Origin of the sequence: Paraburkholderia panacisoli (assembly GCF_008369935.1) — a bacterium.
Taxonomy (GTDB): domain Bacteria; phylum Pseudomonadota; class Gammaproteobacteria; order Burkholderiales; family Burkholderiaceae; genus Paraburkholderia; species Paraburkholderia panacisoli.
Window position 1 is genome coordinate 1 of the sequence record NZ_VTUZ01000007.1, and the last position, 56,886, is coordinate 56,886.

Annotated in this window: 50 protein-coding genes and 1 pseudogene (1 of these 51 only partly in view); 29 read left to right on the top strand and 22 right to left on the bottom strand. The window is 64.5% G+C overall.

The features are described from left to right. Window positions 1-422 precede the first annotated feature (422 nt). Window positions 423-1,025 (top strand): 2'-5' RNA ligase family protein, encoded by a 603-nt coding sequence (locus FVF58_RS12290; protein ID WP_149670176.1) that lies wholly within the window; start codon window positions 423-425, stop codon window positions 1,023-1,025. A gap of 182 nt (window positions 1,026-1,207) precedes the next feature. Here FVF58_RS12290 and FVF58_RS12295 read toward each other — a convergent pair whose 3' ends face one another. Then, the gene (locus FVF58_RS12295; protein ID WP_149670177.1) at window positions 1,208-1,588 is read right to left on the bottom strand and encodes a hypothetical protein; all 381 of its coding nucleotides are present in this window, start codon (window positions 1,586-1,588) and stop codon (window positions 1,208-1,210) included. Between the two features lie 128 nt (window positions 1,589-1,716). Here FVF58_RS12295 and FVF58_RS12300 point away from each other — a divergent pair, with 128 nt between their 5' ends. From FVF58_RS12300 to FVF58_RS12345, 10 genes are all read left to right on the top strand, one after another. Then, a complete protein-coding gene (locus FVF58_RS12300) occupies window positions 1,717-2,118 on the top strand; it encodes a DnaJ family domain-containing protein (protein WP_149670178.1) in 402 nt (133 codons plus the stop codon). 194 nt (window positions 2,119-2,312) lie between these two features. Beyond that, window positions 2,313-2,885, top strand: a complete 573-nt coding sequence (gene tadA, locus FVF58_RS12305; protein ID WP_149670439.1) for a tRNA adenosine(34) deaminase TadA — start codon at window positions 2,313-2,315, stop codon at window positions 2,883-2,885. Window positions 2,886-2,912: 27 nt separating this feature from the next. Then, window positions 2,913-3,839 carry a muramoyltetrapeptide carboxypeptidase gene (gene ldcA / locus FVF58_RS12310; RefSeq protein WP_149670179.1) on the top strand — a complete coding sequence of 309 codons (927 nt, stop codon included), beginning with the start codon at window positions 2,913-2,915 and terminating at the stop codon, window positions 3,837-3,839. A 332-nt stretch (window positions 3,840-4,171) separates the two neighbouring features. Next, entirely contained in the window at window positions 4,172-4,912 is a 741-nt protein-coding gene (locus FVF58_RS12315) for a GntR family transcriptional regulator (RefSeq protein WP_149670180.1), read from the top strand. A gap of 385 nt (window positions 4,913-5,297) precedes the next feature. Next, the gene (locus FVF58_RS12320; RefSeq protein ID WP_149670181.1) at window positions 5,298-6,779 is read left to right on the top strand and encodes an NCS1 family nucleobase:cation symporter-1; all 1,482 of its coding nucleotides are present in this window, start codon (window positions 5,298-5,300) and stop codon (window positions 6,777-6,779) included. Between the two features lie 27 nt (window positions 6,780-6,806). Continuing rightward, window positions 6,807-7,682 (top strand): aspartate/glutamate racemase family protein, encoded by an 876-nt coding sequence (locus FVF58_RS12325; RefSeq protein ID WP_149670182.1) that lies wholly within the window; start codon window positions 6,807-6,809, stop codon window positions 7,680-7,682. A gap of 255 nt (window positions 7,683-7,937) precedes the next feature. Further along, window positions 7,938-8,888, top strand: coding sequence for an allantoinase PuuE (gene puuE / locus FVF58_RS12330; protein ID WP_149670183.1), 951 nt, complete (start codon window positions 7,938-7,940; stop codon window positions 8,886-8,888). After that, on the top strand, window positions 8,885-9,406 hold the full coding sequence (gene uraD / locus FVF58_RS12335; protein WP_149670184.1) for a 2-oxo-4-hydroxy-4-carboxy-5-ureidoimidazoline decarboxylase: 522 nt from the start codon (window positions 8,885-8,887) through the stop codon (window positions 9,404-9,406). Before puuE ends, uraD begins: the two co-directional genes overlap by 4 nt. A gap of 94 nt (window positions 9,407-9,500) precedes the next feature. Beyond that, window positions 9,501-10,514, top strand: a complete 1,014-nt coding sequence (gene alc / locus FVF58_RS12340) for an allantoicase (protein ID WP_149670185.1) — start codon at window positions 9,501-9,503, stop codon at window positions 10,512-10,514. Continuing rightward, window positions 10,511-11,023: an ureidoglycolate lyase gene (locus FVF58_RS12345; RefSeq protein ID WP_149670186.1), complete on the top strand. Its 513-nt coding sequence runs from the start codon at window positions 10,511-10,513 to the stop codon at window positions 11,021-11,023. Before alc ends, FVF58_RS12345 begins: the two co-directional genes overlap by 4 nt. A 115-nt stretch (window positions 11,024-11,138) precedes the next feature. Here the strand turns inward: FVF58_RS12345 and FVF58_RS12350 are convergent, their stop codons facing one another. From FVF58_RS12350 to uraH, 4 genes are all read right to left on the bottom strand, one after another. Then, on the bottom strand, window positions 11,139-12,488 hold the full coding sequence (locus FVF58_RS12350) for a type II toxin-antitoxin system HipA family toxin (protein ID WP_149670187.1): 1,350 nt from the start codon (window positions 12,486-12,488) through the stop codon (window positions 11,139-11,141). Next, window positions 12,485-12,751, bottom strand: coding sequence for a helix-turn-helix domain-containing protein (locus tag FVF58_RS12355; RefSeq protein ID WP_149670188.1), 267 nt, complete (start codon window positions 12,749-12,751; stop codon window positions 12,485-12,487). The genes FVF58_RS12350 and FVF58_RS12355 overlap by 4 nt, the downstream gene beginning before the upstream one ends. A gap of 278 nt (window positions 12,752-13,029) precedes the next feature. Further along, a complete protein-coding gene (locus FVF58_RS12360) occupies window positions 13,030-14,223 on the bottom strand; it encodes a urate hydroxylase PuuD (RefSeq protein ID WP_149670189.1) in 1,194 nt (397 codons plus the stop codon). Window positions 14,224-14,511: 288 nt separating this feature from the next. Further along, complete coding sequence (gene uraH, locus FVF58_RS12365) at window positions 14,512-14,865, bottom strand: hydroxyisourate hydrolase (protein ID WP_149670190.1); 354 nt, start codon at window positions 14,863-14,865, stop codon at window positions 14,512-14,514. 556 nt (window positions 14,866-15,421) lie between these two features. Here uraH and FVF58_RS12370 point away from each other — a divergent pair. Beyond that, entirely contained in the window at window positions 15,422-16,816 is a 1,395-nt protein-coding gene (locus FVF58_RS12370; RefSeq protein WP_149670191.1) for an 8-oxoguanine deaminase, read from the top strand. Between the two features lie 105 nt (window positions 16,817-16,921). On the opposite strand, the gene FVF58_RS12375 is transcribed toward FVF58_RS12370, so the two are convergent. Beyond that, window positions 16,922-17,854: a LysR substrate-binding domain-containing protein gene (locus FVF58_RS12375; RefSeq protein ID WP_074764203.1), complete on the bottom strand. Its 933-nt coding sequence runs from the start codon at window positions 17,852-17,854 to the stop codon at window positions 16,922-16,924. Between the two features lie 250 nt (window positions 17,855-18,104). Between FVF58_RS12375 and FVF58_RS12380 the strand changes: the two genes are divergently transcribed. From FVF58_RS12380 to FVF58_RS12395, 4 genes are all read left to right on the top strand, one after another. Continuing rightward, entirely contained in the window at window positions 18,105-19,706 is a 1,602-nt protein-coding gene (locus FVF58_RS12380) for an ABC transporter ATP-binding protein (RefSeq protein ID WP_149670192.1), read from the top strand. 53 nt (window positions 19,707-19,759) lie between these two features. Continuing rightward, entirely contained in the window at window positions 19,760-20,866 is a 1,107-nt protein-coding gene (locus FVF58_RS12385; RefSeq protein WP_149670193.1) for an ABC transporter permease, read from the top strand. A 43-nt stretch (window positions 20,867-20,909) separates the two neighbouring features. Beyond that, on the top strand, window positions 20,910-21,839 hold the full coding sequence (locus FVF58_RS12390; protein WP_149670194.1) for an ABC transporter permease: 930 nt from the start codon (window positions 20,910-20,912) through the stop codon (window positions 21,837-21,839). A gap of 65 nt (window positions 21,840-21,904) precedes the next feature. Further along, the gene (locus FVF58_RS12395) at window positions 21,905-22,999 is read left to right on the top strand and encodes a BMP family ABC transporter substrate-binding protein (RefSeq protein WP_149670195.1); all 1,095 of its coding nucleotides are present in this window, start codon (window positions 21,905-21,907) and stop codon (window positions 22,997-22,999) included. Between the two features lie 135 nt (window positions 23,000-23,134). Here FVF58_RS12395 and FVF58_RS12400 read toward each other — a convergent pair whose 3' ends face one another. Further along, a complete protein-coding gene (locus FVF58_RS12400; protein WP_149670196.1) occupies window positions 23,135-23,341 on the bottom strand; it encodes a dodecin in 207 nt (68 codons plus the stop codon). 180 nt (window positions 23,342-23,521) lie between these two features. On the opposite strand from FVF58_RS12400, the gene FVF58_RS12405 reads away from it, so the two are divergent. The 4 genes from FVF58_RS12405 (at window position 23,522) to FVF58_RS12420 (ending at window position 28,344) form a co-directional block, all read left to right on the top strand. Then, window positions 23,522-24,493 carry an NAD(P)-dependent oxidoreductase gene (locus FVF58_RS12405; RefSeq protein ID WP_149670197.1) on the top strand — a complete coding sequence of 324 codons (972 nt, stop codon included), beginning with the start codon at window positions 23,522-23,524 and terminating at the stop codon, window positions 24,491-24,493. A gap of 83 nt (window positions 24,494-24,576) precedes the next feature. Continuing rightward, on the top strand, window positions 24,577-26,169 hold the full coding sequence (locus tag FVF58_RS12410; RefSeq protein WP_149670198.1) for an ABC-F family ATPase: 1,593 nt from the start codon (window positions 24,577-24,579) through the stop codon (window positions 26,167-26,169). Between the two features lie 250 nt (window positions 26,170-26,419). Beyond that, window positions 26,420-27,610: an NAD(P)H-dependent flavin oxidoreductase gene (locus FVF58_RS12415; protein ID WP_149670199.1), complete on the top strand. Its 1,191-nt coding sequence runs from the start codon at window positions 26,420-26,422 to the stop codon at window positions 27,608-27,610. Window positions 27,611-27,687: 77 nt separating this feature from the next. Next, window positions 27,688-28,344: an OmpW/AlkL family protein gene (locus tag FVF58_RS12420; protein ID WP_149670200.1), complete on the top strand. Its 657-nt coding sequence runs from the start codon at window positions 27,688-27,690 to the stop codon at window positions 28,342-28,344. A gap of 141 nt (window positions 28,345-28,485) precedes the next feature. On the opposite strand, the gene FVF58_RS12425 is transcribed toward FVF58_RS12420, so the two are convergent. Together FVF58_RS12425 and FVF58_RS12430 are read right to left on the bottom strand one after the other, a co-directional pair. Beyond that, window positions 28,486-28,689, bottom strand: coding sequence for a DUF1289 domain-containing protein (locus FVF58_RS12425; protein WP_149670201.1), 204 nt, complete (start codon window positions 28,687-28,689; stop codon window positions 28,486-28,488). Between the two features lie 178 nt (window positions 28,690-28,867). Beyond that, the gene (locus tag FVF58_RS12430; protein WP_149670202.1) at window positions 28,868-30,172 is read right to left on the bottom strand and encodes an Nramp family divalent metal transporter; all 1,305 of its coding nucleotides are present in this window, start codon (window positions 30,170-30,172) and stop codon (window positions 28,868-28,870) included. Window positions 30,173-30,701: 529 nt separating this feature from the next. On the opposite strand from FVF58_RS12430, the gene FVF58_RS12435 reads away from it, so the two are divergent. From FVF58_RS12435 to FVF58_RS12450, 4 genes are all read left to right on the top strand, one after another. Continuing rightward, on the top strand, window positions 30,702-31,802 hold the full coding sequence (locus FVF58_RS12435; RefSeq protein WP_149670203.1) for a polyamine ABC transporter substrate-binding protein: 1,101 nt from the start codon (window positions 30,702-30,704) through the stop codon (window positions 31,800-31,802). Window positions 31,803-31,892: 90 nt separating this feature from the next. Then, window positions 31,893-33,074 (top strand): ABC transporter ATP-binding protein, encoded by a 1,182-nt coding sequence (locus FVF58_RS12440; protein ID WP_188130801.1) that lies wholly within the window; start codon window positions 31,893-31,895, stop codon window positions 33,072-33,074. Next, the gene (locus FVF58_RS12445; RefSeq protein ID WP_149670204.1) at window positions 33,071-34,000 is read left to right on the top strand and encodes an ABC transporter permease subunit; all 930 of its coding nucleotides are present in this window, start codon (window positions 33,071-33,073) and stop codon (window positions 33,998-34,000) included. The genes FVF58_RS12440 and FVF58_RS12445 overlap by 4 nt, the downstream gene beginning before the upstream one ends. After that, entirely contained in the window at window positions 34,000-34,818 is an 819-nt protein-coding gene (locus FVF58_RS12450) for an ABC transporter permease subunit (protein WP_149670205.1), read from the top strand. The genes FVF58_RS12445 and FVF58_RS12450 overlap by 1 nt, the downstream gene beginning before the upstream one ends. Before the next feature lie 57 nt (window positions 34,819-34,875). Here FVF58_RS12450 and FVF58_RS12455 read toward each other — a convergent pair whose 3' ends face one another. Both FVF58_RS12455 and FVF58_RS12460 read right to left on the bottom strand, forming a co-directional pair. After that, window positions 34,876-36,279, bottom strand: a complete 1,404-nt coding sequence (locus FVF58_RS12455; RefSeq protein ID WP_149670206.1) for a methyl-accepting chemotaxis protein — start codon at window positions 36,277-36,279, stop codon at window positions 34,876-34,878. Window positions 36,280-36,815: 536 nt separating this feature from the next. Beyond that, window positions 36,816-38,321, bottom strand: a complete 1,506-nt coding sequence (locus FVF58_RS12460; RefSeq protein WP_188130802.1) for a flavin-containing monooxygenase — start codon at window positions 38,319-38,321, stop codon at window positions 36,816-36,818. A 150-nt stretch (window positions 38,322-38,471) separates the two neighbouring features. Between FVF58_RS12460 and FVF58_RS12465 the strand changes: the two are divergent. Beyond that, window positions 38,472-38,729 (top strand): annotated as a pseudogene (locus FVF58_RS12465) (TetR family transcriptional regulator); the annotation flags it as partial. A 282-nt stretch (window positions 38,730-39,011) separates the two neighbouring features. On the opposite strand, the gene FVF58_RS12470 reads toward FVF58_RS12465, so the two are convergent. From FVF58_RS12470 to FVF58_RS12480, 3 genes are all read right to left on the bottom strand, one after another. Next, on the bottom strand, window positions 39,012-40,190 hold the full coding sequence (locus tag FVF58_RS12470) for a tetratricopeptide repeat protein (protein WP_149670208.1): 1,179 nt from the start codon (window positions 40,188-40,190) through the stop codon (window positions 39,012-39,014). A 117-nt stretch (window positions 40,191-40,307) separates the two neighbouring features. Beyond that, window positions 40,308-40,988, bottom strand: a complete 681-nt coding sequence (locus tag FVF58_RS12475; RefSeq protein ID WP_149670209.1) for a PspA/IM30 family protein — start codon at window positions 40,986-40,988, stop codon at window positions 40,308-40,310. 496 nt (window positions 40,989-41,484) lie between these two features. Continuing rightward, window positions 41,485-42,117: a hypothetical protein gene (locus tag FVF58_RS12480; RefSeq protein ID WP_149670210.1), complete on the bottom strand. Its 633-nt coding sequence runs from the start codon at window positions 42,115-42,117 to the stop codon at window positions 41,485-41,487. Between the two features lie 508 nt (window positions 42,118-42,625). On the opposite strand from FVF58_RS12480, the gene FVF58_RS12485 reads away from it, so the two are divergent. After that, window positions 42,626-45,127 carry a penicillin-binding protein 1A gene (locus FVF58_RS12485; protein ID WP_149670211.1) on the top strand — a complete coding sequence of 834 codons (2,502 nt, stop codon included), beginning with the start codon at window positions 42,626-42,628 and terminating at the stop codon, window positions 45,125-45,127. Window positions 45,128-45,276: 149 nt separating this feature from the next. On the opposite strand, the gene FVF58_RS12490 is transcribed toward FVF58_RS12485, so the two are convergent. Continuing rightward, window positions 45,277-45,483, bottom strand: coding sequence for a hypothetical protein (locus FVF58_RS12490; protein ID WP_149670212.1), 207 nt, complete (start codon window positions 45,481-45,483; stop codon window positions 45,277-45,279). A 16-nt stretch (window positions 45,484-45,499) separates the two neighbouring features. Here FVF58_RS12490 and FVF58_RS12495 point away from each other — a divergent pair, with 16 nt between their 5' ends. Continuing rightward, the gene (locus tag FVF58_RS12495; protein ID WP_149670213.1) at window positions 45,500-46,378 is read left to right on the top strand and encodes a lipid A biosynthesis lauroyl acyltransferase; all 879 of its coding nucleotides are present in this window, start codon (window positions 45,500-45,502) and stop codon (window positions 46,376-46,378) included. 479 nt (window positions 46,379-46,857) lie between these two features. Here FVF58_RS12495 and FVF58_RS12500 read toward each other — a convergent pair whose 3' ends face one another. Genes FVF58_RS12500 through FVF58_RS12510 form a run of 3 tightly spaced genes read right to left on the bottom strand, consistent with a single transcriptional unit; the run spans window position 46,858 to window position 52,636 of the window. Further along, window positions 46,858-48,381: an efflux transporter outer membrane subunit gene (locus tag FVF58_RS12500; RefSeq protein ID WP_246217036.1), complete on the bottom strand. Its 1,524-nt coding sequence runs from the start codon at window positions 48,379-48,381 to the stop codon at window positions 46,858-46,860. A 2-nt stretch (window positions 48,382-48,383) separates the two neighbouring features. Beyond that, entirely contained in the window at window positions 48,384-51,506 is a 3,123-nt protein-coding gene (locus FVF58_RS12505; RefSeq protein ID WP_149670214.1) for an efflux RND transporter permease subunit, read from the bottom strand. Next, window positions 51,503-52,636 carry an efflux RND transporter periplasmic adaptor subunit gene (locus FVF58_RS12510; RefSeq protein WP_149670442.1) on the bottom strand — a complete coding sequence of 378 codons (1,134 nt, stop codon included), beginning with the start codon at window positions 52,634-52,636 and terminating at the stop codon, window positions 51,503-51,505. Before FVF58_RS12510 ends, FVF58_RS12505 begins: the two co-directional genes overlap by 4 nt. A 219-nt stretch (window positions 52,637-52,855) precedes the next feature. Between FVF58_RS12510 and FVF58_RS12515 the strand changes: the two genes are divergently transcribed. Further along, window positions 52,856-53,473 carry a TetR/AcrR family transcriptional regulator gene (locus tag FVF58_RS12515; RefSeq protein ID WP_149670215.1) on the top strand — a complete coding sequence of 206 codons (618 nt, stop codon included), beginning with the start codon at window positions 52,856-52,858 and terminating at the stop codon, window positions 53,471-53,473. A gap of 130 nt (window positions 53,474-53,603) precedes the next feature. Here the strand turns inward: FVF58_RS12515 and FVF58_RS12520 are convergent, their stop codons facing one another. Beyond that, complete coding sequence (locus tag FVF58_RS12520; RefSeq protein WP_149670216.1) at window positions 53,604-53,816, bottom strand: hypothetical protein; 213 nt, start codon at window positions 53,814-53,816, stop codon at window positions 53,604-53,606. A gap of 258 nt (window positions 53,817-54,074) precedes the next feature. On the opposite strand from FVF58_RS12520, the gene FVF58_RS12525 reads away from it, so the two are divergent. After that, complete coding sequence (locus FVF58_RS12525) at window positions 54,075-55,124, top strand: LysR family transcriptional regulator (protein ID WP_149670217.1); 1,050 nt, start codon at window positions 54,075-54,077, stop codon at window positions 55,122-55,124. A gap of 276 nt (window positions 55,125-55,400) precedes the next feature. Here FVF58_RS12525 and FVF58_RS12530 read toward each other — a convergent pair whose 3' ends face one another. The 3 genes from FVF58_RS12530 to FVF58_RS12540 all read right to left on the bottom strand — a co-directional run. Next, window positions 55,401-55,631, bottom strand: a complete 231-nt coding sequence (locus FVF58_RS12530) for a DUF2795 domain-containing protein (protein WP_149670218.1) — start codon at window positions 55,629-55,631, stop codon at window positions 55,401-55,403. Window positions 55,632-55,879: 248 nt separating this feature from the next. Further along, a complete protein-coding gene (locus FVF58_RS12535; RefSeq protein WP_149670219.1) occupies window positions 55,880-56,131 on the bottom strand; it encodes a hypothetical protein in 252 nt (83 codons plus the stop codon). Between the two features lie 371 nt (window positions 56,132-56,502). Then, on the bottom strand, window positions 56,503-56,886 hold the final stretch of the coding sequence (locus FVF58_RS12540; protein ID WP_149670220.1) for a C45 family autoproteolytic acyltransferase/hydrolase. 954 nt of this gene lie beyond the right edge of the window; 384 of the gene's 1,338 nt are visible here — the last part of the coding sequence; its start codon lies beyond the right edge, outside the window; it ends in the stop codon at window positions 56,503-56,505.

Genomic DNA, 56,886 nt, shown 5'->3' on the forward strand with positions numbered 1-56,886 from the left:
TTCTTCATCCATGGCCTGCGGTACGGTTTGCCGCCAACCACCCGAGGCAGGAGCCCGGTGCGTGAATCGCGCACGCCGGGATCTGCGCGGGGGGTGTCCCGTAAGGGGCATTCCTACCGTAACGCAGTGCAGTACGTGGGCCGGGCGCGAGTGCAAGGGTTTCTGGAGCGGCGGAAAACGAGGTAGGGCGGGGGGGCATGGCGAGTCTCGTAGGTCCGCTCTGAGGCGATGGCAGTGAAATCGGCGGTAAAAGAGGAAATGCGGCTGGATTCCCGCGAATCGTCGGTGATCGACTGGAGAAGCAGGGCGATGCGTCGGTGCCGGTTCGTCATCGAGCCACATGGCGCGATCGGCCAAGCGGGTGAGCCCGTAACATGAACGGAGATTCATCTATATGCCGGCTTTACCCGGCCAGGAACGACATGCCTGAACAACTCTGGTTGCCCGGGCTGGAGGCGCCGCCGACGCCGACAGACGGTCTGTTTTTCGCCGTATTTCCCGATGCCAATACGGCGGCCGCTATCTCAAAGCTCGCGCAACAACTGTGCGCCGAGACGCGCGTGCGCAGCAAACCGCTCGTGGCTGGGCGTCTGCACGTCACCTTGCTGCATCTCGGGAATTTTGCAGGCGGTCTGCCTCGGGATAAAGTCGACGCCGCGATGCGGGCGGGTGCGTCGATCAGCATGGCGCCCTTTACGGTCGAATTCGACGCAGTCTCCAGCTTTGCGTCGAAGCCGCGGCCAGGGCCGCTGGTGTTGACGGGGGGCGAGGGCGTTGCTGGGCTTCACGCGCTTCATGGCGCGCTGGGACATGCGTTGCAGCATGCTGGTTTTGCGGAGCGCGTGGTTTCGAACGCCGTGCCTTATACGCCGCATGTCACGTTGGCGTACGGCATGCCGTGGGTGGCTGCGCGTCCGATTGAGTCGGCTTGCTGGAACGTGCGCGAATTTGCGTTGATGCACAGTTTGCTCGGGCGTACGCGGCATGTCGCGCTGGCGCGGTGGCCGCTGGTGATGGGCGAATAATAATTCGCCGCGATCGGCGATCGGCGTTGGTGTCAGGTGCTCGACGTTCAGCGTGCAGGGTTCGGTGGCGGTGCTCGGGGGCTGCGTACTCAATGCCCCAAGTCCATCCCCCTGGCCGCGCCCAGGTCCCGTTCGCGCCGGTGGCCGCGGTCAAGTCAACTTCGCGTCCGGGGCACTGGAACTCAGAATCGTATTCCGGCTCCGCAACCGCCGGCAAATCCACCACCGCTTCCGCCTGCGCCGCCGCAGAACACGCCGCAGCCGGACAGCGCCACCGACACGGCCAGCGCTGCCAGTGGCGCGCGCAGGCATGCGCGAGATGCGCGAAATGCGTGCATCCGGAGTTGCGCAGAAGGCGGTACAAGCTGCGCGGTCGAGCGCAAACGAAGGCTGGCGGTGGACGTCGCAAGCGGTTGGCTAACGGGTTTTTCGATCGTGGTGGATTGCATAACGACAGTGACCTCGAAAAGCGAGAAGCAGGGAATCCAAGCGGCGTTATTTGCGGAAAAAGGTCTCTCATCCGCCCAATCCTCGCGAGACGCGCCGCCCAGCCGGTTTTTCAATGTAATCCACCGCTATACGCCCCTGATATACGCATTATCTGAAAATCGGTGCGTTTTGTCGGCTGGACAGCCTGAACGGTCGTGCGCTCCCTGATAGAATGCTTGGGCCGCAACGTAGTGGATAGCAGATGAAATTGCTTGATGCGCTTGTCGAACAGCGTATTGCCGCCGCAGCCGCGCGCGGCGAATTCGACGATTTGCCGGGCGCGGGCGCGCCGCTGACCCTGGACGACGATGCACTGGTCCCGGAAGAAGTGCGCGTCGCCAACCGGATTTTAAAAAATGCGGGTTTCGTGCCGCCCGCCGTCGAGCAGTTGCGCGCGTTGCGCGACCTGCAATCGGAGCTGAATGCCGTGAGCGACCAGGCCACCCGTTGCCGTCTGCAGGCGCGCATGCTGGCGCTCGACATGGCGCTTGAATCGCTGCGTGGCGGCCCGATGGTTTTGCCCCGCGAATATTGCCGGCGAATTGCCGAGCGGCTGTCGGAGCGCGCCGGCAATCTCGATACGGCAGAAGCGGGTTCGCAGTGAGTGAGCCGTTTGTGCCTGTCGTCCCTGTTTCGCCGGGTGTGCCGGATGTCGCGCCCGCGCGCTGTGCGGCGTCAGGCTCGCCGTCAAGTGGCTTTGGCGCAGCGCCGAACGTACCGGTCTCGCCCGGCGCACTCGAATCCCCCTGCGGTGAGGCTGGCGCATCTTCGGCCCACGCTTGCGGCGCGTCTGTCGCTATCGCGCTCAACGCTCCCACGCCAGTCGATCCGCCCGAGCCCCCCATTATTTCCGAACGCGATCGGCGCTTCATGGCGCTAGCCCAGGCCGCCGCCGAAGAAGCGCGCGCAGCCGGCGAAGTGCCGGTCGGCGCAGTCCTCGTGCGAGGCGATGAAGTCATCGCCAGAGGGTTCAATCATCCTATCGGCGCGCACGACCCGTCGGCGCATGCGGAAATGGTCGCGTTGCGCGCCGCCGCGCAAGTCGTCGAGAACTACCGCCTGCCGGGCTGCGAGCTCTACGTGACGCTCGAGCCGTGTCTGATGTGCGCCGGGGCGATCATGCACGCGCGCATTGCGCGCGTCGTGTTTGGCGCGCGCGATCCGAAAACCGGCGCGTGCGGCAGCGTCGTCGATGCATTCGCGAATCCGCAGTTGAACCATCACACCACGGTGAGCGGCGGCGTGCTCGAAGCCGAATGCGGCGCCGCGCTCAAATCGTTCTTTGCCGAGCGGCGGCGTGCCAGCCGTGAAGCACGCGCGGCGGCATGCGCCGCGGCAAACGGCGAATCGGCGCCCTCCGAGCCGCTCTAAAACAACCCCGTCCAACAGGTCTCGCCAATGACCGTTCATCGCACCTTCGAACTGATCGCGCCGTCCGGGTATCCGCATGACCCGGAGGTGCTGCATCGCGCATTGCATCGTCTGTACGCGCAAGGGCATCGCGTCGTTGGCGAGGCGGCGGCGAAGCGCCGCTATCAGCGCTTTGCCGGCACCGACGGCGAGCGCGCGGCCGATCTGAACCGGCTCGCGGACCCGTCGCGCGAGTTGCCCGACGTGGTGCTGACGGTGCGCGGCGGTTATGGCGCGGTGCGTATCCTGCACGGACTTGACTACGAGGGACTGCAACGTCGGCTGACCGATCAGCCGTTGGCGCTGGTCGGGCACAGCGATTTCACCGCGATCCAGCTTGCGTTGCTGGCGCGCGCCGGGTTGAAGACGTTCGGCGGCCCGATGCTGATGAGCGATTTCGGCGCGGAGGAACTCAGCGAATTCACCATGCAGCACTTCTGGTCGGCGCTCACGAAGCCGACCATGACGATCGCCAGCAAGACGCCGCAGGCGCAGCCGATCGACGTGTCGGGCACGTTGTGGGGCGGTAACCTGGCGGTGGTGGCGTCGCTGATCGGCACGCCGTATATGCCGCCGGTGCAGGGCGGCATCCTGTTTGTCGAGGATGTCAACGAGCAGCCGTTCCGGATCGAACGGATGATTTATCAGTTGCACCTGTCGGGTATCCTCGCGCAGCAGCAAGCGCTCGTGCTGGGCGACTTTTCAGGCGGCAAGACCTACGACTACGACAACGGCTACGATCTGCACGCGATGATCGAGCAGGTGAGGTCGCTGGTCGGCATCCCGATCGTCACGGGCCTGCAGTTCGGGCATATTCCCAACATGCTGACGTTGCCGGTGGGGGCGGACGCGCATCTCGTTGCCGACACGCATGGGTTCAAACTCAGTCTGTCGGGCTATCCGTGTCTGGGCTGAAGGGGCGGCTGCACGGCTGAACGGCTAGAGGAAGCGAAGCGGGCGATCGCCCGCTTTCTTCTCTCTATTAAACGCAACTAACGGTCGGTTTTCCGGGCAACTCACAAACAGAACGTGCGGTGAAGGTCCCTCGTTTTGTTGACAAAACCAGCCCCCAATAGACAGCTTGCGTACCACCTAATTAAACTGCTATTGAAGCGCCACAAGGCCAATGGCACACCCTGCCGCACCGCCAGCCCAGCCTCTCCGTGAAGATTGTCAAAATTCCAGATAAAAATTGTTGACAATCTTTATGTCCGTCCTATGATGACCAACATACCGAGACGCCCATCATGTCCGACACCGATTCAGCCACCGCGAACAGTTCGAAGCCCGAAGCGATTGCCGAGCGCATCCGCGCCGCGATCCTCGAACATCGGCTCGCACCCGGCGCGAAGCTGACCGAAGCGCAGTTATGCGAAGTATTCGGCGTGAAGCGCGGCCCGATCCGCCAGGCGCTCGCGCAACTGGCGACCGACCACCTCGTCGATCTCGAGCCGAATCGAGGTGCGTTCGTCGCGAGTCCGTCGCTGCAGGAAGTGCACGAGGTGTTCGAAATGCGCCGCATCATCGAACTCGCGGTGGTCGAAAAGATTTGCAGCGGCCACGGCATGCGGCGTTTGAAGAGCATCGGCAGCATGATCGGGCGTGAACGCAAGGCGTTCGAAACACGCGATTTTCCGGCGTGGATCCGTCTGTCCGGCGAGTTTCACACCGAGTTGGCCTCGCTCGCCGGCAACACTGTGCTGTGCGATTGCCTGAGCGGACTGGTCGCGCGCTCCACGCTGATCTCCGCGTTGTACGAGTCGCTCGGACGCAGCCCCTGCTCGTTCGAAGACCACGAAGCCATTCTCGCCGCGCTCGACGCCGGCGATGTGAAAGAGGCGGCGGCACTGATGTCGCGCCATCTGCAAAGCGTCGAGTTGAAGATGCTGGACCGCCCCGCCCGTGGCGCGGCGGATCTCCATGAAGTGTTCGGCACACTGAGCGGGGCGCCCAAAGATGCATCCAAGGCCAGGTCCTCAGCGGGCTGAGGCAGGCGGCAGCAAGCGCGAATACGCGCAAACGAGCGCTAACAGGCGCAAATCAGCGCGCGTCCACTGGCGGTGCGCGCTGCACTGAACTGAACTGAACTGAACCGAATCAGGCGTCGCAAGGCGGCTCGGCATGAGCGCTGCCGGCTTGCGCACGCACGTCCGTCGCCACGCGACTGACTTCGAGCAGCAACGCATCGCCGGAGATCCGCGGAGGCCGGCGATGCGATAACCACAAGTACTTCAGTACGGAGACACCCGCGGCACGGTCCACCCAGATGGCGCCGGCTTCCTCGATCCCGCACGGGCGAGGAGGGCGCGGCTGGCATGGCCGGTGCAACGTCCTTCGATGCGCTATCGACGGTCCCTATCTCAAGGAGGAATCATGGCTCAGTTCAGTGCAGCGCCCAGCAGTCCCTCGATATCCACTTACGCCGACGGCGACGCGCAAGCCGATCCGTCCATGCCCGCAGGCTACAGCGAACGGCTCTACAACGCGGACCTCGCGCCGCTGCGCCATCAAACCTGGGGCGCCTACAACATCTTCGCGTTCTGGATGTCGGACGTGCACAGTGTCGGCGGCTATGTGTTCGCGGGCAGTCTGTTCGCGCTCGGCCTGACGAGCTGGCAGGTGCTGCTCGCGCTGCTGGTCGGCATCACGATCGTCAACCTGCTGTGCAACCTGATCGCCAAGCCGAGCCAGGCGAACGGCGTGCCGTATCCGGTCGCATGCCGCGCCACCTTCGGCGTGCTTGGCGCGAATATTCCGGCGGTGATCCGCGGCCTGATCGCGGTCGCGTGGTACGGCATTCAGACGTATCTGGCGTCGAGCGCGCTGGTGATCGTGGTGCTCAAGTTCGTGCCGTCGCTGCTGCCGTATGCGGATCTTCATCACCACGGCTTCATGGGTCTGTCGACACTCGGCTGGGCCGGCTTCATGCTGCTGTGGGTGTTGCAGGCGCTGGTGTTCTGGCATGGCATGGAAACCATCAAGAAGTTCATCGATTTCGCCGGTCCGGCGGTCTACGTGGTGATGTTCATTCTGGCGGGCTACATGGTGTATCGCGCGGGGTGGCGCCACATCGGCATCAACCTGGGCGGCGTCAAATATCACGGCATGCAGGTGGTGCCGGTGATGATCACGGCGATCTCGCTGGTGGTGTCGTACTTCTCCGGACCGATGCTGAATTTCGGCGACTTTTCGCGCTACGGCAAAAGCTTTCGCAGCGTGAAGCGCGGCAACTTCTGGGGGCTGCCGGTCAACTTCCTCGCTTTCTCGCTGGTGACGGTGATCACGACCGCGGCCACGCTGCCGGTGTTCGGCGAGCTGATCACGGACCCCGTCGAAACGGTCGGCCACATCGACTATCCGACCGCCGTCATCCTCGGCGCGTTGACCTTCACGATTGCGACGATCGGCATCAACATCGTCGCCAACTTCGTGTCCCCGGCATTCGACTTTTCGAACGTCGCGCCGCGCCTGATCAGCTGGCGTGCGGGCGGGATGCTCGCGGCGGTGGCGTCGATTTTCATCACGCCGTGGAATCTGTTCAACAACCCGGCCGTGATCCACTACACGCTCGACGTGCTCGGCAGCTTCATCGGACCTTTGTACGGGGTCCTGATCGTCGACTACTATCTCGTGAAGCGCCAGAAGATCGTGCTCGACGATCTGTACACCGTCGCGCCGACCGGCTCGTACTGGTATCGCAACGGCGTCAACTACCGGGCCGTGGCCGCGCTGCTGCCGGCCGCGCTGATCGCGGTGATCTGCGTGATGACGCCGGGGCTCGACGGGATGGCGAATTTCTCATGGTTCATCGGTGCGGGTCTCGGTGCGCTGTTCTATCGCGCGCTCGCACGCTGAATCGCGCTGCCGCACAAAGGAGTTCTTATGCGTATCAAACTGATCAACCCGAATACGACCCAGCGCATGACCGAGGCGATGGGCCGCTGCGCCCGCGAAGTCGCGGCGCCCGGCACCGAAGTGATCGCGGTGAATCCGACCATGGGGCCGCCGTCGATCGAGGGCTACTACGACGAGGCGCTCGCCACGCCGGGCTTGCTGGCCGAAGTCGCCGCGGGCGAGCGCGAGGGCTGCGACGGCTACGTGATCGCCTGCTTCGGTGATCCTGGTTTGTACGCGGCGCGCGAAGTGGCGCGCGGCCCGGTGATCGGCATCGCGGAAGCGGCGATGCATGCGGCGAGCGTGCTGGCGCCGGGCTTCTCGGTGGTGACGACGCTCGCGCGCACGTGCGGGATGGCCTGGCATCTCGCCGAGCGCTACGGTATGAAGCGGTTTTGCCGCAACGTCCGTGCGACCGACGTCGCCGTGCTCGATCTCGACAAGCCAGGGTCGGCGGCGCGCCGCATCATTCTCGACGAATGCCGGCGCGCGCTTGCCGAGGACGGGTCGGATGCGATCGTGCTCGGTTGCGCGGGCATGGCCGAGTTGTGCGCGGAGATCGAGGACGCGCTCGGCGCGCCGGTGATCGAAGGCGTGACGGCCGCCGTGAAGTGGACCGAGGCGCTGGTCGCGCTGCGTCTGTCGACGGCCAAGCGTGGCGATTACGCGCGGCCGCTGGCCAAGCGCTACGACGGCGCGCTGGCGTCGTTCAGTCCGAGCGGGGCGGATCTGAATCCGCAGCCGCCGCGCGGTGGCCCGGACGCGTCTGCCACGATCGCGCAGGCCGGCGCCGGCAGCACGCAGGCCGCCGATCGGCTGCGGGTAAACACTGCCGAGCCGGGCCAGTACATACATTCGGTCTGACACGGACTATCTGGCCGGGTGTATGGGCGCACCCGGGTGTTTTCGCTACACTGGTCCAACTCGTCCAGGAGGCCCGCCGGGCCTCTTTGCCGAGGGGCCTGACGGGTTTGCAGCCCGCGCGGGCTCAGGCGCAAGCGGCAAGCGGGCTCAAGCAAGGCTCACGCGTTTGTCACGTGAGCGCCACCTAAGCAGCACACGAGTGGCAAATGAGCGCCACGCGATTTTTACGTACCGTCACCACGCATTCGTCAAACCATGTCACTCGATTCGAACTACCCACGCGATCTGATCGGCTACGGCCGCCACCCGGTGCACGCCAAGTGGCCGGGTCGAGCACGGGTCGCGGTGCAATTCGTCCTGAACTACGAAGAGGGCGGTGAAAATTGCGTGCTGCACGGCGATCCCGGCTCGGAGCAGTTTTTGTCGGAGATCGTCGGCGCGGCGTCCTTTCCGGCTCGCCACATGAGCATGGAGTCGATCTACGAATACGGCTCGCGCGCGGGCGTGTGGCGCATCCTGCGCGAATTCGAAAAGCGCAAGCTGCCGCTCACGGTGTTCGGCGTCGGCATGGCGATCGAACGGCATCCGGAAGTGGCACGCGCATTCGTCGAACTCGGTCATGAGATCGCGTGCCACGGCTATCGCTGGATTCACTATCAGGACGTGTCGCCGGAGCAGGAAGCGGAGCACATGCGGCTGGGCATGGAAGCGATCGAACGCGTGACCGGTGAGCGGCCGCTCGGCTGGTACACCGGCCGTGACAGTCCGAACACGCATCGTCTGGTCGCCGAATACGGCGGCTTCCTGTACGACTCGGATTACTACGGCGACGATCTGCCGTTCTGGATGGATGTCGAGGTCACGGGCGGCGCGAAGGTACCGCAACTGATCTTGCCGTACACGCTCGACACCAACGACATGCGCTTCGCGAGCCCGCAGGGCTTCAACACCGCGGACCACTTCTTTACCTATCTGCGCGACGCTTTCGACGTACTCTACGAAGAAGGCGACCAGGCGCCGAAGATGCTGTCGGTCGGCATGCATTGCCGCCTGCTCGGGCGTCCGGGACGTTTTCGCGCGCTGCAACGTTTTCTCGACCATATCGAACAGCACGATCGCGTGTGGGTCACGCGGCGCGTCGATATCGCGCGGCACTGGCGTGAACATCATCCTTACCAACAAGACAACCGCGAGGCGGCGGCATGAAGGCGATGCAATACACTCTGGATCAACTCAACAGCATTTCGTCCGACGCGTTTGTCGCGGCGCTGTCGGGTATTTTCGAGCACTCGCCATGGGTCGCCGAAATCGCCGCGCAGCAGCGGCCGTTTGCCAGCGTCGACGAACTGCATCGCAAGATGTCGGGCATCGTCGAAACAGCGGGCGACGACAAGCAACTGGCGTTGATCAACGCGCACCCGGAGCTTGCCGGCAAGGCCGCCGTGCGCGGCGAGCTGACCGCCGAATCGACACGCGAGCAAAGCGGCGCAGGTCTCGCGCAGTGCACGCAGGAAGAGTTCGACAAGCTGCTCGCGCTGAACAGCGCGTATCGCGCGAAGTTCGGCTTCCCGTTCATTCTCGCGGTGCGCGGCTACGACCGCCACGGCATCATCGCGAACTTCGAGGCGCGAGTGAACAACAGCCGCGCCGACGAACTGCGCGCGAGCCTCGATCAGATCTACCGCATCGCACGTTTCCGGCTCGACGACCTGATCGAGGCGTAGACCCCGGGCGCGCATCGACCTCGCGTCACGCACGCGTCCCGGAACTCGCACGGAAACGTTTTTCCAGCACCCACATATATCAAGGACGACTAAGATGGCACTTCCGATTCTCGATCCCAACGCACCGGAATTCACGCGCCGCTTTGTGAACCTGGCGGACCCGCGTCTGGGCGCGCAGGCGCTCGAGGCCAGCGACGATTTCTTCGCCCCGAAGGAACGCATGCTGAATCCGGAGCCGGCCGTCTTCATTCCCGGCAAGTACGACGACAACGGCAAGTGGATGGACGGCTGGGAAACCCGCCGCAAGCGCGCCACCGGCTACGACTGGTGCGTCGTGAAGCTGGCGCGTGCGGGCGTCATCAAGGGGCTCGACCTCGATACCAGCCACTTCACGGGCAACTTTCCGCCGGCGGCATCGGTGGAGGCGGCCCGCGTGGTGGACGGCACGCCGAACCAGTCGACGCAATGGACCGAGATCGTGCCGTCGACCACCTTGCAGGGCAATAGCCACCACTATCTGGAAGTCAACGACGCGAACGCGTACACGCATTTGCGCGTGAACATCTACCCGGACGGCGGGATCGCGCGTCTGCGGGTGTACGGTCAGCCGCAGGTCGACTGGGCCGGCGCGAGCCGCACCGAGCTGTTCGATCTGGCCGCGATGGAGAACGGCGCGTATCTGGTTGCGGCGAACAATCAGCACTTCGGCGCGGCGTCGACGATCCTGATGCCGGGCCGCGGCGTGAACATGGGCGACGGCTGGGAGACGCGCCGCCGTCGCGAGCCCGGCAACGACTGGGCAATCGTCGCGCTGGCGCAGCCGGGTGTGATCCGGAAGATCGAAGTCGATACGGCTCACTTCAAGGGCAACTATCCGGACCGCTGCTCGATCCAGGCCGCCTATGTGACGGGGGGCACCGACAGCTCGCTGGTCACCCAGGCGATGTTCTGGCCGGTGTTGCTCGGCGAGCAGAAGCTGCAGATGGACGAGCAGCATTACTTCGAAAGCGAGATCGCGGCGCTCGGTCCGGTCACGCATGTGCGCTTTAACATCATTCCCGACGGTGGCGTGTCGCGTCTGCGTCTGTGGGGTACGCTCGCATCATGAAAACGCTCGCTATCGAACCGCTGACGAAGGAAGCGTTCGCCGCGTTCGGCGACGTGATCGAACTCGAAGGCGCGAAGCAGATTCCGATCAATCTCGGCACGACGATCCGCTATCACGATCTCGCGAAAGTGGATGTGACCGACGAGAACGGCCGTACGCTGGTGAACCTGTTTCGCGGCCAGCCGCGCACGCTGCCGTTCGAAGTGAAGATGCTGGAACGTCATCCGCTCGGCAGCCAGGCGTTCGTGCCGCTGAACGACAAGCCGTATCTGGTGGTGGTGGCGCCGGCGGGCGAACTGGACGCGTCGCGGATTCGCGCGTTCGTCACGAACGGCTGGCAGGGCGTCAACTATGCGAAGGGCGTCTGGCATCATCCGCTGATCGCGTTGGGGGACGTGAGCGACTTTATCGTCGTGGATCGCGGCGGTGACGGGCTCAACCTGAATGAGCAGGATCTGGCCGAGTCGCTATGGCTCACCGAAGATGCGTTGAGTGCGGTCGCGGTCTGAGGCTGGCGACTTCGTCGTAGCAAGCTTGTGTTGATGAACAGAAAGCCCACGCGCATGTCGTGGGCTTTCGTATTTGCGGACCTTGAAAGAGCAACGCGAGGCCGTGCTTCAGTGATTAGCCGCGCTTGCCCAGCAGCGGTGAACGCCCAATCACTTCACGTGCCCGTTCAGGTGGCTCGGGATCGGAAAAGCCCGCGGCTTCGATTGCCGGTTTGAGTCCCTTGAATTGCAGGCTCTTCTTCGGCGAGCGCAACGACGCCATGCCGTCGTCCCACGCGTGCAGCATGTGTTTCGCAACCGTGCGCCACTGTGTTTCGTGGCGCGCCGCCTCGATCATTTCATGGCCGACCGCGACGGCCGAATCGCACAGCGCTTCGACCATCTGCGCATACTGCCGCGGCGCGATGCCCATGCGCGTGTTGAAAAAGCGCTCCAGCGTTTTGCCGGCCGCCCAGGTCTTGCGGCCGTCGATCGGCAGACCCGGCGGATTGGCCGCGAAACGCGGATAGGCCTGCGTCGTGACGATGTCGTAGACAGGCGTGAACGCCACGTCGTCGACCGACGTATAGAACAGGGCAACGTTCTTCGTGTGGCAGTCCGCATTGCGCACGACGTAGTTCGTCAGCAGATGCCAGCCGAGCCGCTGGAGTTGCTCGCGCATGCGGTCGCGATCGAGCAGGTACGCTCGTGCGGCGTTGAGCATCTTTTCGCTGGTCGAATTGTATTTTTCGTGCGGCGGCAAACCCAGCAGTCCGCACATGTCTTCAACGCCATACGCCGGCAGTCCTTCGGCATCCACGTCGAAGCGCTCGACGATCAGCGCCCGGCCATCGTCCGACATTTGCGTGCGCGCCACCGGCGCGACGCCGAGCCGTTCGAGTACGCGCATCGAATAGAACTCGTTGAAGCCCAGAAACGGCGTGTTGTCGTCCGAGCCTTTGACGATGTGGCGGCTCGTCCGGAGGGTCGGCTTGCCGAGCGGCGTCGGCACGGCGGCGCCGGATGCCGCTTGCTGGGGCGCGATGAATTTCGGCACGACGCCCGAGATGGCCGCGCGCGCATATTCGCGTACCAGCTGCGCGAAATGTTCAGCGGTGTTGTCGCCGTGCAGGATGTCCTTTACGTCGAGCGCCTGCAGTTCGGTGCCCGGCGCGACGCCTTCGGGCGTCACGGTGACGCGGCCGATCCCCATTGCCCCGACCACGGCGAGCAGCGACAGATCGGTGCCGTCGAGCAACGGGCCGAACTGCTCGCGGATCAGATTCAGCAGGTAGCCCTCGGGCAGGTTCTGCCGGAAGAACGGATGCAGGTCGCGCGGCCAGCGCCAGGCTTCTTCGCGCACCGGCATCGTGAGGCTGACGAAGTCGGCCGGGCGCGCGTCGGCGTTGTATTTGAGGACGTAATCGTCGCGCTCGCGAAACAGCGTGGCGACGTTCTGGCCCCGCACCTGGACGTCGAGCCTCATGGGTTCGCGTCCGGGCTGCGTTGTTCAGCGAGGATGTCTTCGAGCGTGCGCCCGTGTCCATGCTCGACGAACTTGAGGTCGTAGCCGGCCGCTTCGAGCAGACGCACCAGCACGGACACGCTCATGTCGTTTCTGGCGAGCGTTTCCATGCGCGCGACGGTGGTGCGCGCGACGCCGGCGCGGCGCGCCAGTTCTTCCTGCGACAGGTTGTTTTCGCGCCGCAGCGCTTTCAGCATGTCCGATACGTCGGCGAGATTGGTCATTTGTAGCCCCAAGGCATCAATTTTGCCGGATTGCAGTCATATTGTAGCCCATGAGACACAAAACGATTGGACGATATTGTGTCCCAACGGCTACATTTCACGCATCTTCCAATATTATTGTAGCCCTTGGGCGACAAACCGCCACTCGCGCATCCTCAGCGGCAACGTCCGCTGGACGGTCAAAAAAAACGGGCTTGCCGCTTGCGCGAAAAGCCCGCTTCATCCTGCTGCATCGCCGGCGAGCCGGACCTTAAGTCCGGCCGGCAGGCTGTTTCACCTTACTTCACCGCGCCGCCTTCGAACCATGCGGCGATCTTCATCCGTTCGTCGTCGGTCATGTGGGTGACGTTGCCGAGCGGCATCGCCTTCAACGTCACCGCCTGCTGATAGATCCGCTGCGCGTTCTGCGAGATCTCATCCGGCGTATCCAGCAGCACGCCGGCCGGCGCGCTGCCCATCATCGTCGGATGCGCGGAGTGGCAAGCCACGCAGCGCTGTTGCAGCACCGGCGCGATGTCGGCCACCTTGACCGACGGCGCGTTCGCGGCCTGCGCTTGCGGCACGATCGGCTTCGGCATGGTCCAGAAGAGCGCGCCGAACATCAGCACGATGCCGGCCAGCGGCAGATACCACAGCACCTGGCCACGGTGGCGCATCACGAAGAACTGGCGGATCAGCGCGCCGGCCAGCATGATGACCAGCAGCACGGCCCAGTTGTACGGATGCGTGTAGGTCATCGCGTAGTGGTTCGACAACATCGCGAACACCACCGGCAACGTGAAATACGTGTTGTGCACCGAGCGTTGCTTGCCGCGCTTGCCGTAGATCGGGTTCGGCGTGTTGCCCTTGAGCATCGCGTCGACCATCTTGCGCTGGCCCGGAATGATCACGAAGAACACGTTGGCCGACATGATCGTCGCCAGCATCGCGCCCATGATCAGGTAGGCCGCGCGGCCCGCGAAGATATGGCAGGCGAGCCACGCCGCGATCAGCACGTACACGCCGACGCAGATGCCGAGCACCTTGTCCTTGTTGCCGAGGATGCGGCACAGCGAGTCGTACACGATCCAGCCGGCCGCGAGAAAGCCGAGCGCCGACGCGACGGCGACCACCGGGCCCATGTCGAGCACGTTCTTGTCGATCAGATACGTGGACGGCGAGAACAGATAGAGCACGGTGAACAGACCAAAACCCGACAGCCACGTGGTGTACGACGGCCACTTCGACCAGTGCAGGTCATCCGGCATTTCGGGCGGCGCGACGGTGTACTTCTGCATGTTGTAGAAGCCGCCGCCGTGCACGTGCCACAGTTCGCCGAACACGCCGCGCCGGCGCTGGTTCGGGTCCGGCGGCGGTTTCAGGCTGTTGTCGAGCGCGACGAAGTAGAACGACTCGCCGATCCATGCAATCGCGGCGATGACATGGAACCAGCGGATCGCCAGGTTCAACCAGTCGGTAATAAAGCCTTCCATGAAACTCCTCCACTTCTGATTCGTTGTACACGCGGTGACGTTCGGCGCCTGGGCGGATCCGGTTGATGGATCCCAACGGGTACAGCGTCACCGCGCCGACTGCGGGGTCAAGGACGCGGCGCGCTCAGTTCGCACGGCGTCGTTCTTTTAATGGATCTCAGGTTCGGGTCGGTTCGGCTCGCGCGGTCGATTGCGTTTCGCGGGGTGCCCGGGGCTGTTGGCGGCTTGTTGCCATGAGCCAGCGGGCCTCTGCGCAATGCAATCGAGCGCGCCCTGCGCGGACGTCTCCTAGCTGCCTCGATACGTGCTGTACGACCACGGCGACACCAGCAGCGGCACGTGATAATGCGCAGCGGGATCGGCCACGCCGAAGCGCAGCACCACACGGTCGACGAAACGCGGTTGCGGCACCTTCGTGCCGATCGACGCGAAGTAATCGCCTGCGCCGAACACCAGTTCGTATTCGCCCGCGACGAGCGCGTCGCCTTCCAGCAGCGGCTCGTCGCAGCGGCCGTCGTCATTGGTACGGGTGGTTTTGAGCGCGCGGCGCGTATCGCCCGCGAGCACGAAGAGTTCGACCTTGATGCCCGCGCCGGGACGGCCGTTCGCGGTGTCGAGCACGTGGGTAGTGAGCTTTCCCATTCGCAATTTTCCTTATGTGAATGCGAGGTTTCGGCGGCGGCCCGATCCAGATACGTTTGCGGCGGATCGAGGCTCCACGTCAGTGGCTACATACCCGTCGGCGAATTGAAGCGAGCGCCGTGACATCCATTGTAAAAAGGTTGTTCCGTTCAGCGCGCGCGAGATAGGAAAGATAATACCTGGCACATGACGGACAGCCTGCTGAAAGCCGCAGCGCATCGACTCGTTCGATTTTTGACTACGCTTCGATCGTAGCGGCGCCAAAAAAGGCCCACTATATCGGCGGCGTGAAGTCGGGTATCGCATTGGCGCGAGTTGCCATGCTTATTTTGGCCGTCGAAGGTTACACCTGTGCGCCGCGCTGAAGACGGGCCGGAAGCGGTTCGACCGCGGCACAGCCCCGAAGGAAGTCCTCTCGGGGGGGAACACCCCGAAGACGGCGCAACGCGCTGGGTAACCGGGCCAACGGCGTTCGACGGGACGCGGCGGCACGGCTGGCGTGCCGTCACATCGCGTTCGGACGACTTTGCACGCAAGCATGACAGCGGAGAAACGAATGACGATGGAACAGGCGGCGCAACAGCCGGGTAAGAAAAAAACGATGCTGGTGAAGCATGCGGACGTGCTGGTCACGATGGACGGCGCCCGGCGCGAGTTGCGCGACGCTGGTCTGTATATCGAGGACAACCGCATCGTCGCGGTCGGACCCACGGCGCAATTGCCGCAGACGGCCGACGAAGTGCTGGACATGCGCGGACACCTGGTGATCCCAGGGCTGGTGAACACGCACCACCACATGTACCAGAGTCTCACGCGCGCGATTCCCGCCGCGCAGAACGCCGAGTTGTTCGGCTGGCTCACCAGCCTGTACAAGGTGTGGGCGAACCTCACGCCGGAGATGATCGAAGTCTCGACGCTGACGGCGATGGCCGAGCTGCTGCTGTCCGGTTGCACGACCTCGAGCGACCATCTGTATATCTATCCGAACGGCAGCCGGCTCGACGACAGCATCGCCGCGGCGCGCAGGATCGGCATGCGCTTTCACGCGGCGCGCGGCAGCATGAGCGTGGGGCAGAAGGACGGCGGCCTGCCGCCGGATTCGGTGGTCGAGCGTGAAGCGGACATCCTGAAGGACACGCAGCGGCTGATCGAGACGTATCACGACGAAGGGCGCTACGCGATGCTGCGCGTGGTGGTCGCGCCATGCTCGCCGTTCTCGGTGAGCCGCGACCTGATGCGCGAGTCGGCGGCGATGGCGCGCCAGTACGGCGTATCGCTGCATACGCACCTCGCCGAGAACGTCAACGACATCGCGTACAGCCGCGAGAAGTTCGGCATGACGCCGGCGGAGTATGCGGAAGACCTCGGCTGGGTCGGCCACGATGTGTGGCATGCGCACTGCGTGCAACTCGACGACGCCGGCATCGCATTGTTCGCGCGCACCGGCACCGGCGTCGCGCACTGTCCGTGTTCGAACATGCGGCTCGCGTCGGGCATCGCGCCGGTCAGGCGGATGCGGCTCGCGGGCGTGCCGGTGGGGCTGGGCGTCGACGGTTCGGCTTCGAACGACGGCGCGCAGATGGTGGCCGAAGTGCGCCAGGCGCTGCTATTGCAGCGCGTCGGTTTCGGGCCGGATGCGATGACCGCGCGCGAGGCGCTGGAAATCGCCACGCTAGGCGGCGCGAAGGTGCTCAACCGCGACGACATCGGCGCACTCGCGCCCGGTATGGCGGCGGACTTCGTGTCGTTCGATTTGCGTCAACCGCTGTTTGCGGGCGCGCTGCACGACCCAGTTGCGGCGCTGGTATTCTGCGCGCCGTCGCAAGTGAGCCATAGCGTGATCGGGGGCAAGGTGATCGTGAAGGACGGGCAGTTGACGACGCTCGACCTCGGACCGGTCATCGAGCAGCACAACCGGCTGGCGAAGATGCTTTACGAAGCGGCGGCGTAACAGGGAAAAAGCGGGAGAACAGAGCCGGGTTGGGGGCGGCCGCGCCATCGTCATGCACGGCATGGCCGCCCGCTACCGTCGGTGAAAAGCGGGCGGTGAAAAGCGTCAAGGCTTGTCGATCAAGGTTTTGGTCGCTTCGGCGACCAGGCTGCGCAGCCAGCGCACTTCATCGGAGTAATGCACGCGCTCGTGCCATAGCTGGTAGTACTGCATCGGCGGAAAATCGAGTGGGGCGGGCACCACGGTGAGCGGCAGGAATTTGGCGTAGTAATCGGCAAACAGGCGCGTGGTCGTGAAGATCAGATCGGACTTGATCAACACGTACGGCGCGAGATTGAAGTACGGCAACGTGACGACCACGTGACGCTTGAGCCGCTCGCGCGCAAGATGCACGTCGATCGCGCCGCGCTGGCCCACCGAGTAAGGAGTCGGCGCGAGATGCGGCGCATTCAGATACTGGTCGAGCGTGAGGCCGCCGCGTTTGGCGAACGGATGCGTGTTGCTCATCAGGCAGACGATCTGATCGACGAACAGGTTCGACAGGTGCAACTGCTCCGGCGGCTCCGGCCAGTTGCCGACCACGATGTCGAGCTTGCCGTCCTCGAGCGCGAGTTCGTAGTCGAAGGCGGGGCCCAGCGAGTGAAATTCGAGCGTCGCGTTCGGCGCGGCCTGGCGAAAGCGTTCGACCACCGTCGGCACGAACAGCACGTTCAGGTAGTCGGGGCAGCCGATCCGGTAGCAGCGGATCGACGTGGCCGGATCGAAGTTGTGCTGCTGGAACTTGATGCGTTCGATCTCGCGCAGCGCGTTCTGCACCGGTTCGAGCAGGCGCAGGCCGTACTCCGTGGGCACCATGCCGGATTTGCCGCGCACCAGCAGCGGGTCGCCGGTGATGTCGCGCAAACGGCGCAGCGCCGCGCTGATCGCGGGTTGCGATTGATTCAGTTTGACGGCCGCGCGCGTGACGCTGCGCTCCATCAACAAGGTGTGCAAGACGCGCAGTAGGTACGTATCGATCGCCTCGCGTTGCTGGCTCATGACTTCTCCGAAATATATGTTCTGGCTGATCGAACGGGCGTGGGGGTATATGGGTTTTAATATGAACGAAAAACCGCGTCAAGGGTGGCATACCCGCAGAGCACGCTGCGGCGGGGGTTTGCGGGAATTTTGATGGCTCGACTGAGCGGGTCGAATTGGGTATTGTCATCCGGTTGTGGTGACGGATCATCTGCCGTCACGGTGGATGGACGCGTCGTAACCGGCAGTCACTGACGTACTACGGAATCACATGAGCGACTCTTCTTATAGCGACGGCGCCGCCGCGCAGCCGGCACCCGGGCCGGAACAGGCGGCGCCCCGGCTGGTGCTCCAGGGCATCACCAAACAGTATCCGGCCGTGCGAGCCAACGACGACGTCACGTTGATCGTCGCGCCGGGTGAAATCCATGCGGTGCTCGGCGAAAACGGCGCCGGCAAAAGCACGTTGATGAAGATCATTTACGGCGCGGTGCGTCCCGACGCCGGCGAGATTCGCTGGGAAGGCGAGGCGGTGGAGATCGCGAGCCCGGCGGCCGCGCGCAAGCTCGGCATCGGCATGGTGTTCCAGCACTTTTCGCTGTTCGAGACGCTCACGGTCGGCGAAAACATCGCGCTCGCACTCGACGAGCCGTTCGATCTGAAGACACTCTCGAAACGGATTCGCGAAGTCTCGGGCGACTACGGTCTCGACATCGACCCGCAGCGCCACGTGCATAGCCTGACGGTGGGCGAGCGGCAACGCGTCGAGATCGTGCGCTGTCTGCTGCAGAACCCGCGCCTGCTGATCATGGACGAGCCGACTTCGGTGCTGACGCCGCAAGCGGTGAGGAAGCTGTTCGCGACCCTGCGCCGGTTGGCGGCCGAAGGCTGCAGCATTCTCTACATCAGCCACAAGCTCGACGAAATCCAGGAGCTGTGCGACACCGCGACGGTGATGCGCGGCGGCCGCGTGACCGGTCATGTGAAGCCGAAGGGCGAGACTCATGCATCGCTCGCGCAGTTGATGGTCGGTCATTCGCTGCCCGATTACACGCGGCGCGAGCACAACCCCGGTGCCGTGCTGCTCGATGTGAAGCAGTTGTCGGTGGAAAGCGACGACCCGTTCGGCACCTCGCTGCGCGACGTGTCGTTCGGCGTGCATGCCGGCGAGATTTTCGGCATCGCTGGCGTGTCGGGCAACGGCCAGGCGGAACTGCTGTCGGCGCTGTCAGGCGAAAAACGCGGCACGCGCGCCGACGCGGTGACGATTTGCGGCAAGCCCGCCGGGCGCCTGGGCGCAGGCGGCCGGCGCGCGCTCGGCTTCGGCTTCGTGCCGGAGGAGCGCCTCGGCCGCGGCGCGGTGCCGGCGATGTCGCTGTCGGAAAACGCGCTGCTCACCGGGCACCGTCAGCAGATGGTGAGCTCGGGCTGGATCAGGGCGGGCGCGATGCGCGCGTTCGCCAGGCGCTGCATCGAGGCCTTCGACGTGCGTTGCGGCGGCCCGGAAGCGCTCGCGCAGAGTCTGTCCGGCGGCAATCTGCAGAAATACATCATGGGCCGCGAGATTCTGCAGGCGCCCAAGGTGCTGGTGGTCGCGCAGCCCACGTGGGGCGTCGACGTCGGCGCGGCGGCGTTCATCCGCCAGCAGCTGCTCGATCTGGCGGCGCGCGGCGTCGCGATTCTGGTGATCTCGGAGGAACTGGAAGAGCTGTTCGACATCTGCGACCGCATCGCGGTGCTCGCCGGCGGCCGGCTCTCGCCGGTGCGCGCGACGGGCGCGACCAATGCCGAGGAAATCGGCCGCTGGATGGCGGGCCTGTTCGGCGGCCGCGAGGACGCGGCGCCGTCGTCGGAACAGCCGGCGCACGCGTGACTCGCGCGAAGCTCGATCATCGGAACCAGAACCCAATAAACCACACGCTATCCATGATTCTTCCCTATCGACTCGAAGCACGCACGACGCCGTCGCGCACGATGCAGTTCGCGGTGCCGCTGATCGCCGCGCTGCTCACGCTCACGATCGGCTTTCTGATCTTCAGCCTGGTGGGCCGCGATCCGCTGCAGGCCATGCACGCGTTTTTCATCGAGCCGCTGTCCAGCGTGAACGGCTGGTCGGAGCTGTTGCTGAAGGCGTCGCCCTTGTGCCTGATCGGCCTCGGCCTCGCGATCGGCTATCGCGCCAACGTCTGGAACATCGGCGCCGAAGGGCAGATGCTGCTCGGCGGCATCGCCGCGAGCGGCGTCGCGATCTACTTCGATCAGGCGACCGGCTGGTGGATCCTGCCGACCATGATGATCGCCGGCGTGCTCGGCGGCATGGCCTGGGCGGCGATTCCCGCGCTGCTGAAAAGCCGCTTCAACACCAACGAGATTCTCGTCAGCCTGATGCTCACGTATGTGGCCACGCAGTTGCTGATCTATCTGGTGAGCGGTCCGTGGCGCGATCCGCAGGGCATGAATTTCCCGCTCTCGGAGATGTTCAGCGGCGACGCGCTCTATCCGACGCTATACGGCGACTGGCACTGGAAATGGCTGCGCGGCACGCGGCTGAATGCGTCGGTGTTCATCACGCTGATCGCGATTCCGCTCGTGTGGCTGTTCATGCGCAAGAGCTTCGCGGGCTACCGGATGAACGTCGGCGGTCTCGCGCCGCTCGCCGCGCGCTATGCCGGCTTCTCCGACAAGAAAACCATCTGGACGTCGCTGCTGATCAGCGGCGGCCTCGCGGGCCTCGCCGGGATGGGCGAGATCGCCGGTCCGATCGGCCAGTTGCAGGCGACGTGGTCGCCGGGCTACGGCTTCACCGCGATCATCGTCGTGTTCGTCGGGCGGCTGCATCCGGTCGGCATCGTGCTCGCGAGTCTGCTGATGGCGTTGCTGTATCTCGGCGGCGAAGCGGTGCAGACCTCGATGCAATTGCCGCAGGCGCTCTCCGGCGTGTTCCAGGGGCTGCTGCTGTTCTGCCTGCTGGGCGCCGACCTGTTCGTGAACTACCGGGTGCGCCGCCGAACGCTGGCCGCCGCGGGTCACTGACCGTCTCACCGACATTCGATTACCGATTTCCCGCCGGATCTCCATGGACATTCAACAAGCCAGCGCGCTCACCTCGAGCGCCGTCACCGCCGCGATCCCGCTAATGTTCGCGGGCGCGGGCGAACTCGTCACCGAGAAATCGGGTGTCCTCAACCTTGGCGTCGAAGGGATGATGCTGATGGGCGCCGTGACCGGCTACGCGGTCACGTCGATCAGCGGCAGCCCGTGGCTCGGCGTGCTCGCCGCGATCGCCGCCGGTCTCGCGATGGCGCTGCTGTTCGCGTTCCTCACGCTGACCATGCTCGCCAATCAGGTTGCCACGGGCCTCTCGCTGACGATCTTCGGCATCGGCCTGTCCGCGTATGTCGGCAAGCCGTACACGTCGGCGGCGGTGCGCGCGACAATCGACACGTGGGCCATTCCCGGTCTCTCGAAAATTCCCGTTCTCGGGCCGGCACTCTTCAGCCTCACGCCGCTCGATTATCTGGCGTTCCTGATGTTCGCCGTGATCGGCTGGTTCCTGTACCGCACGCGCGCCGGACTGGTGCTGCGCTCAGTCGGCGAATCGCCGCAGGTCGCGCATTCGGTGGGCTTTCCGGTGGTCGGCGTGCGCTACGGCGCGGTGGCCTTCGGCGGCGGCATGGCCGGGCTTGCGGGCGGGTACTACTCGATCGTCAATCTGCACCTGTGGCAGGAGAATCTCACGTCCGGCCGCGGCTGGATCGCGCTCGCGCTGGTCGTGTTCGCGACGTGGCGGCCAGGGCGCCTGCTGATCGGCGCGCTGCTGTTCGGCGCGGTGACCGGCCTGCAGTTTTACGCGCAGGCGATCGGCGTGCCGGTGCCGACGCAATTCCTCGCGATGCTGCCGTACGTCGCGACGGTCGTCGTACTGGTGCTGATCTCGCGCAATCCGAACACCATCCGTCTGAATGCCCCTGCCTCGCTGGGCAAGCCGTTTTTCTCAGCGGGCTAGTCGATCAACGATTGATCACCCATCGACCACACGTTCCAACATTCGCCAACACAACAGGACCCAACATGAAGAGAAGAAATCTGCTGACCGCTTTCGCGTGGGGCGCGGCCTCGCTCGCGCTCGCCGCGCCGCTCGCGCAAACCGCGCAGGCCGCCGACGCGCCGGGTGTCGCGTTCGTCTACCTCGGCAATCCGGGAGACGCCGGCTGGACCTTCGCGCACGACCAGGGCTCGAAGGAAGCGGAAGCGAAGTTCGGCAACAAGATCAAGATCACGCGTGTCGAAAACGTGCCTGAATCGGCCGACTCGGAGCGCGTGTTCCGCGATCTGGCGAACAAGGGCAACAAGATCATCATCGGCACGAGCTTCGGCTTTCAGGACTTCCAGTTGAAGGTCGCGAAGGATTTCCCGGACGCCGTGTTCCTGCACGCGACCGGCTACAAGAAGGCGCCGAACTTCGGCACCTACGACGTGCGCATGTACCAGGGCGCGTACCTGGCGGGCGTCGCGGCGGGCTATGTGACCAAGACCAACACGCTCGGCTTCGTTGCGTCGGTGCCGATTCCCGAAGTGATCCGCAACATCAATGCGTACACGCTCGGCGCGCGCTCGGTGAATCCGAAGGTGCACACGAAGGTCATCTGGATCAACAGCTGGTTCGATCCGGGCAAGGAAAAGCAGGCGGCTGAAACGCTGATCGGCCAGGGCGCCGACGTGCTGCTGCAAAACACCGATTCGAGCGCGACGCTCGCCACCGCGTCGGAAAAACACGTGCATGCGTTCGGCTGGGATTCGGACATGAAGAAGTTCGGTCCCGATGCGCACCTGGGCTCGGTGGTCGCGCATTGGGGCGTCTACTACACGGCGGTGATCCAGCAGGTGCTCGACGGCAAGTGGAAGAACGACCCCGTGTGGTGGGGCATTCCGCAGAAAGCCGTGAACCTGGAAGATCTGAACACGTCGGTGATCTCGGCTGACGCGCAGAAGCAGGTCGCGGCGAAGCGCGACGAACTGGCGAGCGGCAAGTGGGACGTGTTCACCGGCCCGCTCAAGGATCAGTCCGGCGCGGTGAAGGTGCCGGCCGGCAAGACGCTGACCGACCCGGAACTGCAACGTCTGAACTGGTATGTGGAAGGCGTGGACGGTTCGCTGCCGAAGTAAGCGATGCCGCTCGGCCCAACGCTGAACGATTCATGATCGACCAGGCGGCGGCCTCAGCAACCGCTGCTTTGAGGAGCTGCGTCCAGTGCGGACGCAGCTTTTTTTTCGCCGCGAATGACGTGCTGACGCCCTGTGTCACTCGATCCGCAAGCCGACCTTGAGCGTCACCTGCCAGTAGGTAACCTTGTCGTCTTCGATCTGGCCCCGCGTTTCCGTGACTTCGAACCAGTGCAGGTTGCGCAGCGTCTTCGACGCTTTGGCGATCGCGGTTTTGACGGCGTCGTCGCTCGACACGGTCGACGAGCCGGTCAACTCGATCTGCTTATAGACGTGGTCTGACATGAACTTCCTCCTTTGGTCTTCGTTGATGTCCAGAAAGTATAGGCAACGAGCGGCGCGGCACCTGCCCATTGCACCCGCGACGGGTGCCGCACATCGTGTGCCCGGTAGGTCGTGACCATGACGGCGCGCGGCCGTTATCATGTTCGCGCAACTCAATCTGACAGCCGACGAGGTTCGAAAGTGGAAATTGGTTTTTGCGGTCCCGGCCTGATGGGCGCGCCGATGATCCGGCATCTGCTGCGCGCGGGGCATGCCGTGCATGTGTGGAACCGCACGCGGGCCAAGGCCGAGGCGCTGATGGCGGACGGCGCGAGCGTGGTCGATACGCCGCGCGAGCTGGCCGGGCGCTGCGACGCGGTGCTGCTGTGCGTCGCGGATGCGGCGGCGGTGGAAGAGACGGTGTTCGGCGCAGCGGGGCTTTTGAGCGCAGGCGCCGAGGCGCCGCTGCGGTTGCGCTGGATCGTCGATCACTCCAGCATTCCACCGGCCGCGACGCGCGGGTTCGCGCAGCGCGCGGCGGCGTTTGCGGCTTCATTCGGAGCTTCATTCGCGGCTCCGTCCGCGTCCGCAGTGGCTCGCGATGCTACGGCCCCCGGCGCGGCGCGCATCGGCTGGATCGACGCGCCGGTGTCGGGCGGCGTCGCGGGCGCGCACGCCGGCAAACTGGCGGTGATGGCCGGCGGCGCCGCGGCCGATGTCGACGCCGTCAAGCCGCTGCTCGACGCCTACGCGTCACGCGTCACGCATATGGGCGGGGTCGGCGCGGGGCAAACCGCGAAGCTGTGCAACCAGACCATCGTCACCGCGACGGTCGCGGCGATTGCCGAGGCGGTGAGCCTCGCGCAGCGCAGCGGCCTCGACGCCGCGAAACTCACCGAAGGTCTCGCCGGCGGCTGGGCCGACTCGGTGCTGCTGCAGACCTTCGTGCCGCGCATGACCCAGACCGGCCTCGCGCCGATCGGTGCATTCCGCACGTTCCAGAAGGACGTCGACACGGCCGCCGCCGCCGCGTATGAGACCGGCACGCCGATGCCGGTGTCGTCGACGGTCCAGCAATTGCTGCGTCTGGGCGCGGCGATGGGGCTCGCCGAGGCCGACCTGTCGGCCTTCATCGACGTTCTGCAGACGCCGCGCGGCGGCGCTGCGGGGTAGCGCAAGGTGCGCGCGGGTTGAAATCGCGATAACCTGCTAAAATATTGGGTTTTTCGCCGATATCACATTCAAAGGGACGCGCCGTGCTGTCTACTGCCAATATCACCATGCAATTCGGGCCGAAGCCCCTCTTCGAGAACATTTCGGTCAAATTCGGGGAAGGGAACCGCTATGGCCTCATCGGTGCGAACGGCTGCGGTAAATCCACCTTCATGAAGATTCTCGGTTCCGACCTGGAACCGAGTTCGGGCAACGTGATGCTCGAGCCGAACGTTCGCCTCGGCAAGCTGCGCCAGGATCAGTTCGCGTACGAAGACGTGCGCGTGCTCGACGTCGTGATGATGGGCCACACCGAAATGTGGGCCGCGATGACCGAGCGCGACGCGATCTACGCGAACCCCGACGCCACCGACGACGACTACATGCACGCCGCCGAACTCGAAGCGAAGTTCGCCGAATACGACGGCTACACCGCCGAAGCGCGCGCGGGCGAGCTGCTGCTCGGCATCGGCATCGCGATCGAGGACCACAGCGGCCCGATGAGCAACGTCGCACCCGGCTGGAAGCTGCGCGTGCTGCTCGCGCAGGCGCTGTTCTCGAAGCCGGACGTGCTGCTGCTGGATGAGCCGACCAACAACCTGGACATCAACTCGATCCGTTGGCTGGAAGACGTACTCAACCAGTACAACTCGACGATGATCATCATCTCGCACGACCGGCACTTCCTGAACCAGGTCTGCACGCACATGGCCGACATGGACTACGGCACGCTGAAGGTCTATCCGGGCAACTACGACGACTACATGCTCGCGAGCACGCAGGCGCGCGAGCGTCAGCAGAACGCCAACGCGAAGGCCAAGGAACGCGTGGCCGATTTGCAGGACTTCGTGCGCCGCTTCTCGGCGAACAAGTCGAAGGCGCGTCAGGCCACCAGCCGTCTGAAGATGATCGACAAGATCAAGATCGAGGAATTCAAGCCGTCGTCGCGGCAGAACCCGTTCATCCGCTTCGAGTACGAGAAGAAGCTGCACAACATCGCGGTGGTGGCCGAGAAGATCTCCAAGAAGTACGAGCGCAGCATCTTCAACGACTTCAGCATCAGCGTGCAACCGGGCGAGCGTATCGCGATCATCGGCGAGAACGGCGCGGGCAAGACCACGCTGCTGCGCTCGCTGCTGGGCAAGCTCACGCTCGATCACGGCGCGGTGAAGTGGGCGGAGAACGCGAACGTCGGCTACATGCCGCAAGATACGTACGAAGAGTTTCCGGACGACGTCACGCTGATGGACTGGATCGACGGCTACCGCAAGGAAGGCGACGACGAGCAGATGGTGCGTGGCACGCTCGGCCGCCTGCTGTTCAATGCCGACGACATCCGCAAGTCGGTCAAGGTGCTCTCGGGCGGCGAGAAGGGCCGCATGATCTGGGGCAAGCTGATGCTGGGCCGCCACAACGTGCTGATGATGGACGAGCCGACCAACCACATGGACATGGAATCGATCGAGTCGCTGCAGATCGCGCTCGACAAGTTCGAAGGCACACTGATTTTCGTGTCGCACGACCGTGAGTTCGTGAGCGGCCTCGCGAACCGGATCATCGAAGTGAAGACCAATGGCACGTTGAATGACTTCGGTGGCAACTATGAGGACTTCCTGACGAGCCAGGGCGTGCAGTAAGCGTCATCGACGCACATGCTGCTCAGGTTACGCAGCAGTCACGCTGCACCGCAAAGCCCGCTTCTTCGAAGCGGGCTTTTTTCATGTGCGCGCCCAAACGCGCATCGCATTCAAGATCTGCTTCACATGACCGGCATCAACCAAACGATGCGCGCGCCCCGTTCATTCGCAGCCGTCTTGACCTGACGCAAAGCAGCCCGCGTCCGACAGCCGATCATCAACGGTTTGATCATTCGTCATCGGGCCAGTCATGCTCAACACTCAGTCTTTCCCGCCGCTGGTGATCCGCGGCCGCTCGCTGCTGCCGATCGTGCAAGGCGGCATGGGCGTCGGCATCTCAGCCCACCGGCTGGCCGGCAGCGTCGCCCGTGAGGGTGCGCTCGGCACCATCGCCAGCATCGATCTGCGCCACCATCATCGCGACCTCGTCGAGCTGTGCCGCCAGTCGCCCGATACGACGACGCTCGAACAGGCCAACCTCACCGCGCTGGAGCGCGAAATCCGCGCGGCCAGAGTCATCAGCGACGGGCGCGGGATGATCGCCGTCAACGTGATGAAGGCGGTCAGCGCGCAAGCGGACTATGTGCGCGTGGCCTGCGAGAGCGGCGCCGATGCGATCGTGATGGGCGCGGGCCTGCCGCTCGATCTGCCGGACATGACCGAAGGCCGCGACGTCGCGCTGATCCCGATCCTGTCGGATAGCCGCGGCGTCTCGCTCGTGCTGAAGAAGTGGATGAAGAAGGGCCGCTTGCCCGACGCGGTCGTGGTCGAACATCCGGCGCACGCGGGCGGGCATCTCGGTGTCGGCAATCTCGCTGATATGCATGACCGACGCTTCGACTTCCTGCGCATTCTCGAAGAGCTCGAAACCGTGTTCGCATCGCTCGGCCTGAATCGCCGGGACGTGCCCGTCATCGTCGCGGGCGGCATCAACAGTCACGAGGCCGTGCGCGAGCTGCTGAACGCGGGCGCGAACGGCGTGCAGCTCGGCACGCCGTTCGCCGTCACCGAGGAAGGCGATGCGCATCCGAACTTCAAACGCGTGCTGGCCGAAGCGACGCCCGACGACATCGTCGAATTCATCAGCGTGACGGGGCTGCCCGCGCGCGCGGTGAAAACGCCGTGGCTGATGCGCTATCTGCGGCATGAAGCGAAGATCCGCGAGAAGGTCGGCGCGCTGAAGCACGCGTGTCCGACCGCGCTCGAATGCCTGAGCGTGTGCGGCTGGCGCGACGGGATCGAGAAGTTCGGCCACTTCTGCATCGACACTCGGCTCGCCGCGGCCTTGCGCGGCGACGTGGCCAACGGCCTGTTTTTTCGCGGCCGCGAAGCGTTGCCGTTCGGCACGGCGATTCGCAGCGTCCACGATCTGCTCGAACTGCTGCTGACCGGCGCGACGCGGCCGGCTGTCGCAGGGCGATGGTCGTTCTCGCTGGGTTGATACGGGTCAACGCGCTGCCTGACGGGAACTTCGACAATCTCCGCGCGATATCAATCATTCATCACGCGGGGAAGCACATGAAGGACTCGTTCAGAAAAAAAATCAAGGCCGCCGCTGTTGCAGCGAGCCTGCTATGCACGGCGGCGCTCGCGCCCCACGCGCACGCCGCGGACGACGACGCGCTGAGCGGCATCCACGCCGGCGACGTGCTCGTGCGTCTGCGCGCGATCAGCATCGTGCCGAACGTGGACACCAGCCAGACGCTGTCGGCGCTCAACGTGGGCGTCAATAACGCCATCGTGCCCGAGCTGGATCTGACCTACATGATTCGCGACGACCTCGGCGTCGAGCTGATTCTCGCCACGTCGCGCCATCAGGTGACGTCGAGCCTCGGCGGTCTTGGCGGCGTGAACGTGTTGCCGCCCACGCTGCTGCTGCAATATCACTTCAACCACGCGGGGCGCATTCGGCCTTATCTCGGCGCGGGTCTCAACTACACGCTGTTCTATAACAACGGGCTGAACGCAGGCGGCGCGCCGATCTCGATCAGCAATCACAGTTTCGGCCCCGCGTTGCAGGCCGGTGTGGACGTGCAGGTCACCAGGTCGCTGTTCGTCAATGCGGACATCAAGAAAATCTGGATGCACACGGATGCGTCGCTCGGCGGCGAGCCGCTCGGCCGGCTAAGCATTGATCCGGTGATCGTCGGTTTGGGCGTCGGGATGCGATTCTGACTGGCGCGCGGCACGAGCCGCGCTCGCCATGCAAAACGCCGGGGGTGCAGCTCAGTTCCAGCTGCACCCCCGGCGTCTTTTTGTCGCTGCCTTTTTGAGGCGCTGCGCCCATGTCGATCGGGGGGGGCGCAGCGCAAACGGCTACAGCCTGTCGTTCTGAAAGCGCATGGCCGTGCCTTCCTGCTCGATGCGCAGCCACACCATGCGCTTTTCCTCGTCGCTCAGGAACACCCAGTTGGACACTTCGGCGGCGGTGCGGCCGCAGCCTTTGCAAACCTCGTCGAACAGCGTGGAGCACACGCCGATGCACGGACTGTCGGGAAGATCGTGAAGATTCGATGCCATCGGAAACCTTGGAGCGGAGAAGCGAAGTCCCGCTATGTTAACCGATGCGCGGCGCGCTTCGCTGTGACGAGCAGCAGGGCCCGGATTCGAGTGTGGGCTGTTCGTGTGCGTTCAGCGGCGAGCGGCGGATTTTCCCTCGACGGCCACGCGCCAGCAACGCCGAGTCACGCGCCAAACACTACACGCCAAACGCCAGTTGCCACAGCAACGCCCCATTGAGCGCGACGATGAACCCTGCGCACAGCCACGCGACCACGAGCGGCACGCCGCGCACGCGCCAGCCGTGCATCAGGTCGGCGTTCGACGTGGAGCGGATCAACGGCACGACCGCGAGTGGCAATTGCAGGCTCAGCACCACCTGGCTCGCCACCAGCAACTGGTTGGAACCGTGCTGGCCGAAAAGCGCGACCGCGAACAGCGCAGGCCCGATCGCCAGCGCGCGGGTGAGCAGCGCGCGCTTCCAGCGCGGCAGCCGGATCTGCAGAAAGCCTTCCATCACCGCCTGACCGGCCAGCGTGCCGGTGACCGTCGCACTCAGCCCGCACGCCAGCAGCGCCGCCGCGAACAGGATGCTGGCCCAGTGCGTGCCGACGAGCGGTGCGATCAGGCGGTGGGCGTCGGCGAGATCGGTCACGTCGCGATGGCCGCTTGCGTAGAACACCGCGGCGGCCACGATCAGCAGCGCGGCGTTGATCACGAAGGCAAACGAAAGTGATGCGAAGGTATCGATGTTGACCACCTGCAACGCGGCCTTGATCTGCGCGTCGCTGCCTTCGGGCGCGTGATGCTTGACGAGCGCCGAGTGCAGATAGAGGTTGTGCGGCATCACCGTCGCGCCGACGATGCCCGCCGCCAGCCACAGCATGCCCGCGTTGCGCAGCAGCTCGACGCTCGGCGCGGTGCCGGCCAGCGCGGCGTGCCAGTCGGGCCGCGCGAGCGCCAGCTGAACCACGAAGCACAGGCCGACGAAGCCGATCAGCGCCGCGATCACCGCTTCGAGCTTGCGGCCGCCTTTCTGCTGAAGCGCGAGCAGCGCAAACGTGCAGACCGCCGACATCAGCACGCCGACGGTCAGCGACACGCGGAGCAGCAATTGCAGTGCGACGGCGCTGCCGACTACCTCGGCGACATCGCACGCGATGATCGCGACTTCGCTGGTCAGCCACAGGAACAGGGTGCCGCGCCGGCCGGTGCGCTCGCGGCAGATCTGCGCGAGATCGCGGCCGGTCACGACGCCCAGGCGCGACGACAGCCATTGCAGCAGCATCGCCATCAGGCTCGACAGCAGCACCATGCCGAGCAGGCGGTAGCCGTAGCCCGCGCCGGCGCCGAGCGCGGTCGCCCAGTTGCCGGGGTCGATATAGCCGACCGCGATCAACGCGCCCGCGCCGATGAACGAAAACCAGTGCGGAGGACGCGCCGGGCCGCCGTCAGGCAGACGCCGGCGGCGGTTGGGTCGCAGCGCGAATGGGTTGGTGTTCATCTGTGCCTGAGGTTCGGGATCGCATCCTCTCGCAAGCCATGTGCCCAATGGCCGCTGGGTGGGCGGCGCAGGCGCGGCGGAGCCGGGGTGGCGGCGCGCTGGGCGGCGTGCCGGCAGTCGGTCTCCTGACGGCTATTGTGCACCGTCGAACGGCTGATGGCTCATGCTCGTCCCCGGCGCGGGTGGGAGCAATGGCATCGGGTCTTGCATGGAGAGCCGGTCGCAATCCATAAGCAAGCACAAGCACGAGCACGCCGACCGACCACCCATCCGCCTCAACTTGACAACGAGATAACAACGCGAACGCCGTCTGCGTTTTTTTCGGGTAGACACGCGCCGATAACCCGCTAAAATTGCGCGCATTTTCCAATGGTGCGGCTTGGGCTGTACCGTTTGCGCGACAGTCGGGTATTTTTTTTGGAGCGCGCAATAATTGATGGTAGTTTTCGGGTTTTTCAGGGGAGCCGCGCGCGATGCCGCGGCCTGAGTGACGACGGTCGGCGCGAGCCGGTCACGATCGGAGAACGGGATGAAAAAACGGGTAGTGGGACAAGTGGCCGCGCTGATGCTGTGCGCGATGCCATGGTTGACGGCCGCAGCGAAAGATACGCAGCTGAACGTGTATAACTGGTCCGATTACATCGCCAAGGACACCATTCCGAACTTCACCAAGCAGACCGGCGTCCAGGTCAAATACGACAACTACGACAGCGACGACACGCTGCAAGCGAAGCTCCTCACCGGCAATTCCGGCTACGACATCGTCGTGCCGACCAGCAACTACGCCGGCAAGCAGATCGCCGCGGGCATCTTCGAGCCGCTCGACAAGTCGAAGCTGCCGAACCTGAAGTACCTCGACCCGTCGCTGATGGCGCTCGTGGCGGGCGCCGATCCGGGCAACAAATACGTGGTGCCCTGGGCGTACGGCACGACCGGTCTCGGGTACAACGTCACCAAAGTCCAGCAGATTCTCGGCAAGAACACGCCGCTCGACAGCTGGGACATCCTGTTCAAGCCGGAAAACATTTCGAAGCTGAAGGCCTGCGGCGTGTCCGTGCTCGACGCGCCGGACCAGATGTTCGCGGCCGCGCTGCATTACATCGGCAAGGATCCGATGAGCACGAACCCGGCCGACTACCGCGCCGCGCTCGAAATGATGAAGAAGATCCGCCCGTACATCACGCAGTTCAACTCGTCGGGCTACATCAACGACCTGGTCGGCGGCGACGTATGCTTCGCGTATGGCTGGTCGGGCGACGTCGTGATCGCCAAGCATCGCGCGGTCGAAGCGAAGAAGCCGTACAAGATCGAATACTTCATTCCGAAGGGCGGCGCGCCGGTCTGGTTCGACGTGATGGCGATTCCGAAGGACGCGAAGCACAAGGAAGCCGCGCTCGAATGGATCAACTACATCGAAACGCCGCAGGTGCACGCCGCGATCACCAACGCCGTCTACTATCCGAGCACGAACCTCGAAGCTCGCAAGTACGTGGACAAGGATGTGGCGAACGACCCGGCGGTGTATCCGTCGCCTGAAACCATCAAGACCCTGTTCCTGCTCAAGCCGCTGCCGCAGGAAATCCAGCGGCTGCAAACGCGGTTGTGGACTGAGTTCAAGTCCGGCCGCTGACCCGCGGCAGCAGAACGGGTAAGCATCATCATGAAGCCCTCGGTGTTCACCGGGGGCTTTGTTCGTCAAACGCCGGAGTGAAGCAGCATCATGATAAGTAGTGACCAGTCGGGCGCGCTGGCCGGGACGGGCGCGCCGCCCGCGGGCCTGCACGCCGTTACGGGCGTCGGCACGGGCGACGCAGCGGACCAGTTCATCCAGATCGTCGACGTCGTGAAGAAGTTCGGCGAGACCGTGGCGGTCAAAGGGGTCAACCTGTCGGTGAAGAAGGGCGAGCTGTTCGCGCTGCTCGGCAGTTCGGGCTGCGGCAAGTCGACCTTGCTGCGCATGATGGCGGGGCTCGAGACCGTGACCTCGGGCAAGATCCTGATCGACGGCGAAGACCTTGCGCAATTGCCGCCGTATCGCCGGCCGGTCAACATGATGTTCCAGTCGTACGCATTGTTTCCGCACATGACGGTGGAGGCGAACGTCGCCTTCGGTCTGAAGCAGGAAGGCGTGCCGAAGGCCGAACTGAAGGAGCGCGTGCAGACGGCGCTCGAACTCGTGCAGATGGGCCGCTTCGCGAAGCGCAAGCCGCATCAGCTGTCGGGCGGCCAGCAGCAGCGCGTGGCGCTGGCGCGTTCGCTCGTCAAACGGCCCAAGCTGCTGCTGCTCGACGAGCCGATGTCCGCGCTCGACAAGCAGATCCGCCAGCGCACGCAGATCGAGCTGGTCAATATTCTCGACAAGGTCGGCGTGACCTGCATGATGGTCACCCACGACCAGGAAGAGGCGATGACGATGGCGGACCGCCTCGCCGTGATGAGCGAAGGCGAGATCGTGCAGCTCGGCACGCCGCATGAAGTGTACGAGTATCCGAACAGCCGCTTTTCGGCGGAGTTCATCGGCTCGACCAATCTGTTCGAAGGCCATACGGTCGAGGACGAACCCGACTACGTGTTCATCGAAACGCCCGACCTGCCGTGCCGCCTGTACGTGAGCCACGGCATCACCGGGCCGCTCGGCATGCCGGTGACCATTTCGGTGCGCCCCGAGCGCATCGCGCTCACGCGCAAGCCGCCCGAAGGCGCGTACAACTGGGGCAAGGGCGTCGTCACGAATATCGCTTATATGGGCGGCTATTCGCTGTACCACGTGAAGCTCGACGGCGGCAAGACGGTGATCGCGAACGTGACGAGCCTCGCGCTCACCGAGATCGATCCGCCCACGTGGGGCGATGAAGTGTACGTGCGCTGGAGCGCGTCGGCCGGCGTGGTGCTGACGTCATGAAGCGCGTGCTCGATGCCTTCGTCAGCTGGCCGGTGCGGCGCTTCAATCTGACCGGCCGCAGCGCGGTGGTGGCGGGGCCGTTCGTCTGGCTGCTACTGTTTTTCCTCGTGCCGTTCCTGCTGGTCGTGAAGATCAGCTTCGCCGATTCGCAGCTCGGGATTCCGCCGTACACGCAACTGGTCAACTTCGCGGAAGGCGCGATTCACATCACGCTCGACCTGTCGCATTACGCTTTTCTGCTGACCGACAGCCTCTATTTCGCGACCTATGTGAATTCGGTGGTGGTCGCCGCGATCTCGACCGTGCTGTGTCTGTTGATCGGTTATCCGATGGCGTACTACATCGCCCGTTCGAATCCGGCGAGCCGCAACGTGTTGATGATGGCGGTGATGCTGCCGTTCTGGACGTCGTTCCTGATTCGCGTGTACGCATGGATCGGGATCCTGAAGAACAACGGCTTGCTGAACAACTTCCTGATGTCGACCGGGCTGATCCATTCGCCAATCGAGCTGTATCACACGAACACCGCGGTCTATATCGGCATGGTGTATTCGTATCTGCCGTTCCTCGTGATGCCGCTCTACGCGCATCTGGTGAAGATGGACCTGACCCTGCTCGAAGCCGCGTACGACCTCGGCGCGAAGCCTTGGAAGGCGTTCTGGCAGATCACGTTGCCGTTGTCGAAGAACGGCATCATCGCCGGTTGCCTGCTGGTGTTCATCCCGGCGGTGGGCGAGTACGTGATTCCTGAATTGCTGGGCGGCGCGAACACGCTGATGATCGGTCGCGTGATGTGGAATGAGTTCTTCGACAACGCCGACTGGCCGATGGCCTCCGCGGTGACGTGCGCGATGGTGTTGCTTCTGCTGGTGCCGATGGCCTTGTTCCAGCACGCGCAGGCGAAGGCGATGGAGGAAAGGCGCTGATGAAGCCGAACCGGATTTTGCAGTTGATGGCCCTCGGGATCGGGTTTCTGTTTCTGTACATCCCGATCGTAAGCCTGGTGGTGTATTCGTTCAACGAATCGCAGCTGGTCACCGTGTGGACGCGCTTTTCGACGCGCTGGTACGCGGCGCTGCTGAGCGATGACGAGCTGATCACGGCGGCCTGGCTGTCGTTGCGGATTGGGTTGCTGACGGCGTTCGCGTCGGTGATCATCGGCACGTGGGCCGGTTTTGTGCTCGCCCGCATGGGACGGTTTCGCGGTTTCACGCTGTATACCGGCATGATCAACGCACCGCTGGTCATTCCCGAGGTGATTCAGGGCATCTCGTTGCTGCTGCTGTTCATTGAAATGGCGAAATGGTTGGGGTGGCCGGCGGGGCGCGGCATTTTCACGATCTGGATCGGCCATGTGATGCTGTGCATTTCGTATGTCGCGATCATCGTGCAATCGCGCGTGAGGGAGTTGCACCCTTCGCTCGAAGAAGCCGCGCTGGACCTCGGCGCCACGCCGCTGCGCGTGTTCTTCTTCATCACGCTGCCGTTGATTTCGCAGGCGCTGGTGTCCGGCTGGCTGCTGTCGTTCACGTTGTCGATCGACGATCTGGTGCTGTCGGCATTCCTGTCCGGCCCCGGTTCGACGACGCTGCCGCTGGTGGTGTTCTCGCGCGTCCGGCTCGGGCTGAACCCGGAAATGAATGCGCTCGCGACGCTGTTCATCGCGGTCGTGACGGTTGGCGTGGTGGCGGCCAACTACTTCATGCAGCGCGCGGAGCGCAGGCGCGCAGTGATGGCGGTTTAAACCGGCCTGCGTCGCGCGGACCGCACGTTCAGTGCGCCGCGCGACGCACGCCCGCGTTCAAACCTTGTACCCGATCCGCACGCCGCCCCAATGCCGTCCGCCGACGAACACCGGCGCCGACGCATCCTTCATCAGCACGAACTGGCCGCCGCCCATATCGCGGCGGTACGTCTGCAGTAAAAACTTCTTCGTATGCGACGCGGCCGCAATGCCGGTGCGATCGTCGAACATGCGCCGGTTGCGGCAGTTCGCCATGTTCCACACGACGTCGTCGCGCGGCGGCAGCGAGAACTTCAGATTGTGAGTCGGCAGATAACCCCGCGCATCGACCGCGGCGCAGAACGCGACACGCGGATCGAGGTCGAGCAGAGGCTCCTGGATTGCAGGCAGCACGCGGTCGGTGAACGCGGTGAAGCGTGTCAGGAACTGCGGCGGGTTGGTCCCCGTCACCGGCACGTAGTGCTGATCGAACAGGTCTTCGAGCGATACCTCGCCGCGCGTCACCGCCGCGTCGAATAGCTTGCTCACCGCCGCGGCGGCCTGCTGCACTGCTTCGATGAAGCGTGTGTCGTCGGTTTCGACGCCGGTCGCCGCGGTCAGCTCGATCAGCGTCTCAGAGACGCCGACCAGATTGCCCAGACGGTCTTTCGCCTGCACGAAGTTTTTACTCGAGTCCTCGACGCCGCTCGCCATTTCCAGCACCTGCGCTTCGAGCCCGTCGCACTGCGTTTCGATTTCGCCGGTCAGCGCCGCGATCTGGCCGGCCTCGTTGTTCAGGTGCGCGATTGCGTCGCCCGTTGCATGCACGACGTCGCCGATCTTGCGCGTGCCTTCGCGTACGCGATGCGCCCGAGCGGTGTTCACCGAGCCTTCGTTGATCAGCTGTTCGGTCTGCTGCGTGAGCTGTGCGAGGGTCGTCTCGATCTGCCCGGTGGCCTGCGCGGTTTTCGCCGACAGGTTCTTCACTTCGGCGGCCACCACCGCGAAGCTCCTGCCGGAGTCCCCGGCGCGGGCGGCTTCGATCGCGGCGTTCAGCGCGAGCAGATGAGTCTGGCGGGCGATCAGCGAGATCTCCTCGGACACCCGGCTCACATGCGCCAACGCGCTGCGCAGCGCGCCGATCTGGCTTTCGATCACCGTCACGCCTTCGACCAGTCCGTGAATGTCGGCGAGCGATGCTTCGAGCGTTTGCTGCGACTGTTGCACGCCGGTCGCGGCTTCGGCCGATACGTTGCTCATTTCGCGCGCGGCCGCGGCAATGCGGTGATTGCCCGCGAGCGTTTGCGCGGCGGACTCGCGCAGCGCCCGGCAGACTTGCGCCTGACGCTGCACGCGGGCGGCGACTTCCTCGACGTGGCCCGATACGTCGCAGATCTCGATACCCAGTTTGCCGGCTTGCGCGGCGATATCGCCGACGACCGTGTGCGAACGGGCCGCTCGGCGAAAACTGAAACGCGTCATGGTCGTCTCCTTGATGGCGCGGGTGGTGCAGGGGGGCGTGCGTGCGGGTGACCCGCTACCGGCGCCGTCACCCGGCGTGGCTGCGGCGAGTTATCCGTGCATTTACGGCACGCATTCAACCGACTTGATACGGGGTATCCCGCAGTCGTTATCATGTGCGCTCATACCGAACCGCGGTTCGCAGCCCTTTCGTTTTCTTACCGGCAATCCATGATCGACTCTTTCGCACGCGTTTCGGGCTGGGATCAGCTCTATTACCTGTGGGAGCTGATCGTGCTGCTCTGCAAGTTTCTGTGGGGGCTGCTGCGCTTGTTGGGCGGCGGGTGAGTGTGATCGGGCGGGTGAGCACGGGTGAGGCGAGGGCCGACGTGAAGGCGGGCGAGATTCGCGCGCTGACGCTGCGCGCTACGTTGTTGATGACAGCCTCGCGGTGACGCGCGGCGATGGATGCGGGCGTGGCCTAATCGATGCCTGTCATGCTGGTTATTTCCCTTTTGTGCGAGGGCGAGTGAGCGCGCCGGCCACGCGCCACGCTGTCAACGCGCGAAGCGATAGTCGCCCGGCCGCACACGCCGGGTGCGTTTGCGAAAGCTGAACGTGAACCCTGGCCACAGCGCGGTGACCTTGCCGCCCGTCGTCTGATACCAGCTATGGCAGCCGCTGACCCACACGGAGTGCCGCATTTCCTTTTGCAGGCGCGCGTTGAAATCACGTTGCACGTCGGGCCGAAGATTCATCGTGCGGGCGTTGCGCTCGCGCAGAACGCGCAGGCAGTCGGCGATGTATTGCACTTGCGACTCGATCATGTAGATCATCGAGTTATGGCCGAGCAAGGTGTTCGGGCCGACGAGCATGAAAAAGTTCGGGAAGTTCGCGATGCTGACGCCGAGGTAGGCCTCGGGACCGTCGCGCAGCCACATCGCGCCGAGGTCCGCGCCGTCGATGCCAATCACTTCGAACGGCGCGCCGACGTCGTTGACCTGGAAGCCCGTGCCGCAAATGATCGCGTCCGCGCGGCGATGTACGCCGTCGTCGGTGACGACGCCGTCCGCGACGATTTCGCGGATGCCGGCCGTCACCACGTCGACATTCGGCTGGCTGACGGCGCGATAGTAGTCGCTCGACAGCAGTACGCGCTTGCAGCCGAGCCGGTAGTTCGGCGTGAGTTTCGCGCGCAACGCCGGGTCCTTCACGCTGTGTTCGAGGTAGTGTCGGCTCAGTTTCATCGGCAGCGCCATCAGCTTCGGGTTGACCACGAATCCGAGCGCGCGCGATTCGAGCTGCCAGTAGATCGCACTGCGCACGAAGCGCTGCGTGAGAGGCAGATGGCGGAATAGCCAGCGGGCGCGCGGAGCAACCGGCTTGTCGGCCTTCGGCATGATCCACGGCGCGCTGCGCTGGAACAGATCGAGGTGCGCGACGCGCGGCTGGATTTGCGGCACGAACTGGATCGCGCTCGCGCCGGTGCCGATCACCGCGACGCGTTTGCCTTCCAGCGCATACGTATGGTCCCAGCGCGCCGAATGAAACAGCTTGCCTGCGAAGCGTTCGAGCCCGGCGATCCGTGGCAGCGCCGGACGGGACAGCGCGCCGTTCGCGGCGATCAGCACATCGGCTTCGCTATATTCGCGCGTGCCGTTCGCGATGATCTCGATGCGCCAGAGCTGGCGCGCATCGTCGAAACGCGCAGCGGCCACTTTCGCGTTACAGCGCACGTAACGCGCCACGTCATACTTGCGCGCGCAATGCTTCAGATACGCGAGGATTTCCGCCTGGCCGCCGAACGCGCGCGACCACGCCGGATTCGGCTCGAACGAAAACGAATAGAGATGGGAAGGCACATCGCAGGCCGCACCGGGATAGGTGTTGTCGCGCCACGTGCCGCCGATGTCGCCGGCCGCCTCGTAAATCGTGAACGACGTGAGGCCCATCTGCTGCAGACGGATCGCCATGCCGAGCCCGGCAAAGCCGCTGCCGACAATCGCAATGCGTGGCGCGGTGGACGGGGCAGAGAGAGCTGACGTCACGGCAGTCTCCGGCATGGGGCGATGGGAGAAAACATGGGTTTGAACGAGAGCGGCTATGTGTCTACCCAGTGTCATAACGTGCAGGGTAGACAACTGTATACACGGCGTCGAGATCGCTTAGAGGGCTGCTATCAAACGCGCACACCGCGCAGCGATTTAAAGCTTATGAAATCCGCACCCAAAGTGGCAGCCGATGTCGGCACCGGCACGTCCGCTGCCGCACAGGAGTTGCCGGCCGGCAAGCGCAAACGGATCGAAGCCGCGCTGCGGCTGACCGCCGGCGGCCGCAGTTTCGCGAGCCTGGGTTTGCGCCAACTGGCGCGCGAGGCAGGGCTCAATCCCAACACGTTCTACCGTCATTTCGACACGCTCGACGATTCGGCGCGCGAGGCCGTTGAATCGGTGAGCCGGCGCTTGCGGCCGAATACATCGACGCGCAATTCGCGCGCTGTGCCGCGCTGGTCAATTACGTGAAACGCTTCATCGTCAGGTTGTTTGGGGGGGGGCGGTGCTGCTTGCGCAGCATGAGGCGCAGAGGATGGCGGTGTCGGCGCGGGCTGATTGAAGTCTCGCGAACTGCCATCTCGCGAAGCGAGTCGGAGTCAGCAAAAAAACAGGCTCCGTGAGGAGCCCGTTCTTCAATTGCCGCGTGGCCGATGGGTCGTTGACTGCCGCATGCTTCATGCGGCGTGACATCGCGGATGCTCAGGTATCGGTCCAGCCGCCGGAATCGTCGTTGCTGCCCATGTCGACCCCACCGCCGTTATCGCTCCAGTCGTTCGAGCCCTGGCCGAAGTCGAGGCCACCGCCATTGCCGCCATCGTTGCCGCGGCGGCGCGCTTCGTCATCGACGATCACGTCACGCTCCACTACGCGCTCACGTCCGGAGTTCAGCGCTTCGCCAAGCAGCACGCCCGTGAGCAGGCCGCCCATACCGCCGCCGAAACCGCCGCCGCCTTGCTGCACGATCACCGGTGGCTGCTGCTGATACGGACCTTGCGGCGGATAGGGCGCTTGCGGCGGATTGCCGAAACGCTCGGCTTCCTGCGCATAGGTCGACTGCTGACTGCCGGCAGCCGGATCGGGCCGCCCATCGGCGCGCGCGCGCAGGCTGCCGATGCGCTGCTCGAGTTCGTCGAGCTGATAGGGCGGCAGCGGATTCTTGCCGTTCGACAAGGTCTCGACGACGCCGCGCAACTGGTCTTCGGTAGCTTCGACTTCCTTCTCCAGCGCCTCATGACCCGGAGCGGTGGAGAGCTTTACGTCGAGCTTCAGCGAACGCACGGCATTGAGCATGTCGGTCGCGCGCTTCAGTTGCACGCGACGATCGTCGTCGGCGCGCGTGTCGTCCTGCGTACGGGCACGGCGCAGCGTCCAGCGCAGCACCAATGCGATCACGCCAATCAGAACAATGATACCGATCCACATACCCACCCCCGGACCATGCCGTTGTTGCGCTTGCGAGATCATCGCCGACTGTTGCTGTACAGCAGGCGCAGTCTGCTGTACGAACGGATTCGCGGCGCGGCCCCTGCTGTTGCCGCCCGCGTCGCCCGCGCGCTCCGCATCCCTTCGGATGCGTGCTTCAGTTTGCGCGAAACGGCTCGGATCGGTAAAACGGATTTGCGGGTCGAGCGTCTTGGCCTGCTGCAACTGGGCGAGCGCGTCGCCATAGCGGCCTTCGCGATCGAGCACCTGGCTGTACAGATAGTGCGCGTGGGCATTGTTCGGGTGCGCTTGCAGCACCTCGCTCAGACCGGTGTCGGCCTGCTGCCAGTTGCCCTGCGACATGGCGGATTCGATCTGCTGAGCCGTCGGCACGGCGAACGCCGCGGCCGACACCAGCAGCAACGAACCGAACGCAGTTGCGAGAAATTTTTTCATTGACGGACCGGGCGCGTGACGCCCGTCTCCTTGAGTCGTTTGCAGTGGCCGCGCACTTGCGCGGCCGGCATGCCGGATTTCCGTTCGCGGCCGCCCCGGCATGCGCTGCCGCCGCAATTACTGGGCCGGCGTGTTGATTTGCTTCTTCAACGCTTCCAGGCGTTCTTCGACGGACGGGCCGCGATTCAGATCCGCGAGCTTGTCGTCGAGCGCCTTGCCGCTGCTCACGTCGGCCGAATTCAGACGCGCATCCGAACGCGCATTCGACAACGCCACCTTGTCTTCGAGCTTCTGGAAATCTTCGGAAAGATTCTTGCCGCCGATGCCGCCCAACGCGGTGGCCGCGACGTCTTTGGCCTGAGCGATCTGCTGCTTGGCTTGCAGAATGTTCGAGCGGGCGTTGAGGTCGTTGCGGCGGCTGCGCATGTCTTCGATCTGGCTCTTGAGCTGCGCGACCGATGGTTCGAGCGTGGTTAGCTCCTTCGTGAGCGCATCGCGTTCGGCTTCGGCAGTGGCTTGCGCGCTGAGCGCTTCGCGAGCGAGCGCTTCGTCGCCGGATTGCAGCGCGCGCTTGGCGCCGTCTTCGTACTTCTTCGCCTTGTCCGCGGCAACATCGCGCTTGCTTTGCTGCGTGGCCACTTGCGCCTGAATCTCGATCAGCGAGTTCTCGGCTTTACCGATGCTTTCGTCGAGTTCGCGCACGATCTGGCGCGAGTCGCGCGACGGATCTTGCACGGAGTCGGCCGCGTCGTTCAGGAGACCTTTGAGCGTGCGCGAAATGCTGTCAAAAAGCGACATGAAAACCTCCAGAGAATGATGTTGGCGCTGAATAATCCCGCGCGCTTGACTGCTTTCAACCGTTTACTTTACGCCGCTGTGCGCGAAGCTGCGCAACGTTCGAACCGGAGTTCGGGGCACGCTTTCCAATTGCAATAGCGAGCACGCAAATTGTTGTTTCGAAGCGAGTGGCGTTGGTTTCAAACAATTACGCGACGAGTCATAGAGTAGCTGGCGGATATTACACCACGTCCCCTCTTAAAAACGGCTTAAAGGGTGCGATTGCGCCGTGGCCCGCGTGGTGTGGCACAGAGCGGCGAAATGAAGAAAACGGATGAAGTGCTTCTGTTTGCGCAACGCGAATAACGCGTGTGCCAACGGCTTTTGGCCGTTGAACAGGGCGCTGTTCAAATGCTTAAGCTTGCAATGTCGAAAGCTAATTCATTTGAATTGATTTTGATGTAACGACATGCAACCGATTGAATCGCATTGTGCGCAAAGCGCCTGTCATTTTGTGTCACGCGAAGCGGCCGCCTTCGGTACTCGGGTCGCTGCGGGGGTTGTCGTCCTCGCGAGGCGTGTCGATGCGCGGGCGCTTCAGCACGCTGCGTAGTTGCGCCTCGGTATCGGGCTGCTGCGGTGTCGAATCTTCACCGCCTGCCGCGGCGACGCGCGCGACCGCTTCGGCGGTCGCGGCCGCTTCCAGATCGACTTCAGCGGCGAGGGCGGCCGCCAAACCGGCGGGCAGCAGAGGACCAGACGCTGCCGCGGGCGCGAGCGGCAGCGCATTGGCAACAGATGCCGCTGCGGAACCGTCGCGGGCTGCCGGGCCTGCTGCGGACGCGTCGGCAGCAGGCTCGCCGGCGATGTCTGCGCGCGCCTGCAACGCCGCCGGCAGGGTGGCACGAGCGTGCCGCGTGCCGCGCGCCACGCGCTGCAACGCGGCGTTGAGCGCGTCCGGTGCGCGCGGCGCGCGCAGCCGGTCAACGATGCTCGCCGCTTTCACCTGCTCACTGGTCGCGCCGAAGCTCAGCACGGCGCGCCGCATCAGCTCGCTGACGCTAATGCCGAGATTCTCGGCGGTGGCGGTGATCGCGCGTTTCTGTGCGGTCGTCACGAATACGACGATGCGCTCGCTGGGCTTGTTCATGATCGGCTCGCAGTCTTGTTGGCATTGGCGGGTCAAGGGGTGTAGCTGCATACGCGGCGCGCGCGCATCGGTGTCCGCATCAGTGTCGTCATGCGCGCCGAGACCATCATATGACGAGTTGCATCGATGCGGAACGGTCGCGGCGTGAAAATCCCGTGACATCAACGAGTTGTGGTGTTTGCAGGCCGCTTGTCCACAGGCCTTTGCACATTTTCTGTTGATAACCGGCTGCCACCCCGGGGAGCACGCCGGGGATTACACGGAACTACCGGGCGTACGCGGCGCGAAGGGAATTCTTACAAAAAAACTGCCTTGGGGCGGGCTTGATTTCTTTTAAAATACGCTGTTACGTTGCGCCGGACTTGGTCCGAGGCGTGCCGTGCGGCCGGCCGGGGGCAAGCGGCAGCGCGGTGTTTGACACCTCAGGCTGCGATGCTCGATCACGACCCATGCGCGCGCTGCGAGCGCGGGCAGAAAGGCGTTCAGTCATGCGCCCACTATTCCAGTCATGCCAATCATCAAACGACCGCATTCCTCCCATTCTCCGGCCGGTGAAGACCGGAACTCCAACCAACGCACTCCAGGACGCAATGCCGCTTCGCGCGATGCCGAGGCGGGCCGCCGCTCGTTCGGCGCGACGCTCGTCATGTGGTTCGCCGGGCTGCTCGCGACCATCGCGGTGGTGGGCGCGCTGATCGTCGGCTATGCGCTCGTGGTGATGGGGCCACAACTGCCGTCGCTCGACGCGCTGACCGACTATCGTCCGAAAGTGCCGCTGCGGGTCTACACCGCGGATCACGTGCTGATCGGCGAATTCGGCGAGGAGCGGCGCAGCCTCGTGCGCTTTCAGGACATTCCCGACCAGATGAAGAAAGCGGTGCTCGCGATCGAGGACTACCGCTTCTACGAACACGGCGGCGTCGACTTCGTGGGCATTCTGCGCGCCGGCTTTGCCGACCTCGCGCACGGCGGCGCGTCGCAGGGCGCCAGCACGATCACGATGCAGGTGGCGCGCAACTTCTTCCTGTCGAGCGAAAAGACCTATACGCGCAAGATCTACGAGATGCTGCTCGCGTACAAGATCGAGCGCGCGCTGACCAAGGACCAGATTCTCGAGCTGTACATGAACCAGATCTATCTGGGCGAGCGCTCCTACGGCTTCGCCGCGGCCGCGCGCGTGTACTTCGGCAAGGATCTGAAAGACATCACGCTGGCGGAAGCGGCCATGCTGGCCGGCCTGCCGAAAGCGCCATCGGCGTATAACCCGGTGGTCAACCCGAAACGCGCGAAGATCCGCCAGGAGTACATTTTGAAGCGCATGCTCGAGCTGAAGTACATCAGCCAGGAGCAGTACGACCAGGCGGTCAAGGAAGAGATTCACACCAAGAACCCCGGCAACGAATACAGCGTGCACGCGGAGTACATCGCCGAAATGGTCCGGCAGATGATGTACGCGCAGTACAAGGACGAAACCTATACGCGCGGTCTGAGCGTCACCACCACGATCGACTCGGCCGACCAGGACGCCGCGTATCGCGCGGTGCGCAAGGGCGTGATGGATTACGAGCGGCGCCACGGCTATCGCGGGCCGGAAGGCTTCGTGCAACTGCCCGAGCCGGGCGACGACCGCGATCAGACCATCGACGACGCGCTCACGGACCACCCGGACAACGGCGAGATCATCGCCGCCGTGGTGACGGACGCGAGTCCGAAGCAGGTGAAGGCGCAATTGGTGGACGGCACGCAGGTGACGATCGGCGGCGACGGCCTGCGTTTCGTTGCGGGCGCGCTGAGCGCGCGCGCCACGGCCGCCACGAAGATCAAGCCGGGCTCGATCGTGCGCCTCGTCGCCGACGACAAGGGCAACTGGCAGATCACGCAATTGCCGCAAGTGGAAGGCGCGCTCGTGTCGCTCACGCCGCAGGACGGCGCGATCCGCGCGCTGGTCGGCGGCTTCGACTTCAACAAGAACAAGTTCAACCACGTCACGCAGGCATGGCGCCAACCGGGTTCGAGCTTCAAGCCGTTCATCTATTCGGCGGCGCTCGACAAGGGCCTTGCACCGGCGACGATCATCAACGACGCGCCGCTGTACTTCCCGTCGAGCACGCCGGGCGGCGACGCGTGGGAGCCGAAGGACGACGATCAGCCGGACGGTCCGATGCCGATGCGCCTCGCGTTGCAGAAGTCGAAGAACCTCGTGTCGATCCGCATTCTGTCGTTCATCGGCACCAAGTACGCGCAAGACTTCGTCACGCAGCGCTTCGGTTTCGACGCCGACAAGACCCCGCCGTATCTGCCGATGGCGCTCGGCGCGGGGCTCGTCACGCCGTTGCAGTCCGCGGGCGCGTATTCCGTGTTCGCGAACGGCGGCTACCGGATCAACCCGTATCTGATCAACGAAGTGACGGACGCACACGGCCAGCCGCTTTCCAAAGCGCAGCCGCTCACGGCCGGGCGCGACGCGCCGCGCACGCTGGAGCCGCGTAACGCGTACATCATGAACAGCCTGCTGCATTCGGTCGCGACGGCCGGCACGGGTGCGGGCACCAACGTGCTGCATCGCTCGGACCTGCAAGGCAAGACGGGTACCACCAACGATGCAAAGGACGGCTGGTTCGCCGGTTATCAGCAGTCGCTGGTGGCGGTCGCGTGGATGGGTTACGACCAGCCGAAGAGCCTTGGCAGCCGCGAATTCGGCGCGCAGCTCGCGTTGCCGATCTGGGTCGAGTATATGCAGCGCGCGCTGCGCGGCGTGCCGCAGGCCGAACCGCAGCAGCCGGACGGCGTGACCACGGTGGACGGCGAACTGTTCTTTACCGACATGACGCCGGGCAACGGCTTCGTCGCCAGCATCGGTCTGGATTCGACGAATCCTTTGGCCGGCACGAGCGACGCAGTTGGCGGCGTGGGGCCGGCGGGCATGACGCCGCCGGCGGTGCCGCCGCCGAGCGTGTCGTCGAACGAACGCAAGCAGATCATGGATCTGTTCGAGTCGAACAAGCCTTGATGAGTGTGCGGCGTGTGCGCGCCATGCAGCCGCACACGCCGCGTGAGATTTTGAAAGGCTACGGAAAACGAGGCCTGGCAACGCTTAGCGGCGCATTACGGGCGTTCCGGCCTGCAGCTTCTGCGTCCGCGATCGGCGGTGTGTTTTAATCACGCCTGCGGTGTTTTTCCCCCTTGGGTCCAATCCGGACGCCCGATCCTCAAACGGTTTCGGCCGCCAGCACCACAGCGTTTCGCCGCGAGCGAAACGTCGCACTTCAGAACGCGCAGCGCGAGACCCGGTTTGACGCGCGCGCATGTCACTTCGATCGTTGGCAACCCGAGGTTGCGGCGGCCGGTGTGTTCGTCATCCAGCATCCACCGGGTCCCCCTTGTGAAAAGTCGTATTCTCCTCTGTCTGACGACGGCTCTGCTGCGCGCGTTCGCCTTGTTGCCCTACGGAGTGGTCGCGCGGATCGGCACCGGCATCGGCGCGTTGCTGTACCGCATTCCGAGCACGCGCCGGCGCGTCGTGCATACCAATCTGAAGCTGTGCTTTCCCGACATGAGCGACGACGCGCGCGAACGTCTGGCGCGCGCGCACTTTTGCCATGTGATCCGCAGCTATGTCGAGCGCGGGCCGCAATGGTTCGGCAATGCGCAGGCGCTCGCGCGCCTCGTCGAAGTGGAGAGTGCGATCGATCTCGCCGATGTCCAGTCGCAGCCGACTATTTTCGTCGGCTTCCATTTCGTCGGCATCGAGGCGGGCTGCATGATGTATTCGACACGCCATCCGGTCGCTTCGCTCTATACGCCGATGTCGAACCTGCTCCTCGACGCGATGGCCAAGCGCCAGCGCGGCCGCTTCGGCACCGAGATGATTCCGCGCAGCGACAGCGTGCGGCGCGCGTTGCGCGTGCTGCGCGAGGGCAAGCCGGTGATGCTTGCCGCCGACATGGATTTCGGTTTGCGCGATTCGGTATTCGTGCCGTTCTTCGGCGTGCCGGCGTGCACGCTGACGTCGGTATCGCGGATGGCGCGCGCGGGCAATGCGCGAGTAGTGCCGTTCGTGACCGAGGTGCTGCCGGGCTATCGCGGCTACAAGCTGACCATTTTCGACGCGCTAAGCGATTTCCCGTCCGACGATGTATCGGTCGACGCGCGTCGGATCACCGAGTTTCTCGAGACGCAGGTACGACGGATTCCTGATCAATATTATTGGGTGCATAAGCGGTTCAAGAATCGGCCTGCGGGAGAGGCGGGGGTTTATTGAGGGTGCGCGCGGCTGTGGTTTTAGGGCTGGCAGCATTGCGCGTCGGCAAACGCATCTGCACCGGAATTCATAGCGTGCTCAGACACTTGGTTGGGATCTCCAAGCGTTATCAACAGGTCTATGAACAGAATCTGTGGATAAGCGGCAGAGCGGTCATTGCGTCGCGCTGTGACCTCAGCGCTCACGTGCCGCTGCATCCACCGGCGCCGCGCTCGACAAAACGATTCACTTCAAGCACTTAAGCGCGCAACCCCTGGGTTATCAACAGATCTCTCCACACAAACTGGGGATAACGTTGAGTGATCCCAACGGCTTGGTCGACGCAAACGACAGCCGCCCGATGCCCGCTGATTCATTTCGTGCCGCTCCGATAAAACACAGCGCGTTCAACAGGTTAGCCAGCTTGTCAGATAGTTTTCAACAGGCTGGTCAACATAAACTGGGGATAAGTCGATGAGCGTCCGTACGGATTCCCAGGTTTAGTTCGAAGTACCCGCATTTGCCGACGACGTTGACAACGCCGCAGCGGTGCTCGCCGCCGCATCGACCGGCGGATTGCCCATCGCCTGAAACAGCGCCGCCGTGTCTGTCAGACGCGCGCTGGTGTAGCGGATCTCATCGAGTTGCGCATTGCGAAACTGCTGCTCGCTCGAACGCGTCGACGCAACGGGCAGCGCGCCCAGCCGGTAGCGTCCAGAAGTCTCTTCGAAAATGCCCTGTGCCGAGCGCGCGGCGAGGTTCGCCGCATCCAGCGCCTGCGCATCGTGTTCGAGCGCGGCGAGCGTGTCGGCGACGTTCTGGAACGCGGCCAGCACGGTCTGCTTGTACTGCGAGATTGTCGCGTCGTAGGTGTCCTGTGCGGCGCGGCGTTGCGCGAGCAGTGCGCCGCCATGAAACAGCGGCTGCGACAACGAGGCGCCGATGCTCCAGATCGCCCCGGCACCGGACAGCGCCGCTGGCCAGCTAAAGCCGCCTTGTCCCATCGATGCGCTCAGCGACAGGCTCGGGAACATCTGCGCGGTCGCGACGCCGACATCGGCGGCCGCGGCTTTCACCGCGGCGTCGGCGGCCTGAATGTCGGGCCGCGAGCGCAGCAACTCCGACGGCACCACGACCGGCACCTGTTCGGGCAAGTGCAGCCGCGCGAGTTCGAGATCGTCCGGCGCGGCGTCCGGCGTGCGGCCGAGCAGCACCGCCAGCGCATGGCGCGTGGTCAGCCATTGCTGCTTGAGACCCGGCAGGCTCGCGGACAGACTCGCCGCGCTCTGCTGCGCGCTCAACTGATCGGCATGCGAGAGCGCACCGAGCGCATAGCGGCGCTGCGTGTCGCGCGCCTGGTCGTTGGCGATCGTCACGAGCCGCTCGGTGGTCTCGATCTGCGCATGCAGCGCGGCACTCGTGATCGCCGCTGTCACGATGTTGGCCGCCAGCGCTCGACGCGCCGCATCGAACTGATACGCCTGCACGTTCACGCGCGCGGCGAGCCCCGCGTTGGCGAGGCGCGCGGCGCCGAACAGGTCGAACGTGTAGTGCGCCTGCAATTGACCGACGAAGACATTGTACAGAAACGTGTTGGGGCCGATCTCGGGGATCGCGAGTGCGCGATTGCGGGTCGCCTGGCCGCCTGCGTCGATGGTGGGCAGCAGCGAACTGCCGATCTGCGCGCGCAACTGCTCGCGCGCGGCGGCAAGGGATTTGTCGGTGGCGGCGAGCGTCGGGCTGTTGTGCAGGCCTTCGTCGACCAGCGCGTTCAACGTGTCCGACTGATACAGCTTCCACCATTCGGGCACCGGCTTCGCGCCGACCACGAACTGCTGCGTGACGCCTTGCGCGGGCGCGGTCTGCGTCGGCTGCGCCTGGGCGCCGTAGTGCGCCGGCTGCGGCATCGCGGGCGGCTCGCCATTGGGCCCGAACGAGCAGCCGGCGAGCGCGAAGGCGAGGGCGCATGCGAGGCCGGGCCGCGGGTAGCGGGAGATTGCGCGCGAGACTGCGAAAGTAGCCATGCTCAATTCCCCGTATGCGTCGCGCCGGACGGCGTCTGCGGTTCGCGTTCGTCGCCACGCACCCTGAACGACACGGCGTACAACGCGGGCAGATAGAACAGCGTGAGGATCGTCGCGCTCGTGATGCCGCCCATCAACGCGGTCGCCATCGGGCCGAAGAAATTCGAACGCAGCAATGGAATCAGCGCGAGCACGGCGGCCGCCGCGGTCAGCGTGATCGGCCGGAAGCGCCGCACGGTCGCGCCGACGATCGCGTCGAAACGCTTGTGTCCCGACGCGATGTCCTGCTCGATCTGATCGACCAGAATCACCGAGTTGCGCATGATGATGCCGAACATCGCGATCACGCCGAGCATCGCGACGAAGCCGAACGGCTTGCCGAACAGCAGCAGCGTGATGACCACGCCGATCAGCCCGAGCGGCGCGGTCAGCACGACCATCAGCACGCGCGGGAAGCTTTGCAACTGGATCATCAGCAAGGTCAGCACGGCGATCACCATGATCGGAATCTGCGCGTTGATCGACGTCTGGCCCTTGCCGCTTTCCTCGACCGAGCCGCCCACTTCGATCCGGTAGCCGACCGGCAGCGTCGCGCGAATCTGGGCGAGCGCGCGGTCCACCGCATGCGTGACGTCGATGCCTTGCGCACCGCCCGTGACGTCGGACTGCACGGTGATGGTCGGCTGACGGTCGCGCTCCCAGATCACACCGTATTCGAGGTCGTTGCGCAGATGGCCGAGCGTGCCGAGCGGCACGGCGCCGTTCGGCGTGGGCATCGCCAGCGCGACGAGTTGCGACGGGTCGACGCGCTCCGCACGCGGCGCGCGCAGATCGACACTGATCAGCTTGTCGCGTTCGCGATACTGCGTGACGGTATAGCCGGAGAGTGTCATCGCGAGGAAGCTCGAGATGTCTTCGGAGCTGACGCCGAGTTCGCGCGCGCGTTTCTGATCGACTTCGAAACGCACCGAGCGCTCGGCGGGTTCGTCCCAGTCGAACTGGACATTGCTGGTGCGGCGGTCGGCGCGCATCGTCGCGGCGGCGCGCTCGGCGATCGAGCGCACGGTCGCGATGTCGTCGCCGCTCACGCGGAACTGCACCGGATAGCCGACCGGCGGCCCGTTTTCGAGGCGCGACAGGCGCGTGCGGATCGCCGGAAAGTTGTTGCGCAATTCCGGTTCGAGCCATTGCGCGAGCTTCTCGCGATCCTTCACCGACTTCGCGGTGATCACGAACTGCGCGAAGTTGGGTTGCGGCAATTGCTGGTCGAGCGGGAGATAGAAGCGCGGCGCGCCGGTGCCGACGAAGCTCACCGTATGGTCGATTTCCGCGCGGCCCACCAGCGCCTTTTCGAGCCGCTGCGCCTGACGCAACGTGGCTTCGAACGACGCGCCTTCGGGCAGGCGCACGTCGACCAGCAACTCGGGACGGTCCGAGCTCGGGAAAAACTGCTGCGGCACCAGAGTGAAGCCCGCCAACGCCAGCACGAACAGCGCGACGGTGATCGCCAGCACGACGAAACGCCGCTCGACGCACCAGCCGATCCAGCCACGCAGACGCGTGTAGAAGCGCGTGTCGTAGATGTCGTGTTCGTGGTCCTCGGCCTCGTGCGCCTGGCGCTTGCGCTCGGGCAGCAGGTGATAGCCGAGCAGCGGAATCAGCACGACGGCCGCGAGCCACGATGCGATCAGCGCGATCGCCGACACTTCGAAAATCGAGCGCGTGTATTCGCCAGTGCTCGATTTGGCGAGCGCAATCGGCAGGAAACCGGCGACGGTCACGAGGGTGCCGGTCAGCATCGGAAACGCGGTGCTGGTGTACGCGAAGGCCGCCGCGCGCGTGCGATTCCAGCCTTGCTCCAGCTTCACCGACATCATCTCGACCGCGATGATCGCGTCGTCGACCAGCAGCCCGAGCGCCAGCACCAGGGTGCCGAGCGACACCTTGTGCAGACCGATGTCGAACACGTACATGCACAGCGCGGTAACGGCGAGCACCACCGGGATCGAGATCACGACCACCATGCCGGTGCGCACGCCGAGCGACACGAGGCTCACCACCAGCACGATGGCGACGGCTTCGGCGACGGCTTCGAGGAAGTCGTCGACCGAGCGCGCGACCGCCTTCGGCATGCTCGACACCTCGGCCAGCCGCAAGCCGGCGGGCAACGCCTGGCGCAACCGCGCCGTCTGCTCGTCGAGCGCTTTGCCGAGGCGGATCACGTCGCCGCCCGGCTGCATCGTCACGCCGATGCCGAGCACGGCCTTGCCGCCGAAACGCATCTGCGTGACGACCGGGTCGTCGTAGCCGCGCTTGATCGTCGCGATGTCGCCGAGGCGGAACGTGCGGTTGTTGATGCGGATCAGCGTGTCGGCGAGCGCGGCGACGTCGTTGAACTGGCCGGTGGGGCGCACGAACACGCGGTCGTCGGCGGTGGTCAGCGTGCCTGCGGGCGACACGCTGTTTTGCCCGTTGATCGCCTGGCCGAGTTGCTGCGGCGAGATGCCCAGACGCGTGAGCTGCGTGTTGGCGATCTCGATGTAGATGTGTTGATCGGGGTCGCCGAAGTAATCGACCTTGCCGACGCCCGGCACGCGCAGCAGCACCGTGCGCAACTGGTCCGCGTAGTCATGCAGTTGCGCGGCGGAAAAACCATCGCCTTCGAGCGTGTAGATGTTGGTGTAGACGTCGCCGAATTCGTCGTTGAAGAACGGGCCTTGAATGCCCGGCGGCAGGGTCGCCGCGATATCGCCGACTTTCTTGCGCACCTGGTACCAGGTCTCGGGCACGTCGCTGACCGGCGCGGAGTCCTTCATCGTGAAGAACATCAGCGACTCGCCGGGGCGCGAGTAGCTGCGGATGAAATCGATGGCAGGCGTCTCCTGCAGCTTGCGGCCGATGCGGTCGGTCACCTGCTCCTGAACCTGCCGCGCGGTCGCGCCGGGCCAGAAGGTGCGGATCACCATCACGCGGAACGTGAACGGCGGGTCTTCGGATTGCGCGAGCCGCGTATAGGCGAGGATGCCGAACGCGGTCGCGAGCGCGATCAGGAACACGACCAGCGCCTGATGACGCAGCGCCCAGGCGGACAGGTTGAAGCGTCCTTCTTCGTGCGCCGTGCTCATGAAGCGAAGTCCTCGGGATGCAGCGGCGCGATTACGTTGACTTTCTCGCCGGCGCTCACGGTGTGCACGCCTTGCAATACGACGCGTTCGCCGTCCTTGAGTCCGTCGCTAATCACGATGGTGCGCTCGTTGTAGCGCGTGACCGTGACTGGGCGCAGTTCCAATGCATTGTCGGCGGCTCGCACGACCCACACGGCGGGCTGCCGGCCTTCGTGGAACAGCGCGGTGACGGGCAGCGTGAACGAGCCGTTTGCCTGCGACGGCGCGAGCGGCGTGACTGGCGTGACATCGGCGGTCATACCGAGGCGCACGTCGGGGCCGGGGTCGTTGAGCGTGAGCCGCGCGCGCCAGGTGCGGCTTTGCGAGTCGGCGGCGGGCGACAGTTCGCGCACCCGCGCGCTGAACTTGCGTCCCGGCAGCGCGGCGAGCGTGACGTTCGCGCTTTGTCCGACCGCGAACCCGGCGAGCGCGCTTTCCGGCACGTCGCACAACACGTCGATGTCGCCGCTCCACGCGAGGTTGTACACGGCCTGGCCCGCGGACACGTTCTGCCCGGTGTCGGCCTGCTCCGCCGTGATGACGCCCGCGTGACCGGCGACGAGCGTGGTGTACTGCAACTGGTTCTTCGAGAGCGCCGCCTGTTGCGCAGCCTGATCGCGCTGGCCGAGCGCGGACGCGTAGGCATTGGTGGACTGTTCGAGCTGCGCCGGCGCGATCAGGTTTTCTTTCGCCTGCGCCTGGTCGCGCTCGATCTGCTGCTTCGCGAACACGAGGCCGTGCTGCGCCGCCTCGAGTTGCGCCTGCGCGCTGGCCGCATTCTTTTGCGCATCCGCCGGATCGAGCTGGGCGACGATCTGGCCGCTCTTCACGACGTCGCCGAGACGCACCCGCCGCTCGATGATCTTGCCGCCGATGCGAAACGACAGCGGCGTCGCATAACGCGCCTGCACTTCGCCGGGCAGCGACGCGGCTTGCATCGCATGGCCGTCCGCATGCACGGCGACGGCGACGACCGGGCGCGGCGCGGGCGCGGCCGCTTCTTTCTTCGAGCAGGCGGCCAGCGCGACGACGCCGGCCAGCGCCACGGCGCAAGCCGCGCGGCGCATCTGCCGATAGGACTGCTGGCGCATCGTCGACGATGCGGGAGGACCGGGACGCTTCACGACTACCCCAACTGGAGACAGCGAACGAACACGGCAAGCCGCAGCGGCCCGCCAGCGAAGACCCGCAGACCGGTTCATGCAATCGGCATACGCGTCTGACTTCGAATGGTGCCATGCATTCTAATACACCACTGTATTTGAATGTTGATGTGAATTTGAATTCTTTTCGGTGCTAGACTTGCGCCCATGAAACGGCAACGACTGACCCGCGAACAAAGCAAGGACCAGACGCGCGAGCGTCTGCTCGACGCTGCGCAAGCCATTTTTATGAAGAAGGGTTTCGTCGCGGCGAGTGTCGAGGACATCGCCGGGGCGGCCGGCTATACGCGCGGCGCGTTCTATTCGAACTTCCGCAGCAAGAACGAACTGTTTCTCGAGCTACTGCGGCGCGATCACGAAACGATGCAGGCGGGGTTGCAGGCGATCTTCGAAAACGCCGCCTCGCGCGAAGAGATGGAAGCGCGCGTGCTGCGGTACTACAGCAACCTGCATCGCGAGAACAAATGTTTTCTGTTGTGGGTCGAGGCGAAGCTGCTCGCGGTGCGCGACGGCCGCTTCCGGCTGCGCTTTAACGCGTTCATGCACGAGAAGCTCGAGCAACTGGGCGCCTATATCCGCGAGTTCTCGGCGCGCGTCGGCACGCCGATGCTGATGGAGCCCGAACGGCTGGCCATCGGTTTGATGGGCTTGTGCGACGGCGTGCAGTTCTTCTACGCGGTCGATCCGCAGAACGTGCCGACGGAGATGGCCGAAGCGGTGCTGGCGGGATTTTTCTCGCGCGTGGTGTTCGGGCGCGACGCGTGATCCGCGCGGCTTGCGCGCGATGACGGCGGTGGGGTGGTTGACTCAGACCGAACCGCAGCCCGGCCGGCGCAGTTCAATACAGCGCGAGCGGCGGGGCGGTTCGAAATGCAGGGGCGGCAGATCCGCTGAATCAGTTGTTCGGCAAAGGCGCGCAGATGTCGGCGGCCGGCGCCGCACAGGCTAGCGAATACTCGCCGCTGTAGCGCAAGACTTCCTTGCCGGCATGCAGGACGACCTTGATGTCCGGACAGCGCTCGTACGCGATGAAAGCCGAGCAGGCCGCGGCGGACCAGCAGACCAGCGAGAACGCGATTTTTTCCAGAAGCTGAAAACGATGTGTCATAGCGGTAATTTCCTTTCGGCCGCTATGTTACCAGCTTATAAGGGTTTATACCTACTCAGAATTCAGTGCGCGCGCCGGAATAGTGTGCTGCGCGCGCGTCGCTAATCTGACTGGAATGTCATGTTCAGGTCAGGGTTGGGACATGATCGGGTCGATACAATCGGATCGTTGGGCAAACCCGTGCGCGCCTTGCCGCACGGGTCTTCAAAGGCGGCGAGGGTTGCGCCGGCCCGGCTTTACCGAGGCAGGAGTCGTCCCATGAATCAACTGCAGTCGATGCGCGTGTTCGTCAAGGTGGCGGACCTCGGCAGTTTCGTCGGCGCGGCGGGCGCGCTGGATCTTTCCACGGCGGTGGTCACGCGGCATGTGGCCGATCTGGAAGCGCGTCTGGGCACGCGGCTGCTCAACCGGACGACGCGCCGTCTGTCGCTGACCGAGTCCGGCAGGACCTATCTGGAGCGCGTGCGGCACATTCTCGACGACCTCGAAGGCGTCGAGCAGATGGTCGTGGCGCGCAATCACGAACCGGTCGGCACGTTGCGCATCGTCGCGCCGGTGGTGTTCGGGCTGCATAGTCTCGCGCCGGTGGTGCAGTCGTACGCGGCGCGCTATCCGGACGTCGTGCCGGATGTCACGCTGGCGGATCGTCACGCCGATCTGGTCGAGGAAGGCTTCGACGTCGGCATCCTGGTCGCGCGGCACATGCGCAGTGCGAGCATCGTCACCCGGCGCCTGACCACCGCCTGCATGACGGTGTGCGCGACGCCCGCCTATCTGGCGCAGCACGGCACGCCGGCGCGCCCGGAAGATCTGCTGCGGCATCCGTGTCTGAGCCGGCCGCCCGAACAGGGCGGCGAGGAACGGGTGTTCACCGGACCGGGCGGCGGCGAAGTGCGGGTGCGGCCGGTCAACGCGATCGCCGCGAACAATACGGAAATGCTGCGGCAGTTCGCGCTGCTGGGCATGGGTGTGGGGATTCTGCCGAGCTATCTGATCGGCAGGGATCTGGCGTCCGGGCGGCTCGTACCCCTGCTCGGCGACTACCGTTTGCCGCCGATCGAAATCACGATTGCGTATCCGAGCCGCCTTCATCTGCCGGCGAAGGTGCGCACTTTTATCGATCACCTCGTCGAGCACTTCCAGCCGGCTGGCGAGCCGGTGCGCGCTTCGCGGCTTGGGGCGCCGGGGCGCCCTGCGGTCGCTTCGTTAGCTGATGCGGACAGCGTGGCCGTGCCGGAATTGACGCGCCGCTTGCCCGACACGGCCCATGCGCGGAGAACGCGGGTGGCGGAGTCGTCGCCGGTTTGAGGGCGATTGCGGCGGGTGGCAGCCGGCGCGCCGTCAAAAAACAGCCCACGGTCGCAGTGCCGATTGTGCAGGCAAAAGGTGGCTGCGCGCGGCGCGGGCTGTGGGGCGAGGGTCGCCGCGCGCCAAACTGTGCGCGTGCTGCAGCAGCGCGGGGGCCGCGCGGTTATAGACAACTAACTATCCGATGTTTGAGCCGCCGGCAGACGCGAGCTTCCGTCCCCAAGCGCTTCCCATGCCTATGACTCCGGATGCGGCGACGAAATCAGCCCCGCGTGCCTACGCTCCCAGGCCCGGCCCGTAATTGCCGCTGATCAGCCGCGTCACCGACTCGATATCGACGTAATCCTGTTCCGGCATGCCGTCGAGCATCGACAGCACTTCATTGCTCGCGCCGGCTTCGCGCGCGGCGTCGACTAGCGCGTCTTTGTTGGTCGGGAATTGGACTTCGCTGAGGAGGTCGGCGATCTGCAGGTCGATCGATTCGCCGGGAATGGCCGAGGCAGTCATGCATTTGCTCCAGTTGGTGCGCGATTGAAATCAGTTGTTGGCGCTGCGAGGGCATGCACACGCAACGGCACAGAACGCTCAGGAAATTGCCGGGCAACTCCAGCGCAGCTATAAAAAACCGCTTGACCCGCTAGCGGCCGTCGCACCCATGGCACCCCTGCCTACCCACGCTGATCGGCGCTTCGTTTCAAACTCAAAGTCGGGCACGAACCGCTGCCGCCCTGTCGCGAGAATATCGGCAGTCGCCGTCAGGTCTGCAAATGCTCGTTCTGCCCCATGAAGCTGCGGTCGAGATGGCGCGACTTAGGCAGCGCAATGTGCTGCCATTGCTGCGGACGGTTATCGTCCGTGGCGACATCCGGCGCCGGCGGCGCGACTGGTGCGGCGTTGGCGCGTTCAGCGAGGATACTGGCATTCGTGCCGTCCGGCGCGGTGTGAACCGGCGCGGCGAAGCACGAGGCGGACAGCGTCACCATGGTCAACAGTGTCGAGGTTTTCATCGCCCGACCTCCTAAGCTCATGCGGCGCTGACAAGTGAGCAAATGCTGTGCCGTCCCCGCGTCGAAAGGAAGGCGCAAGCTTCACGCGGCATTGCGATGTGCGGTCCGCTTGCAATTACCATCTTAGATGGCAAATCCTGCAACGCGCGCACATTTGCGACAAAACGGTATTGTAGATTTCAGATCTTGCCACGATTGCGCCAGGGCGGCGCAATGCCTGTGCAGGCTGCCGTTGCGGCCATGTCGGCGGATGCGGCGCGGTGCAATGCCGAGCGGCGAGCGAGAGATGGCTGGCAGCAAGCAGCAAGCGGGCGCGCTGGCAGCAAACGGCCCGCTAGCAGCAAACGCCCCGCTAGCAGCAAGCAGCCCAGCTAACGCAGCACATCGAAACGCGTCCACGGCCATGAAGGCCGGTCGCGCATATAGCCGTTGAGCCAGTTCCACTGCGGATGGCGCTTCATGAACGCCTGGGCGTCGAATGGCCGGCCGCACGGATGACCCCAGCGCGCGGTGAACGCCATCTCACGCGCCATTTCGCTGTCGACCACTTTGCCGTCGTTGGCCCCCCACGGATTGAACGGCCCGTGATCGGTGCCGCCGAAGCGCGCGTCGTCCAGTTCCAGATGGCCGCAGATGGTCCGCGAGCACGGGTTGTCGTTGCGATCGAGATAGACGTCGTGATGATCGGCGATCATCTGCTTGGCGAGTTCCACGTCGATCTTGCCGTGATGCATTTCCTCGAGCTGCATGAAGCG

Excerpts from the sequence above, each read along its gene's own strand:
- FVF58_RS12290 (WP_149670176.1), top strand. The coding sequence starts at position 423 with ATGCCTGAACAACTCTGGTTGCCCGGGCTGGAGGCGCCGCCGACGCCG.
- FVF58_RS12300 (WP_149670178.1), top strand. The coding sequence starts at position 1,717 with ATGAAATTGCTTGATGCGCTTGTCGAACAGCGTATTGCCGCCGCAGCC.
- ldcA (WP_149670179.1), top strand. The coding sequence starts at position 2,913 with ATGACCGTTCATCGCACCTTCGAACTGATCGCGCCGTCCGGGTATCCG.
- FVF58_RS12315 (WP_149670180.1), top strand. The coding sequence starts at position 4,172 with ATGTCCGACACCGATTCAGCCACCGCGAACAGTTCGAAGCCCGAAGCG.
- FVF58_RS12320 (WP_149670181.1), top strand. The coding sequence starts at position 5,298 with ATGGCTCAGTTCAGTGCAGCGCCCAGCAGTCCCTCGATATCCACTTAC.
- FVF58_RS12325 (WP_149670182.1), top strand. The coding sequence starts at position 6,807 with ATGCGTATCAAACTGATCAACCCGAATACGACCCAGCGCATGACCGAG.
- puuE (WP_149670183.1), top strand. The coding sequence starts at position 7,938 with ATGTCACTCGATTCGAACTACCCACGCGATCTGATCGGCTACGGCCGC.
- uraD (WP_149670184.1), top strand. The coding sequence starts at position 8,885 with ATGAAGGCGATGCAATACACTCTGGATCAACTCAACAGCATTTCGTCC.
- alc (WP_149670185.1), top strand. The coding sequence starts at position 9,501 with ATGGCACTTCCGATTCTCGATCCCAACGCACCGGAATTCACGCGCCGC.
- FVF58_RS12345 (WP_149670186.1), top strand. The coding sequence starts at position 10,511 with ATGAAAACGCTCGCTATCGAACCGCTGACGAAGGAAGCGTTCGCCGCG.
- FVF58_RS12350 (WP_149670187.1), bottom strand. The coding sequence starts at position 12,488 with ATGAGGCTCGACGTCCAGGTGCGGGGCCAGAACGTCGCCACGCTGTTT.
- FVF58_RS12355 (WP_149670188.1), bottom strand. The coding sequence starts at position 12,751 with ATGACCAATCTCGCCGACGTATCGGACATGCTGAAAGCGCTGCGGCGC.
- FVF58_RS12360 (WP_149670189.1), bottom strand. The coding sequence starts at position 14,223 with ATGGAAGGCTTTATTACCGACTGGTTGAACCTGGCGATCCGCTGGTTC.
- uraH (WP_149670190.1), bottom strand. The coding sequence starts at position 14,865 with ATGGGAAAGCTCACTACCCACGTGCTCGACACCGCGAACGGCCGTCCC.
- FVF58_RS12370 (WP_149670191.1), top strand. The coding sequence starts at position 15,422 with ATGACGATGGAACAGGCGGCGCAACAGCCGGGTAAGAAAAAAACGATG.
- FVF58_RS12375 (WP_074764203.1), bottom strand. The coding sequence starts at position 17,854 with ATGAGCCAGCAACGCGAGGCGATCGATACGTACCTACTGCGCGTCTTG.
- FVF58_RS12380 (WP_149670192.1), top strand. The coding sequence starts at position 18,105 with ATGAGCGACTCTTCTTATAGCGACGGCGCCGCCGCGCAGCCGGCACCC.
- FVF58_RS12385 (WP_149670193.1), top strand. The coding sequence starts at position 19,760 with ATGATTCTTCCCTATCGACTCGAAGCACGCACGACGCCGTCGCGCACG.
- FVF58_RS12390 (WP_149670194.1), top strand. The coding sequence starts at position 20,910 with ATGGACATTCAACAAGCCAGCGCGCTCACCTCGAGCGCCGTCACCGCC.
- FVF58_RS12395 (WP_149670195.1), top strand. The coding sequence starts at position 21,905 with ATGAAGAGAAGAAATCTGCTGACCGCTTTCGCGTGGGGCGCGGCCTCG.
- FVF58_RS12400 (WP_149670196.1), bottom strand. The coding sequence starts at position 23,341 with ATGTCAGACCACGTCTATAAGCAGATCGAGTTGACCGGCTCGTCGACC.
- FVF58_RS12415 (WP_149670199.1), top strand. The coding sequence starts at position 26,420 with ATGCTCAACACTCAGTCTTTCCCGCCGCTGGTGATCCGCGGCCGCTCG.
- FVF58_RS12420 (WP_149670200.1), top strand. The coding sequence starts at position 27,688 with ATGAAGGACTCGTTCAGAAAAAAAATCAAGGCCGCCGCTGTTGCAGCG.
- FVF58_RS12425 (WP_149670201.1), bottom strand. The coding sequence starts at position 28,689 with ATGGCATCGAATCTTCACGATCTTCCCGACAGTCCGTGCATCGGCGTG.
- FVF58_RS12430 (WP_149670202.1), bottom strand. The coding sequence starts at position 30,172 with ATGAACACCAACCCATTCGCGCTGCGACCCAACCGCCGCCGGCGTCTG.
- FVF58_RS12435 (WP_149670203.1), top strand. The coding sequence starts at position 30,702 with ATGAAAAAACGGGTAGTGGGACAAGTGGCCGCGCTGATGCTGTGCGCG.
- FVF58_RS12440 (WP_188130801.1), top strand. The coding sequence starts at position 31,893 with ATGATAAGTAGTGACCAGTCGGGCGCGCTGGCCGGGACGGGCGCGCCG.
- FVF58_RS12445 (WP_149670204.1), top strand. The coding sequence starts at position 33,071 with ATGAAGCGCGTGCTCGATGCCTTCGTCAGCTGGCCGGTGCGGCGCTTC.
- FVF58_RS12450 (WP_149670205.1), top strand. The coding sequence starts at position 34,000 with ATGAAGCCGAACCGGATTTTGCAGTTGATGGCCCTCGGGATCGGGTTT.
- FVF58_RS12455 (WP_149670206.1), bottom strand. The coding sequence starts at position 36,279 with ATGACGCGTTTCAGTTTTCGCCGAGCGGCCCGTTCGCACACGGTCGTC.
- FVF58_RS12460 (WP_188130802.1), bottom strand. The coding sequence starts at position 38,321 with ATGCCGGAGACTGCCGTGACGTCAGCTCTCTCTGCCCCGTCCACCGCG.
- FVF58_RS12470 (WP_149670208.1), bottom strand. The coding sequence starts at position 40,190 with ATGAAAAAATTTCTCGCAACTGCGTTCGGTTCGTTGCTGCTGGTGTCG.
- FVF58_RS12475 (WP_149670209.1), bottom strand. The coding sequence starts at position 40,988 with ATGTCGCTTTTTGACAGCATTTCGCGCACGCTCAAAGGTCTCCTGAAC.
- FVF58_RS12480 (WP_149670210.1), bottom strand. The coding sequence starts at position 42,117 with ATGAACAAGCCCAGCGAGCGCATCGTCGTATTCGTGACGACCGCACAG.
- FVF58_RS12485 (WP_149670211.1), top strand. The coding sequence starts at position 42,626 with ATGCCAATCATCAAACGACCGCATTCCTCCCATTCTCCGGCCGGTGAA.
- FVF58_RS12490 (WP_149670212.1), bottom strand. The coding sequence starts at position 45,483 with ATGCTGGATGACGAACACACCGGCCGCCGCAACCTCGGGTTGCCAACG.
- FVF58_RS12500 (WP_246217036.1), bottom strand. The coding sequence starts at position 48,381 with ATGGCTACTTTCGCAGTCTCGCGCGCAATCTCCCGCTACCCGCGGCCC.
- FVF58_RS12505 (WP_149670214.1), bottom strand. The coding sequence starts at position 51,506 with ATGAGCACGGCGCACGAAGAAGGACGCTTCAACCTGTCCGCCTGGGCG.
- FVF58_RS12510 (WP_149670442.1), bottom strand. The coding sequence starts at position 52,636 with ATGCGCCAGCAGTCCTATCGGCAGATGCGCCGCGCGGCTTGCGCCGTG.
- FVF58_RS12515 (WP_149670215.1), top strand. The coding sequence starts at position 52,856 with ATGAAACGGCAACGACTGACCCGCGAACAAAGCAAGGACCAGACGCGC.
- FVF58_RS12520 (WP_149670216.1), bottom strand. The coding sequence starts at position 53,816 with ATGACACATCGTTTTCAGCTTCTGGAAAAAATCGCGTTCTCGCTGGTC.
- FVF58_RS12525 (WP_149670217.1), top strand. The coding sequence starts at position 54,075 with ATGAATCAACTGCAGTCGATGCGCGTGTTCGTCAAGGTGGCGGACCTC.
- FVF58_RS12530 (WP_149670218.1), bottom strand. The coding sequence starts at position 55,631 with ATGACTGCCTCGGCCATTCCCGGCGAATCGATCGACCTGCAGATCGCC.
- FVF58_RS12535 (WP_149670219.1), bottom strand. The coding sequence starts at position 56,131 with ATGAAAACCTCGACACTGTTGACCATGGTGACGCTGTCCGCCTCGTGC.